The organism is Streptomyces bambusae, from assembly GCF_019400985.1.
GTDB lineage: Bacteria > Actinomycetota > Actinomycetes > Streptomycetales > Streptomycetaceae > Streptomyces > Streptomyces bambusae_A.
In genome coordinates this window covers 1-56,934 of record NZ_WTFF01000011.1, presented here as the reverse complement: position 1 = coordinate 56,934, position 56,934 = coordinate 1, and the positions used below count along the sequence as shown (strand labels likewise).

Genomic DNA, 56,934 nt, shown 5'->3' with positions numbered 1-56,934 from the left:
CTTCACGCAGTCGCCCGCCTCGGCGCGCACCGGAGCGTTGAAGAAGTACGAGATGCCGAGCTTCACGACGACGGCGACCACGATGAGCACGACGACGTTCAGGAACTTGCGGCCCTTGCCGCTCTTCGGCTTCGCGGCAGCCTCAGGAGCGGGCGCGGCGGGGTGCTGCTCAGGGGCGCCGGACGCGTCCTGCGGGGGCGGCGGGGTCGTCATGGAGGGGTCCTTCCGGGGGAACGTCTGTCGAACGCTCGCACGCTACAGATGGCGCAAGAGGCCAAACCGGACAGGCGGGCACAAGCGGAAGGGTGATGCCTACTTGTGACGCGTTCATGCCCGGACGGAAACCCTTCCGTGTCCGCACGGTGATCAGCGGACCCGGCGGCGCGGGGCGGCGCCCCCGGCGGGCCCTCGGCCAAGGTCTCGTGCGCCAGGGTTTCGTGCGCTCAGTGTTTCGAGCGCACGGGGTTTCGAGCGCTCAGGGTTTCGTGCCGTCAGGGTTTCGCGGCCGTGCAGATGACGTACCGCCATGCCTCCTGGTGCCGGTACATCTCCACCCCGCTCATCGCGTTCACCAGCAGCTCACCCCGCCCCACGCCCCGCGCGAGCCCGTACGGCACCCGGCCGAGGACCGAGAAGGCCCGCAGCATGGGCAGGATGTTGCGGGTCGCGTCGTACGCCGTCCGCGCCGTGAAGCCGGCCTCCCCGAGCAGCCGCTCCAGCCGGCCGCGGGTCAGCGCCAGCATGCCGGGCATACCGGACAGTTCGCAGACCTGCGCCAGCGCGGTCCGCGCCCGCGCCGACAACTCCTCGCGCGGGGCGCTCTCGTACTCGAACATCACCAGCCGCCCGCCCGGGCGCAGCACCCGGAAGAACTCGGCGAGGCCCGCGGGCGGGTCGGGGGAGTGGACGAAGGACTCCATGGTGTAGACGCCGTCGAACGAGGCGTCGGCGAAGGGCAGGGCGTGGTAGTCGGCCCGCAGGAAGCGCGTCCGCCTGCCCGCCTCCCCGGCGTGCGACGACCGCTGCCGTGCGATGGCCAGGTCCGGCTCGATCCCGTCGATCCCGGTGACGTACGCCCCGCCCGCCCGCGCCACCGTACGCGCCGTGTCCCCGACCCCGCACCCGGCGTCGAGCACCGACGCGCCCGGGCGCAGCTCCAGCTTGCGGGCCGCGACCAGCTCCATGCGCCGCATGGCCGCCGCGAAGGCCCAGGGGGAGTGGCCCGGTTCGTACCACCCGAAGTGCCGGGTGCGCCCGAGCAGCGCCGCGTACCCGAGGCGCGAACCGAGCGCCCGGTAGTACGGCATGACGTGCCGGCGGTAGTGCGCCTCGGTCAGCCTGCTCATCGCTCCGCCCCCGGTCGGGTCCGTCCCCTCGGCACCCGCCGCCCGGGGGCTCCACCGGGCAACGACGGCAGCCCGTTCCGGGTCACGCGTCCGCTTCACGCAGGCCCCGGATGCACCGACAGGGTCCGGCCGGTGAATCCCGGGCACTCCCGCGCTCCCGCGGCTACCGCGTCATGCCCGCGTCGAGAATTGCTCGGCCGCGCCCATGTCCGTGCGCCCATGAGCGAGTTCGGGCAGGAAGACAGGTGAGATGCGCACGGCGACCCTAAGCGCAAATTCGCGGATCAGCCACCCACCCACAGACATTAGGCCAACCCGCCGAGAATCAGCCAGATCGCGAATGCGGGACTCCATGGAAGGAACGGGAGTCTCAACTTCCGGAAACGGCAGTGCAGCTTGTAACCGCACTTTTCGAAGGCGATGCATTTCTTGACCAGCTATGACGCACGTCACGCACCCTCCCGTGAACTTGCCCGACAATCGCCCGATTTTATGGTTGGACGGTGGCCGTCACCTGGTGCTTCCATACGGGAGCCGCGGGGATGACTCTCTCTCCCTGCTGTGTTCACCACCGTCCGTTTCCGGCAGGAGTCGTGCCGCTGGACGTGTGGTTATGATCATGCTGGGAGTTGGGGGCTTCCAGGGGGCGGTGAACCCGTGGACGGGTTAATTTTCCGTTGGTCGTACGAGGCCTCCACTTCCGCGTTGACACATGTTTCTGGAATTCCCGGAACCGACGACTAGGACGGCGATGAAGGCACGTAACGCAATTCTGCGGACTGTTGGCGCGGCCATGGGCGCGGGCGCCCTGGCGTGGTTCGCGATCGCGGGCGGCGTGACGGGTGGGACAGCCGCGGACGGTGCCGCGATGAAGACGGTCGCCGAAGAGGGCCCGGGCTACGCCATCGAGGACTTCGGCTACCCGAACGCCGACAAGATCCTCGCCGAGAAGGGCATCACCCTGAAGCGCGGCGACGGCCACATCACGTTGGCGGACTGCGACAGCACGACCGGCCTGCTCGAGGTCTGGTCCCGCGCCAACGACAGGATCTGCTTCAAGGTCACCGGCACCAGCGGCTGGCTGACGCTGGAAATCCCCTCCGTCTTCGCCGTCAAGGGCAACGACTACAGCACCAAGGTCGACATGAAGACGGGCACCGAGGCGAAGACGTTCGACGTGAACAAGAACACCTGGACCCCGGTCGGCGAGAGCGCGGACGAGCAGGGCCGCGAGTTCATGCTCATGGAGATCAGGACCGCCAAGTAGCACTCGGCGGGCATGTCCCGTGCGGCATGCCGCCGTCAGCCGTCCGGCTGCGCCCCTCGATCGTTTTCTGTGCTCCTGTGCACCTGTGCAACAGAAGGAAGAAGCATGTCTTCACCCCGTCCGCGTTCGGCGCGGATCACCGGCCTGCTCGTCACCGCCACCGCCACCGCGGTTTCGGCGGGCCTGGTGTCGGCCGGTACCGCGAACGCGCTCGCCGGTCCTGAGGCAACGGCCGGCCAGCTCGCCTCCGTCGCCAAGCTGAACATCGGCGACGAGGCCCACTCCCGTGCCTGCACGGCCACCCTGGTCGACCAGTGGTGGATCGCCACCGCCGCCAGCTGCTTCGCCGCGGTCCCCGGTCAGCAGGTCCTCGCCGGACAGCCCGCGATGAAGAGCACCGCCACCCTGTCGAACGGACAGGCCGTCGAGGTCGTCGACCTCCAGCCGCGCACCGACCGCGACCTGGTCCTCGCCCGCCTCGCCACCCCTGCCACCGGCATCGCGGGCATCAAGCGGGCCACCGCCGCCTCCGCCGCGGGCGCCGAGCTCACCGCAGCCGGCTTCGGCCGGACGAAGACCGAGTGGGTGCCCGAGAAGCTCCACACCGGCACCTTCACTCTCGGCTCCGTCGACGCCACCGCGCTGGCCATCACCGGCAAGGGGACCGACGTCCTGTGCAAGGGCGACACCGGCGGTCCGCTCCTCAACGCGGCAGGCGAACTGGTCGGCGTCAACAGCCGCTCCTGGCAGGGAGGCTGCCTCGGCGCACCCGCCACCGAGACCCGTACCGGCGCCGTCTCCGCGCGCATCGACGACCTGGGGGAGTGGGTGCAGCAGGTCCGGGCGCTGACCCCGGGCTGGAAGGCCGAGGCCGTCGTGCAGGGCGGTACGGGTCTGTTCCAGGGGATCCGGCTGGCGGACGGCTCGTGGACGGGGTTCACGGACGCGCAGTCCAAGGCCGGAGACATCGGCGGGGTGCGTACGGCCGCGGTGGCCGGGATCAACGGCGACACCCACGTCGTGGCCCTGGGTGGTGACGGGCGCCTGCACCACACCATCCGCAAGGCGGACGGCACCTGGGGCAGCTTCGGTGACGTCAACAGCCAGGCCGGCGCGCTCGCCGACATCACCCAGGTCTCCACCGTCTCCATCGGCACCGACCTGCACGTCCTGGCCGTCGCCGGCGGGAAGGTCTTCCACACCCTGCGCACCGGCGCCGGGAACTGGACCCCCTTCGGCGACGTCGCCGCCGTCAGCAGCCCGATCGGCGGCGTCACCAGCATCGCCACCGCCGGCGCCGGCGGCGAACTCCACGTCGCCGCCGTCACCGGCGGCAAGGCCTACCACGCCGTCCGCCGCACCACCGGCCACTGGACCGTCTGGGGTGACGTCTCCGCGGCCGCCGGCACCACCGGCCCCGTCAGCTCGATCGTCATGGCCGGCGCCGGCGCAGACAGTCACATCGTCATCGCCACCGACAACGGCACCCGCCAGTACCACTCCATCCGCTACGGCAACGGCACCTGGGCCCCCTTCGGTGACCTGCGGGACTACCTCGGCACCGTGACGGTCAAGTCCGTCGGCGCAGGCACGGTCGACGGGGAGCTCCAGCTCGCCGCGACCACCTCCGACAACAAGCTCCTGCACATCGTCCGGCACACCGACCGCACCTGGACCCCGGCCACGCAGGTCACCACCCAGGGCGTCACCGGAACCCTCGGCTCCATCTCCCTGGCCGGCACCCTCTGACACCGCGCACGGCCCCCGCGGCGCTTGCACGGCGCCGCGGGGAACAACACGCAGTCGTACAGAGCGCCCTGAAGCCCGAAGGAAGATTCATGTTCTCGAACCGTCCCCGCCAGGCGCGGATCGCCGGCCTGCTCGCCACCGCCACCGCGGTCGCCGCAGGCCTGGTCTCCGCCGGCCCCGCCCAGGCCCTCACCGGCCCCGAAGCCACGCCCGGCCAGCTGGCGTCCGTCGCCAAGCTGAACATCGGCGACGAGGCCAACTCCCGCGCCTGCACTGCGATCCTCATCGACGCATCCTGGCTCGCCACCGCAGCCAGCTGCTTCGCCGCCACCCCCGGCCAGCAGGTTCCCGCCGGCAAGCCCGCCCTCAAGGCCACCGCAACCCTCTCCAACGGGCAGGCCGTCGAGATCACCGACCTCCAGCCGCGCACCGACCGCGACCTGGTCCTCGCCCGCCTCGCCACCCCGGTCTCCGCCATCGCCACGGTGAAGGCCGCCACCACCGCGCCCGCGGCCGGTGCGGACCTCACCGCCGCCGGGTTCGGGCGGACGAAGAGCGAGTGGGTGCCGGACAAACTCCACACGGGCGTGTTCACCACGGGCACCGCCGACGCCACCACGCTCACGATCACCGGCAAGGGCACCGACGTCCTCTGCAAGGGCGACACCGGCGGCCCGCTGCTGAACGCCGCGGGCGAACTGGTCGGCATCAACAGCCGGTCCTGGCAGGGCGGCTGCCTCGGCGCACCCGCCACCGAGACCCGTACCGGCGCCATCTCCGCGCGCGTCGACGACCTCGACGAGTGGGTTCGGTCGACGGTTCGCATGTCCGCTGCCCGTGACCTCAACGGCGACGGCCGTTCGGATGCCGCGATGGTCTACCACCACAGCAACGGCACGATCGGTTTCTACAGCTCCTTCGCCGACACTGCGGGTGGCTTCGGGGAGTTCACGGCCGGGTACACCGTCCCCGCGAGTGGTGGCTGGGACCGCAATTCGATGAAGCTGATCTCCGGTGACTTCAACGGTGACCGCCGTAGCGACCTGGGCATGATGTACCGCCACACCAATGGCACGATCACGATGCACACCGGCCTTGCCGACGGCGCCGGCCGCATTCAGGCGTTCACCCAGAGCTACTCCGTTCCCGCCAATGCAGGTTGGGACTGGAACGCGATCGAGCTGCACTCCGGTGATCTCAACGGCGACGGTCGTTCGGACGCTGCGATGGTCTACTACCACAGCAACGGCACGATCGGTTTCTACAGCTCCTTCGCCGACACTGCGGGTGGCTTCGGGGAGTTCACGGCCGGGTACACCGTCCCCGCGAGTGGTGGCTGGGACCGCAACTCGATGAAGCTGATCTCCGGTGACTTCAACGGTGACCGCCGTAGCGACCTGGGCATGATGTACCACCACAGCAACGGCACGATCACGATGCACACCGGTCTTGCCGACAACGCCGGCCGCATCCAGGCGTTCACCCAGAGCTACTCCGTCCCCGCCAATGCAGGCTGGGACTGGAACGCGATCGAGCTGCACTCCGGTGATCTCAACGGCGACGGTCGTTCGGACGCTGCGATGGTCTACTACCACAGCAATGGCACGATCGGTTTCCACAGCTCCTTCGCCGACACTGCGGGTGGCTTCGGGGAGTTCACGGCCGGATACACCGTCCCCGCCAGCGGCGGCTGGATCCGCAACTCCATGAAGCTCATCTCCGGTGACTTCAACGGTGACCGCCGTAGCGACCTGGGCATGATGTACCGCCACACCAACGGCACCGTCACCATGCACACCGGCCTCGCCGACGACGCCGGCCACATCCAGGCCTTCACCCAGAGCTACTCCACCCCCGCCAACGCAGGCTGGGACTGGAACGCCATCGAGCTGCCGTAGCTCCGCGTCCAATGGTTCAGCGTCCAGCGCGGGATACCCGCGCTGGACGCTCCATATGTGAGCCTAGGTCGCCGCTGCGGGGCGGTCCGTGCACAGGGCCCAGATGATGAACACGGCGATGGCGATGGCCACCAGTGACCACAGTGGCTGGTACGGCAGCCACAGGAAGTGCGCCACCACGGACAGGCACGCGAACGCGATGCCCGCGATGCGGCCCCACTCGGCGCCCTTGAGGACGGCGAGGCCTGTGACGAACAGCAGGATGCCCAGGATCAGGTGGATCCAGCCCCATGCGGTGAGGTCGAACCGGAAGATGTAGTCGCCGAAGCGCCGGTACACCTCGTTGTTCGCCAGCGCGATGATGCCTTCGAGGAGCGTGAAGACACCGCTGACGCTCAGCATGACACCGGCGAAGACCGTGCCACCGGCCGCCCATTCACCGCCCTTGGTGCCCGATCCCGGGCGGGGTCCGGGCGTCGCGGGCCCGCCTGCCGGGGGAGTGCTGCCAGGAGTGGTCGTCATAGCGCCACCTTCCTCGAGGTACCGACGCCCGGGCGCCGGGTGCGCCGTGGCCGGGTGCGCCGTCGGTAGGCGCGCCGCCGCGGCCCAGGCTGTTCGAGCATCGGCCGTACGGCCGATGCCGGCGAGCCGTGCGGGCCGAACGGGTGAATCCTCCCCTCGCATCCCGTCCCGCCCCGCCGTGCCCCGCCCCGCCCCGGTCACATCGGTCTGTTCTCGAGCACCGAGAGGACGTTGCCCGCCGGGTCCTTGAACCACGCGATCGCCGGTCCGGGCGGGTTCTCCCGGGCGATGCCCTTCTCGTCCTGGTCGAAGTCCTCGTACCGCTCGAACGTCACGCCGCGCGCGGCGAGGTCGTCGACGGCCCGGTCGATGTCGTCCACGGGGAAGTTCAGGACGGTGTACGTCGCCGGCTCGTGGGTGTCCTTCGGGTACAGCAGGACGTCGGTGTCCCCGGCGAGGTGCAGGAAGAGCATCCCGTGCTCCTCGGAGACCCGCAGGCCGAGCGTCCCGCCGTAGAACTGCTTCGCGTTCTCGATGCTGTCGACCGAGAACCCGCTGAATGCCTTGCTGTTTCCCAGCATGACGGCAGCCTCCGTTCACCCCCGTCCCCCATTCTCCCCCCGTCCCTCCCGTCCCGCCCGCGCCCGAAAATCGGTGGGGCCGGGCCCGGCGGGCCGATAGGTTGCCCCTTCGCCCCGTCCGCCCCACCCCGAACACCGGAGACGCCTTGTCCTTCCGCATCACACCGCTGACCGACCCCGAGACCACCTCGTCCGCCCGCCGCCTCGCCTGGCTCGCGGCCGCGGCGGACGGCACCCCGGTCGGATCGGCGTTCCTGCGCCTGTTCACCCGCCCGGGACAGGACCACCTCGCCGAGCTGGACCTCCAGGTCCACCCCGCCGAGCGGCGCAGCGGGGCCGGCTCGCGGCTCCTGGTCGCGGCGGTCGCGGCGGCCCGGGCGGACGGACGGCGCAGCATCGTCACGCAGGCGCCGGCCGGGTCACCGGGTGCGGCCTTCCTGTCCGCCCGCGGGTTCCGCACCGTGCTGACATTCACCTACACGCGGCTCGACCTCGCCGGGACCGACCCGGACGGCCTCACCGCGCTCGTCGACGAGCCGCACCCGGGCTACCGGCTGGCCGCCTGGGACGGCATGGTGCCCGACGAGTTCGCCGCCTCCTACGTCGCCTCCCGCCGGGCCATGGACGACATGCCGATGGGCGCCACCGACTTCGGGACCGTGGTGTGGGACCTCGACCGGATCCGCTCGGCCGTGGCGGCCGTGGAGTCCCGCGGCGACCTGCTGCACACCGTCGTCGCCGTCGACGCGTCCGACGGCACCGTCACCGGCTTCACCGAACTCGTCGTCCCCGGCGACGGGAAGGGCGACGGCCTGCACTACGGCACCGCGGTGCTGCCCGAGCACCGGGGCCACGCGCTGGCCCGCTGGATGAAGGCCGCCTCCATCCGGCACGCCCGCGAGCGGCACCCGGAACTCGGCGGCCTGCTGACCGACACCGCCGACATCAACCCGTACATGTCACGCATCAACGAGGCCCTGGGCTACGAGCCGACCCACCAGGCGTACGAGTTCCAGCTCGACCTCTGACAGCCGTGAGTCCGGGCCCGCTTCCGTGCGGGCCCGGGCCCCGGACCGCTCGCCCCGCCCGGATCAGACGCCGAGCAGGGAGCGCAGGTGGGCGCAGGCCCCGGCCTCCGTGTCGTGCGCGGCGACCGGCTCGTACGCGCCCTGCTCGAACACCCCGGTCTCCCAGCCTCCGCCACCCGGCCGGGCGCGCAGGTAGGCGAAGTCGGGCGGGGTGGGGGCGGGTTCGTGGACGCCCTCGATCCAGTAGTGCTCGGCGGGCACTCCGGCCTCCCGGAGCGCCCGTTCGAGGAGCAGGCGCGGGTTCACGCCGGCACGCGGACCAGATAGCCGTTGTCGATCAGCCACTTCACGTTCAGGCGCTGGCCCTCACCGGGGTTCAGAAAGGCCGGATCCAGCTTGATCTGCCGGCCGCCGCCCGGCTGCTCGAACCAGGGGGCGATGGACCCCTCCCATACGACGAACGGCTTGGTGACCTCGTACACGTGGTAGTCGCACGGGTAGGCGGGCTCCCGGGTGTTGAGGTTCTGCGGCGGCAGCGCCCGCTTCGCGTACGCGTCGCCGGCCGGGGCCAGGTAGCTGCCGTACTCGGAGCCGAAGCGGTCCAGCCGCTCGCCCTCGTCCAGCACCTCGGCCGCCTTGTCCACCTGGCCGTTGACCTCGGCGAAGCCGTCGTTCGGCGGGTACTTCCACGACCCGGTGTCGGCCGGTCCCTCCCAGTACTTCTTCAGGAAGTCCGCGGAGGAGAGCCTGCCCGTGCGGTGGTAGCCCTTCAGCAGCGGCCCGACCGGCTTCTGCCACTTGCGCGGCAGGTGCTCGGGCCCGAGCCGCTTGTCGCCCTCGAACTCGCCGGTGCACGCGGCGGGTGGGGCGGCGGGCTCGGCGGGGGCGGCCTGGGCGGCGGGTGCCACGGCGAGGGCCGCGGTGACACCCATCGCACAGAGGACGGCACGGATCCGCAGGTCGGTACGGTTGTGCTCCACGCGGGGGCTCCTTGGGGGACGGGGCTGTCGCTGTGGATCACACCTTAGTGACGGACCGCCAACGGACCGTGTTCGACGCCGACATGATTCGGCCATCCCGGGCCGCCCGTCCGCCGGCGGCCGGTGGCATGATCAGGACATGAAGACCCCACCTTCCCGGTCCCCCGGCGGCACGTACGTCCTGTTCGACGTCGACGGCACACTGGTCGACGCGATCGAGAACCAGCGCCGGGTATGGCGGGCATGGGCGGAGGGCCACGGTCTCGACCCCGACGAGGTGTACCGGGTGGCGCTGCGGACCCGCCCGGTGGAGACCTTCGCCGAGGTCGCCCCGCAGGCGGACCCGCAGGAGTGCCTGGCCGCCCTGCACGAGCTGGAGGACGAGGACGTCCGCACCGGTGTCTACGCGGCCTTCGACGGCGCGCGGGAGTTGCTGGAGGCCCTCCCGCCCGGCCGCTGGGGCCTGGTGACCTCGAACTACGCGCACCGGGTCCGCGGGCGCTTCGCCCGGACCGGCCTGCCGGTGCCCGGTGTCCTCGTGGACGCCGCCGCCGTGCCGGAGGGCAAGCCGTCACCGGTGCCGTACCTCCTGGCGGCCGAGCGGCTCGGCGCGGAGCCGGGGCAGTGCCTGGTCGTCGAGGACGCGCCGTCAGGGGTGCGCTCGGGGCTGAGCGCCGGCATGACGGTCTGGGGCGTCAACACCCCCGCCCCCGTCGACGGCGTCCACCGCCACTTCCCGACCCTGGCCGCCGCCGCACCCGAGATCCTGGCCTTCGCGGCCGGCGTCCCGGCCGGGTCGGCCTGACGGACCGGGCCGGGCCGCCGCCGCCTCGTACGCCTCGCCCACCGCCACGGCGCCGCCGACCGTCACCTCGTACCGCCCCGGGAACCGGACGACGTGGTCGGACCGGCGGTGCACGAGGAGCCGGCCCCCGCCGTCCCGGCACACGGTCGCGGCTATCCGGTGCAGCCAGCCGCGCCGGACGGCCTCGGCCCGGCTCACCACGCCCAGCACCCGGTCCTGCTCGTCCACCCGTTCGACCATCTCGTCCATGGCCCCACCATCGCAGGCCCCTCTGACAGCCGCCGGCGCCCTCCACTCGCATGGGCCGCGGTGGGGGCGCGCGGCCATACTGAAAGCAGGACGAAACAACCGCAGGGGGGCCGTACGGAGGGACGGCGGCGATGCAGCAGGCGCCCTTCGACGACGAGGTGACCGGCGGAGCGGCCCGCGACGCGGGCGGCTGGCTGGGCAGCCTGCCGGTGGCGGTGGTGGCCACGAGCGCCGACGGGCGGATCGTCCGGTGGGAGCAGGCGGCACACGACCTGCTCGGCTACAGCCCGCCCGAGGTGCTCGGCCGGCACATCGCCGACCTGCTGCACCCCGGCGTGGACCGCAGCCTCGGCCGGTCCCTGTGGGAGGCCGCGGTCGCCGGCCGCGGGGTGATGGGCACGGTGACCGCGTGGCACAGCGCGGGGCGCCCGATGGAGCTGGAGATCTGGGCCTGCCCCGTCCCCGCACGCCAGCGCGGCGGCACGACGGTACTGGTGTTCGCCGCCGAGGCCGGGGCCGCCCAGCGGATCCGCGGCTCGTCGGCGGTCTGGGACGGCCTGTTCTCCCGCTCCCCGGTCGGCATCGCCGTGCTCGACACCCAGCTGCGGTTCCTGCGGGTCAACCCGGCCCTGGAAGCGATGAACGGCCTGCCGCAGGCCGCGCACGTCGGGCGGCGCCTGGTCGAGATCCTGCCCGACGTGAACGCCGCCGAGATGGAAAGCGCCATGCGCCGGGTACTGGCCAGCGGGGAACCGGTCCGCGACGCCCACCGCCACGGCCGCACCCCGGCCGACCCGGACCACGACCACGTGTGGTCCGGCTCCTACGTCCGGCTGGAGGACGGCGACGGGCGCCCGCTCGGCATCGCCGCGACGCTGATCGACATCACCGCCCAGGAGGAGGCCCGGCTGGAGGCGGAGGCCGGCCGCCGCCACCTCGCCCTGGTCAACGAGGCGAACTCCAAGATCGGCACCACGCTGGACCTGGAGCGCACCGCCCAGGAACTAGCCGACGTCGCCGTGCCCGACCTCGCGGACGCGGTCACCGTCGACGTCCTGGAAGCCCTGTCCACCGACGGCGAGCCGGGCCCGGGCCTGATGGGCGGTGCCGCGCTGCGCCGGCTGGGCAAGGCACCCCTGACCGGGTCGCCCGTCACGGCCGTCCTCGCCCCGCTCGGCCGCACCATGACCTTCCCCACCCACGCCCCCTACACCCAGGTCCTCACCGACCGCCAGCCGTTCGTGATCGCCGAGCTCGACGAGGCGGCCGTCGCGCCCGCGGCCCGCCATTCCTCCGCCCCCGCGGAGGTCCTGAGGCTGGGCGTGCACTCGTTCCTGATGACCCCGCTGCTGGCCCGCGGCGTGGTGCTGGGCGTGGCCACCTTCTACCGCACCCGGCCCGTCGGCCCCTTCACCGGCGACGAGGTCGCCCTGGCCGGCGAACTGGCCGCCCGGGCCGCCGTGTGCGTGGACAACGCCCGCCTCTACCACCGCGAGCACGACACCGCCGCCGTCCTGCAGCGCAGCATGCTGCCCCAGCACATCTCCCCGCCGCCCGGCATCGAGGTGGCCCACCGGTATCTGCCGGCGAGCGACGTCAACGAGGTCGGCGGCGACTGGTACGACGTCACGCCGCTGGACGACGGCCGGGCCGCGCTCGTCATCGGCGACGTCATGGGCCACGGCACGGCGGCCGCGGCGGTGATGGGACGCCTGTCCGCCAGCGTCCGGGCCCTCGCCCGCCTCGACCTCGCCCCGGAGGACCTGCTGCTCCAGCTGGAGGCGGCCCTGGCCGACCTCGCCGAGCCGATGCTCGCGACCTTCCTCTACGTCGTCGTCGATCCGGCGACCGGCCGGTGCCGGATCACCCGCGCCGGCCACCCGCCACCGGTCGCGGTCACGCCCGACGGCACCGTCCGCCTCCTCGACGTACCGCCGGGCCTGCCGCTCGGTGTCGGCGGCAGCCGGTTCACCACCACCGACGTCACCCTGCCCCCGGGCAGCCTCCTCGTCCTGTACACCGACGGGCTGGTCGAGGCGCGCGGCAGCGACATCGACGAGCGGCTCGCCGAGCTGACCCACCTGCTCGCCCAGCCGGTCCCGTCCCTGCCCGCCCTGTGCGACACCCTCATCAGCCACCTCGTCCCGACCTCCGCCGACGACGACATCGCCCTGCTGATCGCCCGCATCACCGGTACGGGTCCCTGACGCCGGGCCACTTGTGTCGGTGGGGCTGTGCATACTGCTGGGCATGGACCTCCCGCTCGCCCGGCGCGTACACCTGCTGCTCACCGTGGTGTTGGTGACGTGGGCGGCCCTGCTGGGAGGGGGCCTGGGGCTGCTGCTGGCCGGGCGCGTGATGGCCGTGGTCGTCGCGGGCGCGGCGGGGCTGGGCGCGGGGGCCGGGGCGTTCATCGCCCGCCGCCACGTCATGGCCCCCTTCCGGGCGGAGAGCCGGGCCGACAGCTCCGACAGGGCCGCCGTGGCGGACCGGGCCGAGGGGTACGCCGTGGCCGACGGGTACGCGGAAGGGCTGGCCCATGCCGTCCTGGTGGGCATCGCGACGTACCAGGCCGCGGTCTTCCCGGTGACCCCGTACGGCGTCACCGACGAGGAACGCGAGGCCCGCCGCACCGTCGCGTACCGCGTCGCCGCCCACGACGGCCTGCCGCACGCGATACGCGCCACGGCGGCCGCCGCCCTGGAGGCCGTCGACGAGGGCCTGGACGCCGAGTACGCCCGGGCCGCGCTGACCGCCCTGTCGGCAGCGGTCCACGCCCACCGCACCACGGGCTGACCGGGGCGCCGTCCCGGGTGCCGCGAGGACGCGTCAGCCGGACGCGTCAGCCGGACGCGGCACCCCGGCGGGGGCCCTCTTGCGGGGAAGGCGGTCCAACCGGTTCGGTGATCCGGATCAGCCCACGCAGCGGACGGAAGGCGGCCACGGATGGCGGAGACGACCGGGATCGGCACGGGAGAGCGCGCGCAGCCCCGTCCGCGGAAAGCGAGTTGGCGGCTCATCGGGCCCGGCATCGTCGTCGCGGCGACCGGTGTCGGCGCCGGGGATCTGGTCGCCACCCTCATCGCCGGCAGCAAGTACGGCTACACCCTGCTGTGGGCGGCGGTGATCGGCTGCCTGGTGAAGATCTCGCTCGCCGAGGCCGCCGGCCGCTGGCACCTGGCCACCGGCCGGACCCTGTTCGACGGCTGGCGCAGCCTCGGCGCGTGGACCACCGTCTATTTCACCGGATACGTCGTCGTCTGGGGCTTCGTCTACGGCGCCGCCGCGATGTCCTCCAGCGCCCTCCCGCTCGCCGCGCTCTTCCCGGACGCGATGGACCTCAAGATCTGGGCCGTGCTGTGCGGCCTGGTCGGCCTCGTGTTCGTGTGGTTCAACCGCTACGCCGTCTTCGAGAAGGTGATGACGGTCCTGGTCGGCGTGATGTTCGTGGTCACCGTCTACCTCGCGGTCCGCGTCACGCCCCGTCTCGGCGAGGCCCTCGCCGGCCTCGTACCCGTCCTGCCGGACGGCTCGCTCGTCTACACCCTCGGCCTGGTCGGCGGTGTCGGCGGCACCATCACGCTGGCGGCGTACGGCTACTGGGTCAACGCCAAGGGCTGGACCGACGCCGGCTGGATGAAGGTGATGCGGCTCGACAACCGCGTCGCCTACATCACCACCGGAATCTTCGTCGTCGCCATGCTCTTCGTCGGCGCCGAACTGCTGCACTCGTCCGGGGTGGCGCTCGCGAAGGGCGACAAGGGCCTGCTCGACCTCGGCGACATCCTCGCGGACCGCTACGGGGGCGCCACCGCCAAGCTGTTCCTGGTGGGCTTCTTCGCCACGTCCTTCACCTCGCTGATCGGGGTCTGGCACGGGGTGAGCCTGATGTTCGCCGACTTCGTGGCGAAGTACCGGCCGTCCCTCGTCCCGGCCGGCACGAGCCGGGAGCGGTCGCTGCCGTTCCGGGCGTACCTGCTCTGGCTCACCTTCCCGCCCATCAGCCTGCTGTACCTGGACCAGCCGTTCGGGCTGGTCGTCGTGTACGGGGTCATCGGCGCGTTCTTCATGCCGTTCCTGGCCCTGACCCTGCTGTGGCTGCTCAACTCCGCCCGGACTCCGGCCGAGTGGCGCAACGGCCGGCTGAGCAACGCGATGCTGGCCGCCGCCGGACTGCTGTTCGTGGTGCTGTGCGTGCAGCAGGTGCGGGAGCTTCCCTGGTAGCGCGCCCGGTCCCGGCCCGTTGCGGACGGCCCCGGTTCGGTCCCGGCCGGTCCCGGACGATCCCGGTTCGGTCCCGGCCGGTCCCGGACGATCCCGGCCGGGACCGAACCGGGACCGGACGCACCGGCGTGTGGCGGGTTCAGTCGTCCACGGCGTCCAGCACGGCACCGAGGTCCACGAACTTGAAGCCGGTGGCGGTGCGCGGGCCGTCCTCGGGGCTGTCGTGGCCGTCCTGGACCACGAGCAGGCCGCGGGGGAAGGCGCGGCCCAGGGGCTGGTTCAGGGCCGCGGCACCGTCGCACTCCTCCGCGCCGTCGAGGTCCCGGGAGCGCGCGGTGATCCGCACCCCGCCCTCGTACTCGTTGTCGTCCTCGCGCTCCCGGTCGTAGAAGGCGAAGGTGTTGTCGCCCTGGCTGGAGACCATGAGGTAGCCGTCGCCGTCCTTCTCCTCGACGATCGTCAGCCCCTCCACGTCCGCGGACAGCCGCCGGCCGCCGAAGCCCGGGTCGGCCCCCGGCGTGCACTCCTCGCTCTCCTCGTCGTACACGGCCGGGACACCGTACTCGCGGACCCGGTCCACCAGCACCGGCGCCGAGGTCAGATCGGCCCGCATCCGCCAGATGCCGACGTCCTCCTGGCCGGCGTAGAGCGTGCCGTCGGCGGCGTCGACGACCATGCCCTCGACCTGGGGCCGCTCGCCCGGATCGCCGCACGGGGTCCAGGAGGAGCCGTCGGGCAGGCGGAAGGAGGAGGGCAGGTCCAGGGTGCGCACCAGGCGGTAGCCGACCGTTCCGCCGGGGGCGGCGGTCAGTTCGAGCAGCGCGATCCTCGTCTCGTGGCGGCGGCTGACCAGGGCGTAGGAGCGGCCGGTGGACCGGTCCGTCCAGGTCGCCAGGCCGTACGCGGTGCGCTGGTCGTTGATCTCCTCCTGCGTGGCGGAGAAGACCGGGGGAGCGGTCGGGGCCGTGACGTCGGTCAGGGGGCCGCCGGGGCGCTCGCGGTCGATGCGGTAGAAGCGCAGCCGGTCGTTCCCGCGGTCGGTGACCACCGCGAGGTCGGCCCGGCCGGTGGACAGCCGCATCCGGTGGACCAGATCGACGTTGTTGAACCGCCCGGGGGCGTCCTCGGGCCCCGGCCCGCTCGGCGCGGGCAGCGCCTGCACCTGTCGCGCGGCGAGGTCGTAGACCCGCAGCCCGCCCTCCTTGGCCGTGGCGACGACCAGGCTCCGGTCGGGGTCGGCGGCGTTGCGCCAGATGGCGGGGTCGTCGGCGTTGGCGTCGCCCCCCTCCTCGTCGTCGAACAGCGTGTCGGTCTCCGCCACCGGGGTGACGGCGGGCAGCGGGTCGCCCGCACGGTCAGCGGCAGCGGCGGCAGATGCGGCGGCAGATGCGGGGGCGGCCGAGGTGAGGCCGGCGAGGACGGCGAGGGCCGCGGTCAGGGCGAGCGCGGCCGCGGCGGGGCGGGTGGAGCGGGCGGAGCGGTGGGGACGACGAGGGTCCACGAGGGGTCTCCAACGGGTTGGTCGGACGCGTACGAGGAGATGGCGGCTGAAGACTGGAGCCCAAGTGTGAAGGACGCGCCCTCGGCGGGCGACGGACAGCCGTGCATGACATGAACGCGACGTGTCATGGGTGAAGAGGGCGGAGAGGGCGGAGAGTGGGACGTCGCGGCGCGGGTGACCGGCGTCCCGGTGATCGGCGAGGCCCGCCCCGGGGCCGGCGGACTGCGCGTGCCGATGGAGCGGAGCTGAGCTGAGCGGGGACGGCTCGGCCGCCGCGCAACGCCGCGCCTGCGGCCGGCCGGTCCGATAATCGGTGGGGCGTTGGTCGCGTCATCCGGCACAATGCCCGCGATGATCTCCACTGCCGAAGAGCTGCTCGCCGCCCTCGAACCCCTGCCGCACGCCGCCCGGCTCCGGTTCACCGCCGTCACCGCGCACCGGCTCGCCGCCCGGGGCGCACTACGGCCCCTGCTCACCGCTCTGGACGCACTCGGCCCGTACGAGCGCCGCCTCGCCGCCCTGGCCGCCCTGACCGCCGGGGAGCTCGGGCACCTGGCGGCCCGGCTCGCCGACCCCGACCCGGTGGTCCGCCGGTACGCGCTGCGCGGCGCCCGGCGTCTGCCCGTCCCGGACGCTGCCGTCGAGGCCGCGTACGACGACGCGCCCGCCGTGGTCCGGGCAGACCTGGCACGGCTGTTGCGCGACGGGCGGCGGCCCGGACTCACCGAGCGGCTGGTGCTCCGGGTGCGCACCGAGTACGGCGACCGGGACGCGGCCCGCCTGCTGCCGGGCTGCTCGCCGGAGTTCACCGCGCGGCTGCTGCCCGAACTCGCCGGGGCGCTCGCGTTCGAGGACTGGAGCACGCTGGCCGTCCGCCGTCCCGTCGCCGTCCTCGACCACGCGGAACGCGAACTCGCCGACCTGCCCGACCGGTTGCGCGCCCGCTGGTGGAGTCGGCACGCCACGGCGATCGCCGCCGCCCTGCCCGCCGCGCCGGGGCGGGTACTGGACCTGCTGGAGCGCCACGGCCCGGACGACCTGCCCGGACCGGTGCACGACCGGCTGGGCGACCTCGTCGCGGCGGACGCCGAGCGCGTCGCGCGCTGGCTCGCCGAGCCCCGCCGGCGGGCCTCGCGGTGGGAACGGACACCCGGCCGGGCGGTCATGCGGCAGCTGGCGGCGGCAGATCCGCCGTCCCTGCCCGGGCTCGGGGCACGGTGGTTCCACCGGAACGCCTTCAAGGTCCTGCTGCGGACGGTGCCACCGGCGAGGCGCCCCGGCTTCTTGGACGCCGTCGTCGCCGCGGCCGGTCCGCACAGCAACGTCGGCGCGCACGCAGGGGTGCTCGCCCTGCTGCCGGCCGCCGAGCGGCAGGCCCGGGCCCGGGCCGAGGTCGAGGCCCTGCGCGCCGAACGCGGCACGGGCTGGGAACTCTGGGGCCTGCTCGCCCTGCTGCCGCCCGCCGAGGCCCGCCCCGAACTCCTGGCCGCCCTCGGTACCGGTGACGCCGACGACCGCGGGAGGCTCTGGGAGCTGCTGGCCGACAACGCCGGCCACACGCGTGACCCGCAGGAGGTGGCGGAGGTCCTCGCGCTGGCCGCCCGCCGGCTGACCAACGAGCGCGACCCCGTACGCGGGCAGGCACTGTCCGCCTTCACCGACCTGCCGGCACCGCTGCTGGCGGCGGCCCTCGGGACACGCGCATCTGCCGCCCCCGCCGCCCCCTCCGCCTCCGCGTCCAGCGCGCGGACCGCGCCCACTGAGCCCGCGGCGCCGACCGCGTCCGCCGTGCCGACTGCGCCGACTGCCTCCGCCGTGCCGACGGCGTCCACTGAGCCCGCGGCGCCGACTGCGCCTGCCGCGCCGACCGCGCCGACTGCGCCGACGGCGTCCGCCGTGCCGACTGCGTCCACTGCGTCCGCCGTGCCTTCCGCGCCGACTGCGTCCACCGCGCCGACGGCGTCCACCGCGTCCGGCGCGTCCACTGCATCCATCGTGCCTGCAGCGCCGATTGCGCCTGCCGCGCCGACGGCGTCCACCGCGTCCGGCGCGTCCACTGCATCCATCGTGCCTGCCGCGCCGATTGCGCCTGCCGCGCCGACTGCGTCCACTGCGTCCACTGCGTCCGCCGTGCCTTCCGCGCCGACTGCGTCCACCGCGCCGACTGCGTCCGCCGCGTCCGGCGCGTTCACTGCATCCATCGTGCCTGCTGCGCCGATTGCGCCTGCCGCGCCGACTGCGTCCACCGCGCCCACTGCATCCACCGTGTCTGCCGCGCCGATTGCGCCGACCGCGTCCGCCGCGTCCGCCGCGTTCACTGCATCCATCGTGCCTGCCGCGCCGACTGCGTCCACCGCGCCGACTGCGTCCGCCGCGTCCGCCGCGTTCACTGCATCCATCGTGCCTGCCGCGCCGACTGCGTCCACCGCGCCCACTGCATCCACCGTGTCTGCCGCGCCGATTGCGCCGACCGCGTCCGCCGCGTCCGCCGCGTCCACTGCATCCATCGTGCCTGCCGCGCCGATTGCGCCCGCCGCGCCCATTCCGTCCACTGCGCCCGCCGCGTCCTCCGCGCCCACGATGCCTTCCGCGCCCACGGTGTCCTCCGCGTCCACTGTGCCCACCGCGCCCACCGCGTCTGCCCCGCCCACCGCGTCCTCCGCCTTCGCGTCCGCCGCGCCGACCGCGTCCACGGCGCGGACCGCATCCACTGAGCCCGCGGCGCCGACTGCGTCCGCCGCGTCCGCCGGCGCCCGGACCGGGGCCGCATCCCTGGAGCGGCTGTGCCTGGATGCCCTGCGGGCCCGGGACTGCTCGTCCGGGACCCGGGACACGGTCCGGAGCCTGGCCGCGACCCTGCTCGCCGCCGCGGGCACCGCGGACGCACCTGTCGGCCCGGCCCCGGATGCCGGCGCCGGCCGTGCCGCCGCCCTGCGGACCGCCGTACGCATTGTCGACGCGCTGACCGCGCACACCGGCACGGTGGACCTCGGCCGTCCGGGCAGCATGCCGCGCGGCAGCGGCGTACGCGCCGTGCTCGACGCACTCGGCCCGTGGCTGGACCGGGCCGCCGCCCGCGGGGACGTCACGCCCCTGCTTGCACTTCTCACGTCCTACGGACACCGCGCGTACCGGATCCCCGAACTCCAGGACCGCTTCGAACAGGCCCTGCGCACCTGCCCGGACGGGGTTTTCGGCCAGCTCGCCGCGGCCTGGCTGGCCGACCCCGCGACCCGCGGCGACCGCGTGGCCGAGCTGCTGGTGCGGGAGCCCTCGGCGGTCTTCCTGCCCGAGGTGCTCGCCGTACTCGCCGCGGAGCGCACCGACCTGCTGGACCGCGCGCTGCCCGAAACCCCGCCCCCAGGCGGTCGGTTCCCGGTGGCCGGCACGCCCCGGCCGCTGTCCCCCTTCCGGTACGCCGACCGGTGGCTGCCCCGGCAGCAGGAGGCGGCGGTCCGGCTGGCCGCGGCTGTCGTCGCCGATCCCGGCCGGGGCCTCGGCGAACGTGCCGCCCTGCTCCGTGCGGTGGCCCCGGTGCCGGAGCACGGGCGGGCCCTGCTCCAGCGGTACACCGCCACCGCGTCGGCCGAAGCCGGGCCCGAGGACCCGGCGGGGTCCGCGGCCGGCGCAGCCGAGCCCGGTCCGACGGCAGCTCCGACGGGAGCGATGACCGCAGCTCCGACGGGAGCGATGACGCCGGCCCTGACGGAAGCGGCTCTGGACGCGGCCGCGCACACGGACGACCCGGCCTCGGTCCTCGCCACCCTGCTCGACCACGCCGGAGACGACCGGGCCGCGGCCGCCTGGTCCGCCGCCGGCCGCGCCGCCGCACACGCCCGGCCCAGCCGGGTCGCGGCCCTGCTCCGTGACGTCCTGACCCGCGAGAGGGGGGTGAAGGTCACCGTCCGGAAGGAGGCCGCCCGGCTCGCCGCCCGCCACCTGCCCCCGGGCGCCGCCACCGCGCTCCTGTCCACGGTGGGCCGCACCCCGGCCGTCCATCCGGACGTGCGCGCCACCGTCGTCGGTCTGGCCGCGACGCTGCTGCCGGCCGAGGAGATGTGGGCCCTGCTGGAGTCCGCGGTCACCGACGGGCCGGATGTCGCCCGGCGCGCGCTCCTGGACCTGTACCCGGCGGATCTGGCCCCGGCCCACCGGTCCCGGTACGGGGAGCTCGTCGCCCGCCTTCCCTTCGTGGCCGAGGAACATGTGGCGGACTTTGCCCTGTCCAACCTCCCCCACTGGGCGCGGTACACGCCCGCGGCCGGCAGGGCGCTGGCGGACGTCTACACCGACCTCGCCTCGCCCCTGACCACCTGGCGGTCGAGATCCGCTCTGACGGAGCTGGCCCAGTCCAAACTGCCCCACCCGATCGGCGGGGTGGAGCCCGGCAGCCTCATGCACGGCGTCGTGGACCGGCTCCTGGCGCTCGTCGCGGCCGGTGAACCGGAGGGCGGCGGGCAGGGCGGGGACCTGCCGGCACGCCGTCGTCTGCACTCCCTCTGCGACTCGCAGTTCCAGGACCCCCGGATGTGCGCGGTCCTGGCCCGGCGGCTGGCGGCCGAACCGGCCGTGAACGCCATCCGTACCGCCCTCCTCGTCCGGGCGGTCGACCTGGAGGCGGCCGAGCCCGAACTGCTGCTCGCGCTCCGCGAGCTGGCCGCTGCGGTCGAGGGCCGCCCCGTCCGCGCGGCCCGGGTGGCCGAGGAGCTGGAGGCGGCACACCGCTACGGCGGCCCGCTCGCCGACCCCGCCCCGGTCCTCGCCGCGGTCCGCGTCCTGGGCGGGGACGGCGGTCTCGTGGAAGGCCTTCTCGCCAACGGCCTCGTCACGGCCCTCGGTTCCCGCCAGAACTGGCCGGAACCCTGCCGCGCCGCCGTCGTCGAACTACGCCGCCACCTGGAACCGGAGGTCCGGGAAGCGGCGTACGCCACAGTGCTGGGCGGACACTGAACATCCCGCTCCGCACGGGGGAATTCTCAGGTCCGGATGTTGTGGAGATTGCGTCGGTGCTCCCTGCGGCCGTTGCCCACTGCGGCCGGCCGCGGTGTGGTTCTGCTTCCGCTCACAACCGCCGGACAGCCGTTGGATTGCCTACGAGGTGGACTTGGGCTTCCACAGGGTCAACTGGGCCTTGTAGCCAGGGACCAGTTTGTCGCCTGTGTTCTTGTCCACGTAGAACGCGACTTCGGTGATCTTCAACATCGCGAGATTGTCGGCGCTCGTCATCATGCACAGCATGTCGCCTTCGGAGATGAGGGCGCCCTCGCCGTGGAGTTGCCAGGCATCGAGGCTGCGCGACAGCTCATGTCCCTTGATGCCGGCATGGCACTGCTCTGCGGTGGGGCCCTCGCTCTTGCCGACTCCGGAGTAGGGGAAGACGAGCCGGTCGCCCTTGACCGAGGTGCTGATGTCGTCGATGGAGCTCTTGCGATCCTTCACGGCGACGTTCTTGTCGAGGTCGAAGTAGTTGTGCCTGTGACCGTCCGGCGGGAGCCCGATGGAGAACTCGCCACCCGCCTCCTTCAGGAGCTCGAACTTCGGCGCCGTGGACTCCGCAGAGCTGGGGCCGCCGCCCCGGGTGTTCTTCCCGTCTCCACCTTGGGTGGCTGCCCAGATGCCGCCCGCGATCAGGGTCACGGCCGCTGCGGCCGCGCCGACGAGCAGCGGCACCCGGCGGCGCGCCGGGGGATTGGGGGCCGAGGGTGTTGCGTCCGCGTGCGGCTGGACGGGCCGCGGCGGCGCGGCCTGGGTGGGGGCGTACGCCGGGGCGCCCTGCTGCTGGGGCGCCGCCTGGGTGGGTACGTACGTGGCGGGGTGCGGCGGCTGGGTGTGCGGGGGTGCCGGTTTGCTCAGCGTCAGGGCGGGGGACTCCGCCGGGGGCTGCTGGGGCTGCTGGGGCTGCTGGGGCTGCTGAGCGAGTTGCTCGCGGCGGGCGATCTCGCCGGCGAGAGGCGCCGGCAGCCAGCCGGTGAAGTCGCGAAGCGAGCGTGCAGAGGCGCGCTGGCACCATTCGGAGAGGGCGGCGGGGGTGGGGCGGGCGGCCGGGTCTGCCGCGAGGCAGACCTCGAGGAGCGGCCGGAGGTGGTCGGGGTAGCCGCTCAGGTCCGGAGGCTGCTGGCTGGTGTTGGCGATCTGCGCGGCGATGGAGAGGCCGGCTCCGTCGCCATAGGGGTGGCGGCCGGTGGCGACCATGGCTGCGATGAGGCCGAGGGCGAAGATGTCGGTGGCCGGGGTGACCTTCTGTCCCAATGCGTGCTCGGGGGACATGTACTGCGGGGTGCCGATGAAGCCACCGGTCCGGGTCAGCTGGGTGGTGTCGGTGGCGCGGGCGATGCCGAAGTCGATCACCCAGGGGCCCTGGGAGCTGAGCAGGATGTTGCTGGGCTTGAGGTCGCGGTGGATGACGGAGGCGGCGTGCACGATGCCCAGAGCGTGGGCGGTGCAGCCGATGAGCTGCAGAGCCGCGGGCAACGGCAGCGGCCCGAAGAGGGCGAGAACGTCATCCAGGGCGAGCCCGGGGACGTACGCGGAGGCGATCCAGGGCTGGTCCCCGTTCATGTCGTGATCGACGACCGGCACGATGTGGTACCCGGAGACACGGCGGGCGGCTTGCACCTCGGCCTCGAAACGGGCGCGGAAGTCCGGGTTCTGGGCGAACTCGCGGCGGATCAGCTTCAGCGCGACAGGCTGGTTGCCGCGGGTGTGGGTGAGGTAGACCGCGCCCATGCCACCCTCACCGATCTTGGCGACCAGCCGGTACCCGGAGACCTCCCGCGGGTCCTCAGGCCCCAGTGGTTTCAGAACAGGCTGATCGACGCGGTTCATCATGGTCCCCCTTGGTCGGCCGGCGATGGGCTGCATGTTAGCGACGGAATGCCCAGGCCATGCCGCGCGCCGGCGGCGACAACCGCGTCCTCTTCGAGGGGCCATGGCCCGTACCAGGACGTGACCTTGAGCACTTCAAGCCGTTCTGGCTCCGCCTCGGTGGTGCGGCCATGCCGAGTGCTGAAGGGGCCCCGAGCAGGCCAGCAGGTCGGAAAGCGCTCACGGTCAAGACCTGGGTCCACGGGGAGGAGAAGCTGGTCGTCGAGGCGCCGGCGGGCGAAGCGATCAGGTGGGTCATCCGGCCCGGTGACCGATGTGGCCCGGCCGCATCCGACGACTCCCGTCCGTCCGACGACTCCCGTCCGTCCGACGACTCTCGTCCGTCCGCGGCCGGGTGCCGAAGCTACCGGCCGGTGCCGAACGGCCGGTCGCGGCGGGCGTCGTGCAGCGCCGTGCCGGGCACCTCAAGGGCCGCGACCCGTCTGTGACCGCCGACAAGCTCGACAAGGCCTGGGTGGAAGGGGCAACGGTTGTGTACATCGGCAAGGCCGCGGGCCAGGACGGGCTGAATCAGCGGCTTGCCGATTACAGCCGCCACGGCGCCGGTCACCTGGCCGGCCACTGGGGCAGACGCTACATCTGGCAGCTGGCCGACTCGGACGCGCTGCTCGTTGCCTGGCGGCCGATGACCGAGGACGACGCGGGTGAGGCCGAGCGGGACCTGCTGCACGTGCACCAGGCGTTACGTAGCGGAAGGCGTGCGCAGCGGTGTGCGGCCAACCTCGATGGCTTCTGCCGCCTCCTTCTCGTCGTAGGTGAAGGTTCCTTCGCCGTGGCAGTCGTCGCACTTGTCCCAGACGAGCTCGGGTTCATCGTCGTCGGTGCCCCGAATGACTTGTACAGACCCGTCGCCGTCGCATTCGTAGCAGGTGAACTCGTACTCGCCGGGTACCAGTTCCATCGCGTTGTCCCTTCCCAGGAGCGTGTGTGGACTGCGATCCTAGCCATCCGCTGAGGTAGATCGTCACAGGGCGTACAGACGCACGATCTGGCGCCGATGTTCCTCAAGTCCCGATCCCTACGGGCCGATGGGTTGCCGTCCCCGAGATCGCCCGCAAGCTCGTCATCACCTCAGACAAGAGCCAGGGCAAGCGACCCTCGGCCGCCACCGTCCACCGCATCCTCGCCGAGGACGCCGACAGCAGCGAGGCCGACGCCGCGACGCGGCCGCGCTCGACCGCCTCACCGGCCGCCGCCCGGGCGCACTCCGCGCGGTCTGACGGCGGCCGGGTGCCTGTGCGGCCGGGCCCGTCTGTGGGGTCGGTCAGCCGACCCAGGCTCCGGTCATGGCGAGGACGGCGGAGCCGTCGAGGTCGGCCAGCTTGGCGCCGGTGAAGGTACGGGCCCAGTCGGTGGTCTGGATGCGGAAGGCGGGGCTGTCGGCGGTGAGGGCTTCCATGACCGCCTCGGCCGCGCCGGCCGGGGTCTGGGCGCCGTCCATGAACTGGCCCACGACGACGTCGATGTAGCTGCGCATCGCGTCGGCGTACGGTCCGGCGGCGGCGATCTCGGCCTCGATGTCCAGCCCGATGTTGGTGACGAACTCGGTGGCCACCGCGCCGGGCTCGATGACGGACACGCTCACGCCCACGGTCCGGGCGACCGGCGCCAGGCTCTCCATGTAGCCCTCGACGGCGAACTTCGCCGCGCAGTACGCCTCGTTGAAGGGCTGGCCGACGACGCCGCCGACGCTGGTGACGGTGATCAGTCGGCCGCCGGTGGCCCGCAGATGGGGGAGTGCGGCCTTGGAGACGTTCAGCACGCCGAAGAAGTTGACCTCCATGACCTCGCGGACGTCGGCGACGGAGTCGTTCTCCAGGGTGCCGACGTGGCCGGCGCCCGCGTTGTTGACCACCGCGTCCAGGCGGCCGTAGTCGGCGATCACGCCGTCGACGGCGGCGGCGACGGAGGCCTCGTCGACGACGTCGAGCTGCCGGATGTCGAGCTCGACGCCGGCCTCGGCGGCTGCCTTGCGCAGCGCGTCGGCGCGGCTGGGGTCACGGAGGGTGGCGACGGTGTTCCAGCCGGCCCGGGCGGCGGCGACGGCGGCGGCCAGGCCGATGCCGGAGGAGGTGCCGGTGATGAGGACGGTGCGGGGGGTGCTGGTGGAGGACATGAGGGTGCCTTTCGGGGAGCGCATTTATGTGCGTGCACACACATCATAGGTTTGTGTGTGTGCGCACGCAATCCCTAGACTTCCTTCCATGACACCCAAGGCGAAGAAGCTCACGCAGGCCGACATGCCGGAGGCGGACTTCGCCTTCTACGGTCTGGTCTGGGCCGGCACCACCCTCACCGAGCGCGTCGACCGGGCCCTGACCAAGGCGCACGACCTCCCCGTGTCGTGGTTCGAGGTCATGCTGTGGCTGGCCACCAGCCCCGAACCGGTGCCCGCCTCCGTCCTCGGCAACAGCACGATGCTCAGCCGGAGCCAGGTCTCCCGGGTCGTGGACGCCCTCCAGGGCCGCGGCCTGGTGGCCCGTACCCCCTCGGCGCGCGACGCCCGGTCGGTCGAGGTCTCCCTCACCGAGGAGGGGCGCCGGGTCTTCGCCGAGGCCGACGCCACCCGCCGCGAGGCACTGGCCCCGGTCTTCACCGACCTCCTCGACGCGCAGGACCTGGCGGCGCTCGGCGCGGTGTGGCGCAAGCTGAAGGCCGTGAAGGGGAAGGTGGCCGCGCCGTGACGGGCGGGTAGGAGTCCCGGCGCCGGGTCCCCGTCGCAGCTCCCTCGCGGCCCACTCGCAGTCCATCCGCAGTCCACCCGCAGTCCATTCGTACGTCGGCCGGAAAGGCGGAACGCGCATGACCCCTTCGGAGGAGGGCCGCGTCGGAGGCCCGGACGCGGAACACCCGCCCGGCGAGGGCTCGGGCTGGCGGCACCTGGACACGCGGCTGCTGCACCAGGGGGACTTCCTGACCCTGTGCCAGGACCGGGTGGTCCGGCCGGACGGTGCGGCCGGGACGTACGACCACGTGGTCACGGCGGACGCGGCCCGCGTCGTCGCGCTCGACGGGGACGGGCGCATCGCGCTCGTCGAGGACGGCTTCTACCTGCTGGGGCGGCGGGTGCTCCACCTGCCCGGCGGTGGCATCGAGGCGGGCGAGCCGCCGGAGGAAGCCGCCCGCCGCGAGTGCGCGGAGGAGATCGGCAGGCGGCCCGGGCATGTGCAGCTGCTGACGGTCCTCCACCCGCTGCCGGGCAGTACGGCCGCCGCGACCCACGTCTTCCTCGCCACCGGCCTGACCCCGGACCGCCGCGCGGCCCGGGACGCGACCGAGGCCGCCATGACGGTCCACTGGACACCGGTGGAGGAGGCGGTGCAGGCCGCGGTCTCCGGGCGGATCACGGAGGCCGGCAGCGTCGTCGGCCTACTGCTGGCCGCCCGACTCCTCCCAGGCGCCCCGTGACCCCGCTCGCGGCCCCGCCTGTGGCCCCGTCTGCGGCCCGACCTGCGGCCCCGCCCGCTGCCGGTGTTGCGGCGTACGGGCGCAGCCGGGGCGGGGTCGGGGCGGGGCCGGGCCGGGGATGGTGACCAGTCCGGGCGGTCGCCCGTACGGTCACCCGATGGTCACCCGACGCGCGCGGCGATGACCCGCGCGCACGCCAGTGACTCGGTCCGCGTGGTGTCCACCTCCAGGTCGTAGACCACGCCCCGGTGTACCGCCTCCGCCTGCGCCGCGGCCATCCCCGCGACCCGGTCGCCGCGGGCGGTCTCCCGGCCGGCCGCGACCGTGCCGTCGCAGCGGACCCCCACCCACAGCACGTCCAGGCCGTCCAGGGCCTCGCGCCAGCGCTGCTGGGACGCCGCGCCGCCGAGGAAGACCTCGTCGACGATGACCCGGGCGCCCGCCCGGACCATCGCGGCGACGCCCTTGCTCCACGCCGCGTCCAGCTTCCGGAACTCCGGCCCGACGCTCACGCCGCCGTCCGCGGCGAACTCGATGCCGGCGTCCGACGCCTGCAGGGACGCGGGCATCGCATCGACCAGGGTGTCGGCCCCGAGGGCCAGCCAGGGGTCCGGCAGGACGGCCTGCAGACACCGGGCGATGCCGGACTTGCCCGAACTGGATCCGCCGTTCAATACGATCACTTGAGTGGTCACCGCGTCACCGTAGAGGCGCTTCCCGCCGGAGCCCAACCCTTTTCGGGCTCGTCGGGCTCACCGGGCTCAGTCGTGCGGGGCCTCGCCGCTGACCCGGTGGTCGGCATGGCTGAGTGCCTCCAGGACCAGGCGCCGCAGGTGCCCGTCGGCCAGCCGGTAGTGCACGTGCCGGCCTTCGCGGCGGGTCTCGACCAGTCCGGACAGCCGAAGCTTCGCCAGATGCTGGCTGACGCCCGTCCGTGAGGCCGCGCACTGCTCGGCGAGCGTGCCGACGTCCGCCTCGCCCTGCGCCAGCAGCCACAGCAGGTGCAGCCGCGTCGGGTCGGCGAGCAGGCCGAAGACCGAGGCGGCCTCCGTCAGCCGGGTCCCGTCGACCGCGTGCTGATGCGCAGACGTGGCAAGTGATGAGGATTCGCTGACCGGCATGACCCCAGCGTAGGGCGGCTCCACGTCCGACAGGCGCTACACACCATCATGTGCATGCATGCGCACACGTGGGTATCGTTGAGGCGTGGCCCCGGACGCCCCTCCCGAAGGGACACCCCCGCATGCTCTCGGTCCTGCGCAACCGCACCTACCGGCACCTCTTCGCCGCCCAGGTCGTCGCCCTGACCGGCACGGGCCTGGCCACCGTCGCCCTCGGACTGCTCGCCTACGACATCGCGGGCGCCAGGGCCGGATCGGTCCTCGGCACCGCGCTGGCGATCAAGATGGTGGCGTACGTGGTCGTCGCCCCGGCCGTCGGCGCATTCGCGGGCCGCGTCCCGCGCCGCACCCTGATGACCGCCGCCGACCTGATCCGGGCGGCGGTGGCCCTGGCCCTGCCGTTCGTGGACCAGGTCTGGCAGGTCTACGCCCTCATCCTCGCCCTCCAGGCGGCCTCGGCAGCCTTCACCCCGGCCTTCCAGGCCGCCATCCCCGACGTGCTGCCCGAGGAGCGCGACTACACCCGGGCCCTGTCCATGTCCCGGCTCGCCTATGACCTGGAGAGCCTGTTCAGCCCGGCCCTGGCCGCAGCCCTGCTCACCGTCATGAGCTACAACTGGCTGTTCCTCGGCACGGTCGCGGGATTCGCCGGCTCCGCGGCGCTGGTCCTGTCCGCCGCCCTGCCGCGACCGGTGCCGGCGGCACGTCGCGCGGGCGCGGTGTACGCCAAGGCCGCCGCGGGCACCCGGCTGTTCTTCGCCGCCCCGCAGCTACGGGCCCTGATGCTGCTCAACCTCGCCGTGGCCGCGGCCGGCGCCCTGGTCACCGTCAACACCGTCGTCTACGTCCGCGACCACCTCGGCCGCGCCACCTCGGACGTCGCCCTCGCCCTCGGCGCGTACGGGGCCGGCTCCATGGCCGTCGCCCTGCTCCTGCCCCGGGTCCTGGACAGGGCCTCCGACCGTACGGTGATGCTGCGCGGCGCGCTCGCCCTGGCGGTGGTGTTCGCCGCGGCGGGCGGCATGACCGCGGCCGCCTCGGGCGGGTGGCGCTGGCCCGCACTGCTGGCGGCATGGGCGGGGTTCGGGGCGGCCGGCTCCATGGTGCTCACCCCCACCGGCCGCCTCATCCGCCGCGCGGCCCCGCCCGAGGAACGCACCGAGGCCTTCGCCGCCCAGTTCTCGCTGTCCCACGCCTGCTGGCTGCTGACCTATCCGCTGGCCGGCTGGGTGGGCGCCACCGCCGGCCTGACGGCCGCGGTCGTCGCCCTCGGCGCGATCGCCGCCGGCTCGGCGGTCGCGGCCGTCCGCCTGTGGCGCCCACCGGCTACTCGTACCGGTACAGCAGCGACTCCCGCTCGTGCTCCTCGATCTGCTCCAGTGTCAGGCCGGGCAGTCCCAGGTGCGAGAGGGTGATCTCGGCCGAGCTGGGCACGGCGTCCTCGCCGAGCCGCTGCTCCGGCTGCCAGGCGCCACTGCGCAGGAATGCCTTCGGGCAGTGCTGGTAGGCCTCCGCCACCTGGACCACGATCGCGCTGCCCGGCGGCTTGCCGACCGGGGTCAGCTGCTCCAGCAGCCTCTGCGCCCCTTCACTCATCGAGGCACCCACCGGGGGATCTTCCTTGCCCACGGCCTTGACCCGTCGCGCCCTGACGTCCGCGACCGCCGTCGCCCTGGCCACCGCGGGGCCGGTGGGCCTGACTGCGACGCCCTCCCACGGCGCGGGTCCGGCGTACCCGAACGACATGGCCTTCCTCCTCGGTGGTGTCACGGTCACGGATGTGTCCGTGGCCTCGGTCAACGACGAACTCCAGGCGACCTTCGTCACGACGGACAACCGGATCCTGCACACCATCCGCAGCGCGAACGGCTCCTGGACGAACGCCGCCCCCATCGACCTGACGGGCGTGACCGGCGGCCGCACCGGTATCGCCATCACGGCCACCTACAGCTGAAGGCCGTGACCTGACCCGGGTCCGGGGCGTCTGCGCGTCCCGGACCCGCGGGGGAGCAAACGACATGCGCGGAGAGGACAGGGAGGCGGCCGCCGACGAGCAGGCGGTGGACGGCACTCCCGACGAACGGGCCACGCTGCTCGGCCTTCGGGTCGAGTACCTCTTCACCTGCATCCAGCCCCTCGGACGGCGCTACACCCTGCAGGAAGTCGTCGACGGCATCCGGCAGATCACGTCCGGGCCGAACGCCCTGCGGCTGTCGGCCGGCCAGTTGTGGTCCCTGGTGAACGGCAGGGTGGCCAACCCGGCCGTCGGGTCACTGCGCGCCCTCGGCGCCTTCTTCGGTGTCCCCCTCGCCTACTTCGTCGACGACGAGGTCGCCGCGCGGGTTTCGGCACGGCTCGCGCTGGCCGCCGCCCTGCGGGCCAACGACGTCCGCTCGGTCGCCCTGAGGGCCGCCACCGTGGCGGCTGTGTCCGCCCAGGGGGTGGAAGCGGTGCGCTCCGTCCTCGACCTCCGCGGCGGCGCCGGCACGGAGGACGCGCCGTGAGGCGTGAGGAACGCGCCTGCTGCCGCCCCCTATGATCACGGTCATGATCGTGAACGAGGACATACGGGAAGAGGACACGCCCGACCAGGAGGACGCCGACGACCACTACTTCTACAGTCCGGCATGGCGCGCCCCTGCCCTGGGCGTGCCGGCGTGATCGGCGCCGCCCACCGCGCCGGGCCCGCCTGACGGCCGGTGCTGCCGGGTCAGGCGCCCGCGGGTATGTCCTCGGCTGCCGCACCCACCTCGGGGGCCCCACCCGACGTGAGGTCCGCACCTGATACGAGGGTCGCCCACCGCCGCAGGTCCGCTGATGCCGCGGCCGAGGGAGCGGCCCAGGCGATGTAGCCGTCCGGGCGGATGAGGAACAGGCCCCGGCCGTAGGCCTCGTAGGCGCCGGTCCGGGCCGTGCGCAGGTGGGGGAGGGGCGGCAGCTCCTCCGGCAGCTCGGTGTCCACGGCGAGCAGGGTGAAGTGCGGACCCCGGAAGACGTCGAAGAGCCGCAGGCCGTCGCGCCTGCCGTCGGGGGCACGGTCACCCGCGGTCAGGGCCTCCTCGGGCAGGCCGGGCCGGCCCTCGTGGGTGAGCGGGGAATCGCGGTGGTGGAGGCCGAGCTGCCGGGTGGCGGCGCCGCGCCGGGCCTGACCGCGGTGAATGCGCGTGGACAGGCCGAGCATGGCGGCCGCGTTGGGTCGGCGCTCCGCCTCGTACGTGTCGAGCAGGGACTCGGGCGCGCCGTCGCGCAGTACAGCGCCCAGCTTCCAGCCGAGGTTGTAGGCGTCCTGGACACTCGTGTTGAGCCCCTGGCCGCCGGCGGGCGAGTGGATGTGGGCGGCATCGCCCGCCAGGAAGACGCGGCCCTCGCGGAACCGGTCGGCGAGCGCCGCGTTGACGGTGAAGTCGGAGGCCCAGCGGACCTCGGTGACCTCCTCCGCGCGGACGTGCGTGAGCTCCGCCACCAGGGCGCGGATGTCGTCCGCGGTGAGCTCGGCGCGCGCCTGAGGGTACTGCGCGACGAACTGGAACTCCCCGGTGTGGGGGAGGGGGCACAGGGCGGCGAAGCCGCGGCTGCCGTCCTCGGCCGGCGGAAACATGTGCCAGTTGTCGCGGTCGAGGGAGTCGACGACGACGTCGGCGACGACCAGCGGGGTGGTGTCGACCTGCTCCCCCGTCATCTTGATGCCGAGGAGCCGGCGGACCGTGGAGCGGCCGCCGTCGGCCGCTGTCGCGTACTGCGCGCGCACCCTGACGGTGCCGCCGTCCCCGCCGGCCCGCGTGAGGACGGCGTGCACGCCCTCGGCGTCCTGGACGAGCCCGGTCAGCTCGTGTCCGAAGAGCACCTCGCCGCCCAGCTCGTGCAGGCGGGCGAGCAGTATCTCCTGCGTACGCCACTGGGGCAGCATCCACGGGCCCACGTACGGCGCCTGCTCCGTGGCCTCGACCGGCTCGAACATCTGCTGCTCGCCGAGCCGCACTCCGTCCTTCCAGGCCATGCCGACGGGCGTGGGGCCGCCCCAGCGCAGGACCTCGTCGAGGACGCCGAGGTCGTCGAAGACCTCCAACGTCCGCGGCTGGACGCCCTTGCCGCGGGAGCCGGGGAACAGCCCCGGGGAGCGTTCCACGATCATCGCGCGCACGCCGCGGCGCGCGAGGTCGCAGGCCAGGACCAGGCCGGTGGGACCCGCGCCCACGATCAGCACCTCGGTCGCGTTCTCCTTCTCGGACTCGCGCGTGTCCTCGGGCCCGCTTTCGCTTCCCGTCCCGTTCGCCGTCCCGTTCCCCGTCCCCATCCCCATCTCCGTCCCCATCCCCATCTCCGTCCCCGCCCCCATCTCCGTCCCCGCCCCCGTCCCGTTCCCTGCCCCGTCCACGCTCCCGTGCCCGTTCCTGCGCCCGTTCCTATGCCCGTCCTCGTTCCCGTTCCCGTTCCCGTTCCCGTTCATCGTCGTCTCCCGTCCGCTCCGTGGCCGCGCCGTACGCCCCCGACTCCGCTCCTTAACGACGTTAAGGAAGGTTGTGACACGAGAATGCCCTTAACGCTGTTAAGCTGTCAACCCCCGAATGTGGCGGAGTCGGACATCCGTGGATCCCGAGAGAAGGCAGGCGATGACCCCCGAGCACGACCACCCAGCGCCCCGCGTGTCGCCGCTGAGCCGTGAGTCTGTCGCCGAGGCCGCGCTGCGCCTGCTGAACGAGACGGGGCTGGAGAAGCTCACCCTGCGGGCCATCGCGACCGAGCTGAACGTGAAGGCGCCCGCGCTCTACTGGCACTTCAAGAACAAGCAGGAGCTCATCGACGAGATGGCCACCGAGATGTTCCGGCGCATGACGGCCGCCCCGCCGTCCCCCGCGCCCGACGCGGGCGGACCGGCGTGGCGAGAGATGCTGCTGGCCAACAACCGCGGCCTGCGGCGCGCCCTGCTCGCCTACCGCGACGGCGCGCGCGTCTTCAGCGGATCCAGGTTCACCGGCACCGAGCACGCCGAACACTCGGAGTCCCAGCTGAGGACCCTGGTCGAGGCGGGCTTCGACCTCCCCCAGGCCGTCCGTGCCCTGGTGACGACGTTCTCCTACACCCTGGGCTTCGTCACGGAGGAGCAGGGCGTCCACCCCGTGCAGGGCGAGCGGCGGGAGGGCTATGACGTGGCCGAGCGCAGTGAACGGCTCGCCGACTACCCACTCGCTGCGTCCGCGGGTACGCACATCTTCGAGGACTACGACGCCCACTTCGACGAGGGACTCCAGCTCATCCTCGACGGGGTCGCCGCCCGCTACGGTGCGCGTTGACGGCCGCCCGCTCCGTCGGAGTCGTCGGAGTCGTCGGAGTCAGTAGACGAGGTTGTAGGTGACGTCGTGGGGGAGCGGCGCAGGCGCCTCTTCCGGGAAGACCAGGCGTATCGAGGTGTACCGCTGCGTGCCGGGGCGTTCGGGCCAGGCCTGCGGGGCGATCAGGGTGACCTCCACCGGGTACGCGCGGAAGCGGCCCGCCGCGCAGTACGGCCGGCAGTCGTTGACCATGTCGGTGCCGGACGCCGTCGCGGTCTGCCCGCCCCAGCTGTCCCAGCGCAGTCCGACGAGCCGGTTGTTCCCGTCACCGCAGGCCAGCAGGTAATCCGCGGGGCGCACCTGTGGCGCGCCGAAGCAGTCGACGACCACGACCGGGACCGGGTCCCGAACGGGGGCGGACGCGGGGGCGGACGCGGACGCCGATGCGGATGTGGATGCGGATGCGGATGCGGATGTGGCCTGGGTCGCGGAGGCCGGAACGGTGGCGGCGACCAGTGCCACCACCCCGCAGAGCAGTGCTGTCGTCCGCGCGACCCCGGCCCCGCCCGTGCACGGGTGCCGACGGGTTCCCACCGTGCTCACGAACCCCTCCTCACCCTTCCGTTCCCGGCCGACGGCCACGCCGCGGCCACCGCCAGCTTCCCCCATCCGGGTGGGTCCCGCATCCGCTGGCGGCCTCGGCGCCGGCAGGTGTGATCAAGGGCGTGGCGGGGTAGAGCGGCTGCCCGGCTCGGTGCCCGAGCTGCCCGACCGAGCCGTGGGAAGGGCGCCGGTCCGGCCCTCCTGCCGGCCGGCCAGGAGGGCCGCGATGTCACCTCCGCACGGCTGCGTGCCCGAGGATCTCGCGTACCTCGGCGGCGATCGCGCTCTCGTTGCGCTCGAACTCGGGCCCGGTCAGCAGCTGCGGATCCGCCGGGAGCCCGGTCAGGACGGGGGTGTGCAGGTGGCCGCCGGGCAGCTGCGGGGCCAGCTCACCACGCAGCCGGTTGGAGCGGTAGGCGACCTCGTTGGACAGGTAGCCGCCCCCGCCGCCGGCCACGGCCCGCGACCCCGGAGTCGGGCCGTCCGCCCGGTCGACCGGGCCGGTCCCGCCGGCCGGTATCTCGGTGACGGAAGTGTTCAGCAACACCGGGTACGGGTTCTGTACGGAGCCGGTCACGGCGTCCGCCGGAAGAGTGCTGGGGATGAACTCCGGGCCCGGGCCGAGGCGGGGAGCGGTCACCGGATGCGTACGCGTACCCCCGGACAGGGCGCGGGCGTTGTCGGGGTAGGGGTCCGCCGAGCGCGAGCGGCCCGCCCATGCCTCCAGGGTGAACTTCCCCGGGTATCCCTGGCTGACGGTGGTGATGACGTCCGCCGAGCCGCGGCTGCCGGCGGCCAGCCGCGGGGCGAACGCCCGCTCCACGATGCCCGCGTCGAAGTCGGAGTACCGCACGGGGAGGACGACCGCGCGGATCTCGGCCGTACTGCCGTCGGCGAGCGTGACGCGCCGGCCGTTGAGCTGGAGGGCCGCCGAGCCGGACGGGTTGGCACGGCGTATCTCGGTGTCGAGTCCGAAGGGGTCGAAGCCGCTGATGAACACGCGCCGTACGCCGGGCGCGCCGCTGAAGCCGTTGTCCTTGAGGCCGCGTGAGGCGTCCTCGAAACGCGAGCGGAGGGCCGGGCGGTCCACCGGGAAGCGGGGCTCCCAGCGGGCGAGGGCGGCCGTCATCGCCAGCCGCGCCCAGTACAGCGGGCGGTCGTCGCCGGCCGCGAGATCGCCGCCGGCCCACCGGCCCTGGGCCCGTCGTACGGCGGCCTGCCAGAGGGCCTCGCCCCACCCGTCGAGCACCCGGCCCGCTTCGGCCGGGCCGCGGGCGCCGCACAGGGCGGCCGGGAAGCGCTGCACGAAGCCCGCCAGCCCGGCCCGCTCCACGAGGGCACTGGTACGGCCATCGGCCAGACGGGCCTGCTCGGGGTCGAGGGGCGCGGAGGGGGAGCCGGCACAGGAGGCGCCGTCAGCCGCGTGCGCGGGAGCGGAGACTGCTGCCGGAAGGACGCCGGCCAGGAGGACGGCGACCGTCGCGGCGCGACGTAAGAGCATCATGCGATGTGACACTACGTAGCTCCGGCCGACCCCACCAGCAGCCTCCGCGCCAACCATCCGCGCCGGCCCGGCAGTTGACTCGGCAGATTGTCGGGCCGGGAATCGGGCGGCTACGCGCCGCAGACTGCGGCGGGTGCGGAAGGCTCACACGCCCCTGTCGGCGGACGCGAGGGCGGCTTCCTCGTGGGCGTCGATGAGTTCGTCCCAGTGGTCGCGGGTCCAGGCGCACGCGGCGTCCAGCGGGCCGAGCAGGCCGCGGCCGAGCGCGGTGAGCGCGTAGTACACGCCGTGCTCCGGCAGCGGCTCCTCGGTGCGGGCGACGAACCCGCCGCGCTCCAAGGCGCGCAGGGAGTGCGTCAAGGACTTGGACGTGATGCCGCGCAGCGGGACCTTCAGCTCCGAGAACCGCCGCGGTCCGCCTTCGAGACAACGCAGGACCAACGGCGCCCACTTGTCGCCCACGCGGAAGGGCACCAGGGGCGACGGGCAGACAGGGTCGAACATCTCCGGGTCCAGGGAGGGCAGTTCTTCGCGGGGCCGCTCGTTCATGATCTACACCGTAGGCCGGTATCCGATCGGATACCAGGCCCTCTTCTACGGTCGGCGCCATGACGACGACGAACGAGAACGACAACAACGACAACGACGGGAACAACGACGGGAACAACAGCGCGAGCAAGAGCGGCGGCCGACCCGACGGGGTCGTCGTCTTCGGAGCGCGGGGCCGGATCGGCCGGGCCGTGGCCGCCGAGGCACGGTCGCGCGGGCTGCGGGTCACCGAGGCCGGCCGTGCCGAGGGCGACGTGACCTCGGCGGTGGACGTGGCGCGGCTGGCGGCGGGCCACCGGGCCGCGGTGGTCTCGGTGTACGACGGCCGGGCGGTCCCCGGGGAGTTCTTCCCCGCCGTGGCGCGGGCGCTGGCCGAGGGGCTGTCGCGGGCGGGGGTCGACCGGCTGGTCGTGGTGGGGCTGGCCTCCGTACTGGCGACGGACTCGGGGGCGTTGCTGATGGACACCCCGGGATACCCGCAGGAGTGGCGGGAGTTCTCCGCCGGGCACGGCGCCGGCACCGAGGCGCTCGCCGCGGCGGCGCCCGCCGGCCTGGACTGGGCGGTGGTGAGCCCCTCAGGAGACTTCGACCACGACGCCGCCGGTACGGGCGGGTACCGCTTCGCGGCGGCCGACGCCGGCCACCGGATCGCTCCCGCGGACTTCGCGCGGGCGGTGCTGGACGAGGTCCAGCAACCGACGGTGCACGCGGCGCACGCGGGAGTGGTCCAGCCGTGAGCGCTACGAAAGCCGAGCGCGAGGTCGCGACCGCCGCCGGGCCCCCGCAGAGGCCGCAGCCAGGATCCCCCGCCGAGGCCACGGACAGGACCCCCGCCGAAGCCACGGACAGGACCCCCGCCGAAGCCACGGACAGGACCCCCGCCGAAGCCACGGACGGGACCCCCGCCGCGACCGCGGCCGGGCTCCCCGCCTGGGGCGAGCCCGTGACGGACAGCCCCGACCCGTTGGTCGCCGACCACATCCGACGCTTCCTGGAAACGGGCGGGCAGCCTCGCCCCGGCATCAGCGACCTGCTGCTGACCACGCGCGGCCGCCGCTCGGGACGGCTGCGCCGCACGGCACTCGCCTACGTGCGGGACGCGGAGGCGTACGTGCTGACGGCGTCCGCCGCGGGCGCCGACCGGCACCCGGCCTGGTACCTGAACCTGCTCGCGGACCCGGCCGTCACCCTCCAGGTCGGCACCGGGACCTTCGCGGCGGTCGCGCGCGTGGCCACCCCGGCGGAGGCCGAGCGGCTGTGGCCGAGGGTGGTGGCGGCGATGCCCTCGTACGCGGCGTACCGCGAGGCGACGGAGCGGCGGATCCCCCTGGTGCTCGTCACGCCCGCGCCCCTGGAGCCGGCCGGCGCTACCGCTTCAGCAGGGTGATCACCCCCGACGTGTCCTCCCCGCCGTGCGCGGCCTCGTCGGCCTCCAGCCGGCGCCGCATCAGGTCGAGGTAGGGGCGGATCAGTTCCGCGCTGACGCCCTGCTCCTCGGCGGTGCGCAGCAGTGTCCCGCTGGCCGCGACCTGCATGGCGAGGTTGGACACGACGCCGGTGGTGAGGTCCCCGGAGGTCAGCCGCTCCGCGGCGTTCGCCACGAAGAACCCCATGGCCACCAGCCACTCCGACAGCAGCGGCGCCAGGTCCTTCGGGGCGATGTCCTCGCCGTCGATCAGGGCGAAGGCGTGCGAGATGCCGGCGAACAGGCCGTACATACCACTCAGCAGCGCCACGTCGTGCAGTGCGGCGTGCCCGGGGTCCGTTCCGACGAAGCGGGCCCCGGCCGGGACCTCCAGGACGGTCCGGTGGGCCTCGAAGAGAGCCTGGGAGCCGCTGTAGAAGATGTAGCCGCCGGTCTCGGGCGCGCCGATCATGTCCGGCGTGGCCATGATGCCGCCGTCCACGAACCGCGCGCCGCGCTGCGCCGCCCAGGCGGCGCGCTCCCGGCCCTCGGCGGGCGTACCGGTGGTGAGGTTGACCAGGTCCTTGCCGGTCAGGTCGATGCCGTCCAGGGCCGTGCCGACGCTGGTGTCGTCCAGCAAGCACACGACCACGAGGTCGTTCGCGGCGACGGCCTCGGCGGCGTCGGCGGCGACGCTCGCGCCCGCGCCGGCGAGGGCCTGTGCCTTGGCGGCGGTACGGTTCCAGACGGTGACGGGGTGGCCGGCGGCCAGCCAGGTACGGGCCAGGGCGGTGCCCATGTCACCGAGGCCGAGCAGGGTCAGGGGACGCTGCGCTGCGTCGGTGTCGGTGTCGGACATGGCGTCGGTCGTCGTGTCAGTCATGGCGTCAGTCATGGCATTAACCCTGTTGGCAGGCATGATGGTGATCAAGTACGCACTTCGAGGTGGGTGGTTACCCCGAAGTGAGCGAGCAGGTGGGGAGCGTGTGCGATGACGGTGACGCGAAGGCCCGGCGCGGACCACTGCGGGATCGCGGCGGCGATGTCCGTGATCGACGGCAAGTGGAAGGTGTCGATCCTGTGGGAGCTGTCGCAGCGGCCGCGCCGCTTCGGTGAGCTCCGCCGGCTCGTCCCGGGCGTGTCGGAGAAGGTGCTCGCGGCGCAGCTGCGCGAGCTGGAGACGGACGGCCTGATCCACCGCGAGGCCTACGACGAGGTCCCGCCCCGCGTCGAGTACTCCCTGACCCCCGTCGGCGAGGACCTCAACACCGCCATGGAACCCCTGGGGGCGTGGGGCAGCCGCCACCGGCTCCCGGAGACCGCGGAGCCGGCCTAGCCAGGTGCGTGGTGGTCCCGGGTTGCTGCGGGTACCGCGGGTAGCGGGGGCTGGCCCCACCCTCGAACGGCCGGGCAGCCGGATGGCCCGGGGGTCCGGTGTCGGCGACGGTGGGGCGGTACCGAGCAAGTCGCCTACAGAGAAGGCAAGAACGTGCGCATCGTCACAGCCACAGCCACAGCCACCGCCCTGGCCACTGCCGTCGCCCTGGCCCTCGTCGGCGCAGCCGCGCCGGCCGCCACCGCCCACCAGCCGGCCACCGACGGAATCTGGCGCACCGACGGCTACGGCACTGTGCTGTCCATCCGGGACGGAACCCTCCAGGAGTACCAGACCACCGCCGTCAGCTGCATCGCGGGCGACACCGCGCGGCGGACCGGCCCCGGCGCCTACACCACGCCCGGACGCACCGTCCTCACCGTGCGCACCCGCGGGGACCGCGACCGCGCCTCCGTACGGCTCGACGGCGACGTCGGCGAACGGAACCTGCGCCGGATGTCGGAACTGCCCGACGCCTGCACGCGTTCCTCCCCCGGGGGACCGCTCGCCTCCTTCGACGTCTTCTGGCAGTCCTTCGAGGAGAACTACCCCTTCTTCGCCGCCAAGGGCATCGACTGGCACGCCGTACGCGACCGGTACCGGCCCACGGTCCACGAAGGGACGACCCCGGACGAACTCTTCGCCGTCTTCAGCAAGATGGTCGAGCCGCTCCACGATGCCCACGTCGCCGTCCTGGACGTCGACGCCGACGGCAACGGCATTCCCGACCGGGTCTTCGCGCAGGTCCGCCCCGGCACCGTCCGGCCCGACAAGCTTGACGCCGAGGTCAAGAAGTTCGTGGTGGAGCGCGACCTCAAGAACGCCCGGAACCTCCAGGACTTCGCCGCCGGGCGGATCACCTACGCCGACCTCCCCGGCGGGCAGGGATACCTGCGGATCTCCGGCTTCGGCGGCTACGCGGGCGACGAGGCCTCCTACGCCGCCGAGCTGGCCGAGCTCGACAAGGCGCTGGACACGATCCTCGGCCAGGAGCGCACCCGGCACCTGAAAGGCCTGGTCATCGACCTGCGGATCAACGGCGGCGGTTCCGACGCCATGGGGCTCCACCTCGCCGGGCGGCTGACCGACACCCCCTACCTCGCCTACTCCAAGCGGGCCCGCAACGATCCCGCGGACCCCACCCGGCACACGCGCCCCCAGCCCCTGTACGTCACGCCCGCCCAGGGCCCCCGCTACACCGGACCGGTCGCCGTACTGACCGGCGGCTCCACCGTCAGCGCGGGAGAGACCTTCACCCAGGCCCTCATGGACCGGCCCGGCCGGACCGTGCGGATCGGGCAGCCCACGCAGGGCGTCTTCTCGGACGTCATGGTGCGCAAGCTCCCCAACGGCATGTCGGTCTGGCTGCCGAACGAGGAGCTGCTGACCCGGTCGGGCAGGACCTTCGACGGCGCGGGCATCCCGCCGCACCTCACCGAGCCGGTCTTCACCACGGAGGAGTTCGACCGGAACAAGGACTCGGCCTTCGACCGGGCCGTGAAGGTCCTGCGGGACTGAAGGGTGTTGCAGAAGGATCGGCCCTGCCCGGACCGAGTGGCTGCTGAGCATCGGCCGTGGTACCCCGCGCCGGTCGGGCCGAGGCGATCACCAGGCGACTGTCGGCGTGTCGTCGAAGTGGCGTCCGGCCGGCCCCGCCTCCGGGCGGCCGACGCCACTTCGACGACACCCCCTGCCTCCTCCGGGTCCCCGAAGGCCTGCGGGCTCGGAGTCGCTCAGTTCGTCCTGGTGTTGGTCAGATGCTTGCCGATGTAGCCGACGATGACCTTCCCCGTACTGCCCTTGGTGTCGTCGAGGAAGTGGATCCTCGGCGACTCCCCCTTGCTGTCGATCTTGAGGTGGGGCTGCATCTCGGCCCGGCCCGAAGGGGCGTACTGGGTGGGCACGGGCAGATGGCGCTCGGTGCCGTACTGCGACATGGTCGTGTCGGACTCGACCATGGTGACCTTCTTGACGGGCCAGCACGACTGCTCGGACTGGCAGTGCTCGTAGAAGCCGCCCTTGAAGCCCTCCCGGGCGTCCCGGCCGTACCGGTCCAGGGCGCGCAGGGCGGTCCACGTCTTGCCCGCCCAGACCCGGGCCCGGTCGGTCTCGTCCAGGGCCAGCGCCGGCGCCGGCAGGGCGCTGACGATGATGTTCTCGAATTCGCCGCAGCGGTCCCAGAGTTCCTCGAAGCCCGCCGGCAGGCCGGGCGGGGCGTCGACGATGACGGTCTCCTCCAGGCGGCCCTGCCGGGCGAGCCTGCTGCGCAGCATGTCGGCCTCGGCCCGGGCCCGTTCCACCTCCTCCAGTGCCTGGAGGTGGTCCTCCAGGTCGCTGTCCGCGCGGGCCCGCAGCGCGCGCAGATCACTGTCGAGGGAGGCACTCGTGCGCTGCAGCAGTTTCTCGCCGTTCTGGAGCTCGGTGATCTCCTCGTCGGCTATCTCCAGCAGCGCGCTCAGCTCGGCGACCTTGCGGCGCAGGCCGTCCACCTCGTTGCTGACCGCACGGGTGTCCAGGGCGGCCCGGCGGTCGTCGCGACGCTGGTCCTCCTCCGGGAAGACGAGCGTGCTCAGCGGCGCCGGCAGGGCGGCCTCGGTGGACATCCGCTGGACGATGCGGACGATGTTGTTCCATGAGCCGCTCCGGGGATCCGTCAGGCGGGCGACCGTGGAGTACCGGTGGCGCGGTCCGTCCGCGGGCCAGGCCGGGTCCACCTCCGGAAGGAACGTCCGGACGGCTCCCGGAGCGACGCGGTGGTGCTCGGCGGCCTGCCGGAACGCGTCGACGGCGGCCGTGTCGTCCAGCAGGTACGACGAGGCCGCGCCGGCGGCCTTCCGCATGGCCTTGTCCAGCCCCCGCCACCACACCGGTTCGGGGTGCCGCGGCGCCGCGGCCACGATGACCGGGCGCTGCCGGTCCGGATCGCAGAGCACCTCGATGAGTGCGCCGATGTCCTGTGCCGCGGTCGGTATCGGGGCCAGCGTGAGCCGGACCGGGCCGTCCTGGCAGCGCAGCCCCGCCACGAGCAGCTCCACCACGCGTGGCCGGGCCGGCTCGACCGCGTACCCGGGGTTGACGAAGCACTCGAGCCCGACCGACACGGCGGCAGGCCCAGGCCCAGGCCCGGTCCCGGTCCCGGGCCCGCCGTCGGCGACGGCCGTGACGGTCGTACGCCAGGTGGCCTCGTCGAGGTCCTCCCGTAACTGCAGGCGCATCGCACGCTCGGTGCCGTCGGCCCGGTAGGCGACCTGGGAGAGCAACAGCCGTTTGCCGTCCAGGTGGTGCAGTCCGGAGGCTATGGGGATCTCGCGGTGGAATTTCTCGTTCAGCCAGGTCCCGGTGATGCGGCGTACGTCGGGGAGGGTGGCGGAGCCGTCCGGGACGGTCAGCGCGGTGCGGTGGGCCAACGGGTTGCTCGGTTCGGACACGGCAGCTCACAAGCAGATCGGCAGTTCTGACGACGTTCCGAGCGTAGGGGCGCGGACCCCCTCCGGGTGGGCCAACGACCAAGGTGGGGTGCCCGCCCGGCAGCCGCCACCGCGACGCGCCGGCGGCCGCGGCGGTCGTCACGGCCCGAGTCGGGCGCGTCGGCCGGCGGTGCCCGTCGACCAGATCCCCTCGTACGCCTCCCGGTAGCCCCGGGGGTCCCAGGACGTGGCTCCGCCGCTGTTGTCGGCCGTGACGACGTGGACCGGGGCGACGTAGCCGCTGGCGGGCCGGCCGGCGAAGGCGCGGTTGAACTCGTCGACGATCTGCCAGCCCTGCTGGGTGAGGGGCTCGGGGACCGTGGCGGACTGGAACTGCCGGCTGTTGATGCGCTGGAAGGCGGAAGGGTCGCCGTCGCCCGCGCCGATGTTGAAGGGCGGCCCGCTCCCCGGCTTTCCGGCGGCGCGCAGGGCCGGGGCGGCATCGGCGAAGTACAGGTCGTTGATGGCGACGGAGTACGTCCAGTCGTCCCCGAAGCGGGAGAGGAGGGAGGAGACCTGCTGGGGGGTGCGCCGGCTCGCGTCCGGGATGGGGATGTTCTCGGACGACAGGAGCTCCACCCCGGAGCACGTCGCCAGCTCCTCCTTGATCAGCTCGGACTTGGTCCTGGCGAAGGGGATGGAGTCGTCGGTGAAGACGACGACCCCGGCGGCGCCGCCGGACCGGGCGATGACCCAGTCCGCGCTGATCCTCGCCACGTCCTCCACCTTCGTCGTGATGTTGGTGAAGAGTTCCGGACTCGTGCTCGGGCCGGGGGAGCTGACCGCGTGCCAGCCGATCAGCGGGATGCCCGCGGCCTCGGCCCGCGCCGCCTGCCGCGAGGTCGGCCGGGGGTCGAATCCGCCGATGACGATGCCCGACGGCTTGAGGGTGACCGCCTGGCTGAACGCGGCCTGGATGCCCGTCGGCGTGCCTTCCCCGTCGATCACGCGCACCTGCCAGCCGATGGCCTCCGCGGCCTCCCGCACGCCCTTGGCGACTCCGGCCACCCCCGGATTCGTCATGGTCTGCGCGACGTAGACGAGGGACTTGTCCGGCACCGCCCGAGGCCCGCTCGTGGGGCCGTTCCAGGAGGCGTCGGTACGCTCGGCCGCCCGCACCGCCTCCTTCGCCTGCTGCAGGACGGCCGGGCAGCCGGCGGGCGCCGGCCCGGTGGCACTCGACGGGCCGTTCCCGCACCCCGTGACGACGGCGGCGGTCGCCGTCACCAGGGCCGCGGCCACGAGGGCGGTCTTGTGGTACGGGTACACGGTGCTCCTGCTCCTGACACGGGTAGCGATGCGAGGTGGTCTAGGTGGCGGCGCCGTCGCCGTCGCCGTCGTTTCGCGGCGCCGCGACCGGCCGCCCCGTGTTCGGCGGCCCGGTGTCCGGCTGCCCGGCGTCCGGCCGGCCCGCGGCCGTGAGTCCGCTGCGCAGCCGGCGGCGGGACGCGTAGCCGGCCAGGCCGACCGCCACCAGCAGCGTGCAGCCGTTGAACAGCGGGGTGGCCCAGAAGTCGGCGCCCAGCTGGCCGATCCCGGCGAGCCCGACGGCGAGCAGCGTGACCGCCACCAGGGTCCCCACCGCGTTCACCCGGCCCGGCCTGATCGTGGTGGAGCCGAGCAGCGCGCCGACGAACGCGGGCAGCAGGTAGTCCAGCCCCACGCTCGGGTTGCCGATCTGCTGCTGGGCGGCGAGGAGGATTCCGGCGCAGCCCACGACCAGGCCCGATCCGGCGAAGGCGTAGACGGAGTACCGGCGGGTGGGGATGCCGAGCATCCCGGCGGCACGGGGGTTGGAGCCGATGACGTAGAAGTACCGGCCGAGCGGCAGCCGCTCCAGCACCACCCAGAGGGCGACGGTCAGGGCCAGGACGTAGTACGCGGGCACGGGCAGGCCCAGGAACCGGGAGTCGTAGAGGCCGGTGAAGCCGGCCGGCAGCCCGTCCGGGCCGGGAACGATCCGGCTGCCGTCGGTGAGCCAGCCCGTGAAGGCGTACATGATGCTGCCCGTGCCGAGCGTGGCGATGAGGGAGTCGATCCGGGCGAACTCGACGACGACACCGTTCAGGGCGCCGACCAGCGCCCCGCCGACGACGACCGTGAGGCAGGCGAGCGGCCAGGGCCGGCCGGCCTCGACGACGAGGTACATGACCACGACGTGCGCCAGGCCCAGCCCGTAGCCGATGGACAGGTCGAACTTGCCGATGGCGATGGGGATCGTCGCACCGAGCGCGAGGACGGCGGGGATCGACTGGTTGGAGAGGATCGAGGAGACGTTGTCCCGGGTGGGGAACGTGTCCGGCAGCGTGAGCGAGAAGTACAGGAAGAGCAGGGCGGTGAGCGCCAGCAGGCCGTACGTGCCGATGACGTGCCCGCGCAGGTGGTCCAGCAGGGACCGGTGCGGGGACGGGGGCGTCACCGGCTCGTCGCGCTTCCGGTGATCGCGGGCATGGCGGAAGCGGTCCGGGTCAGCTCGGCGACGCTGAGCGTCTCACCCGTCAGCTCCGCCGCCACCGACCCGCGGACGAACACCAGGGCCCGGTGGCACAGGTCCGCGACCTCCTCGAAGTCGGTGGAGACGAGGAGCACCGCCAGGCCCGCGTCCAGTGCCTCGTCGAGGAGGCGGTGGATCGCGGCCTTGGCGCCGACGTCCACGCTGGCGGTCGGCTCCTCCAGGATCAGCAGGCGCAGGTTCCCCCGCAGCCACCGGCCGACGACGACCTTCTGCTGGTTGCCTCCCGACAGGGTGGCGATCACCGCCTCGCTGTCGCGGGGGTGCACCGAGAACCGGTCGATCAGGGCTGCCGCCTCGGCGCGCTCACGCCGGGGACGGATCCAGTGCCAGGCCGGCGTACCGGCTGCCCGGGGGTTGGCCAGGAAGTTCTCCCGTACGGTCAGTCCGCCGGCGCAGCCCTCCTCCTGGCGGTTGCCGGCCACGAATCCGACGCCCCGGCCGACGGCGGCGGCGACCGTACGGGGCCGGTACGGGCGGCCGTCGAGCAGGGCCCGCCCGCCCCGCAGCGGCAGCGCGCCGGCCAGGGCGCGGCCCAGGTGCATGTGTCCGGCGCCGGTCAGCCCCACCATGGCGACGATGTCGCCGGCGCGCAGGTCCAGGCTGACGGGCCCGGTGCGGTCGGTCGTCACACCGTCCAGCCGCAGGACGGGCTGCCGTTCGGGCTGCCGTTCGGGCGGCTGTGCCGTAGCACCCGGCCCCGGGGCGGGGGTCGTGGGCCGGGGCCCGATCGCCCCGTCGCCCGCGATGTCGTGCACCAGCCGGGCCGGGCTGTACGGCGCGAGCGGGCCCCGGCTCACGACGCGGCCGTCGCGCAGTACGACGAAGGTGTCCGCGACCCGGTACACCTCGTCGAGCCGGTGGCTGACGTAGAGGATGCCGTGCCCCTGGTCGCGCAGGGCGTGCAGGACGTCGAAGAGCCGGGCGCAGTCCGCGGCGGGCAGGGTCGCGGTCGGCTCGTCGAGGACGAAGAGCCTCGCCCGCCGCGCCAGCCCGCGGGCGATCGCGACGAGGGAGCGTTCGGCCGGGGCGAGGTCGGCGATCCGCGCGTCGGCGTCCAGGTGGCCGGCGACCAACTCCAGCGCCTCGGCGCAGTGCTCCCTGCCCCGGCGCCAGGAGATCAGGCCGTGGCGGCGCGGGTAGCCGGTGACCAGGGCGATGTTCTCGGCGACGGTCATCCAGTCGACCAGCCCGAGGTCCTGGTGGATGAACGACATCGCGCCGGAGGCGGCGTCGGAGCCGAGCGGGTGCCCGCCCACCGTCACCTCGCCGCCGTCGGCGTGGTGCAGCCCGGCCAGCACCTTGATGAGGGTGGACTTCCCCGCACCGTTGGGGCCGAGCAGGGCCAGGACGCTGCCGCTGCGGACGTCGAGGCTGACCGAGTCCAGCGCGAGGGTGCCGCCGAACCGTTTGCGCAGACCGCGGATCCGCACGAGCGGCTCGCCGCCGGAGCCCGCGGGCGGACCCGCCGCGGGGTCGGAAGTGTCATGCACGGACGTCTCCGGGGGCCGGCCTGGGGAGATTCTTCGTGACGGGACGTGTGGCTGTACGGCTGACAGCACGGCTGACGGGACGGGTGAGAGCGCGGGTGGCGCGAGGTGTGTCAGGACAGGGGACGCGAGGTGTGGCAGGACGGGTGACGCGAGGTGTGGCAGAACGGGGGACGCTGAGGATGCTACTGGGCGCTACGCCGCATACCTGACATATCGCCATGCTCTGTGGCCCCAATGGTCGAGTACGCGGGGCGGCGGTCACGCCGCGTCCAAGGCACATTCGGCCCAGATGACCTTCCCGTGGGCGGTGTGGCGCGTGCCCCACGCCTGGGAGAGCTGCGCGACGAGGAACAGGCCGCGTCCGCCCTCGTCCGTGGTGGCCGCCCGCCGCAGGTGCGGGGCGGTGTTGCTGCCGTCGGAGACCTCGCAGATCAGGGCGCGGTCGAGGATCAGCCGCACCTGGATGGGCTCGCTGCCGTAGCGGACCGCGTTGGTGACCAGCTCACTGAGCATCAGCTCGGCGGCGAACGTGAGCTCGTCCAGTCCCCAGTCCGCCAGTTGGCGGGTGGCCGCCGCGCGGACCTCGGACACGCGGGCCGGGTCGGCGGTCAGGTCCCACGTCGCGATCCGGTCGGCGGGCAGGGTGTGCGTGCGGGCGACGAGCAGGGCGATGTCGTCGCCGGGGTGCTCGGGCGCCACCGCGTCGATGACGGCCCGGCAGGTGTCCTCGGGTGCCCGGTCCGGATGGGCCAGGGCCCGGCGCAACTGGTCGAGGGCGACGTCGACGTCGCGGTGGCGGCCCTCGACGAGCCCGTTGGTGTACAGGACCAGCGTGCTGTCCTCGGGGAGTGGGATCTCGGCCGTCTCGAACGGCAGGCCGCCGAGCCCCAGCGGGGGGCCGGCGGGCAGGTCGAGGAAGGCCACGGTGCCGTCGGGATCGACCAGGGCCGGCGGAGGGTGCCCGGCCCGGGCCATGGTGCACAGCCGCGTGATGGGGTCGTAGACGGCGTACAGGCAGGTGGCACCCGCGATGCCGGTGCCGATGCCGGCGTCGATCCCGGTGCCGTCCGCGGCGGTCCCGTCGCCCTCCTCCCGGTCCAGCCGGACCAGCAGGTTGTCCAGGTGGGTGAGGAGCTCGTCGGGGGCGAGCTCCAGCTCGGCGAAGTTGCGCGCGGCGGTACGCAGCCGGCCCATGGTGGCGGCGGCGTGCAGGCCGTGGCCGACGACGTCCCCGACGAGGAGGGCGACGCGGGTGCCGGGCAGGGGGATGACGTCGAACCAGTCGCCGCCCACTCCGGACTCGGCGGGCAGGTAGCGGTGGGCGACCTCTACGGCGCCCTGCTCGGGCAGGCCGCGCGGGAGCAGGCTGCGCTGGAGGGCCAGGGCCAGGGTGTGCTCACGGGTGTACTGGCGGGCGTTGTCGATGGACAGGGCGGCCCGGGCCGCGAGTTCCTGCGCCAGCCAGCTGTCGTCCTCCCCGAAGGGGGCGGGGTCCTCCGAGCGGTAGAAGGTGGCGATGCCCAGCAGGACGCCCCGGGCCAGCAGGGGGACGGAGATGAGGGAGTGCACGCCGCGCGCGAGGATCCCCCGGGAGTGCTCCGCGTACTGGGTGACCCACGGAGCGGCGGCGTCCACCTCGGGTTCGAGCACGGCCTGCCCGCTGGTCAGGCACCGCATGTGGGGGGTGCCGGGCAGGAGCTCGACCCGCATGCCGACCGGGTAGAAGGGGTGGTCCTCGCCGATGCCGTGCACCGCCGTCCGGTGCATGTCGGTCCCGGGAGCGGCGGCGGACTCGTCGCCGCGCAGCACCGCCTCGGGCACGTCGACGGTGACGTAGTCCGCCAGCCGCGGCACTGCCACCTCGGCGAGTTCCCGGGCCGTGCGGCGCACGTCCAGGGTGGTGCCGATACGGGTACTGGCCTCGGCCAGCAGCTCCAGGCGGCGTCGTGCCGCGACGGCGTACTTCCCCACCTCCGGCTCGCCCACCAGCACCAGCCCACGCACCGGGCGGGCGTGGCCGGAGCCGTAGGCCTCCGGCGGCCGGGCGGCGGCGACGGGCTGCTGCGCGGTGCCGACGGGCCGCTGAGCGGCGGCGACGGGCTGTTGCGCGGCGACGGGCCGTTGTGCGGTGGCGAGGTGGTGGACGGGCGGTGAGTCGCTGCTGAGGAGGGCCTCGACGGCGATGCCCTCCACCCCGGAGCCGCTCGTGAGGGGGTGGCTCAGCAGGGTGACCCGGCGGCCGTGGGGGAGTGCCACCTCCAGGGCGGCCCGCCGGGTCGAGGAGATCAGCTCGGTGGCCCTGTCCTTGAGGATCATCTGGTCGTGCGGGTCCAGCCCGGCGGCCGCCAGTCCGAGGACCGGTCCGCCGCCCGGGCCGGAGTCCGGCCCGGTGCCGGTCAGCTCGCCCAGTCCGACCGGCTGCCCGTCGCCGGCGGCCTCGCCGGTCCGGGCGCGCTCCAGGGTGTCGAGGTACGCCTGCAGGAGCCCGCGCTCGCGCGCCGAACGCTGCTCCATCAGCCGGCGCTCGATCCTCTCGGCCGCCTGCTGGACCATCACCGTCAGTGCCGGATCCTCGTAGCTGTGCGGGTAGCCGAAGCAGAGGACCCCCACGACGTCCCCGCTGAGCTGGTCGCGGATCGGGGTGGCGCAGCAGGCGTTCGTCTGAGAGCGCTCGGCGAAGTGCTCGGCGCCGTAGACCTGGCAGAGCCGCCGGTCCGCGAGCGCGAGCCCGATTCCGTTGGTGCCCGCGAACCGCTCGGCGAAGACGAAGCCGGGCCGGGTCTGGATGGGGGGCAGGCTCCGGGCCAGGGACGGCTCGCCGAAGCGGCGTTGGAGCACGATGCCGTTCGCATCGGCGAGGGAGACGTTCATCCGGCTGCCGGCGAACCTCGACCCCAGCTGGTCGAGCACGGGACCGGCCGCCCGGACGAGCCGGCTGTCCGGGTCGAAGTCGTCCCGGAAGGGGAGCTCGGTCTCGTCCGGTGAGATGCCGAGCAGCCGGCAGCGCTCCCAGGAGTCCAGGATCGGACCCCTTACGCCGCCCTCGACCGGCTCGCCCACCAGGAACCGCTCACGGGAGCGTGCGGGGCCGATCTGCCCTCCCGTGACCCCCATCTGCATCACTTCCCTTGCCGGGCTCGTGGCCGTATCGGGATGGTTGCGCTGGTTAACTGCATTTTGAGTATATTCCGGGTGTTTTCCGGTGCGGAGCGGGGCGGAACCCGGGCGCCGAGGCGAAACCCCGGCCCGGCACCCTGCTCCGGCACCCTCACAGCACCGCCACCGGATTGACCGGCGATCCCGTACCGCCCGGCACGTCGAGCGGGGTCACCACGACCATGAACTCGTAGCGCCGCACCCCGGCGCAGGCGGCCGAGAGCGCTTCGAGCTCCAGGTTGTCCAGCAGCGGCACGCCCATGGCGGCGACGGCGAGGGCGTGGACGGGGGAGTGGACGCCCTCGACCGGCGAGGGGCGTACGTCGTTGTCCCCGTCGCTCCCGAGCAGGCTCACGCCGCGCTCGGCCAGCAGCGGCACGGCCTCCACGTGGAACCCGGCACCGGCCTCACCGACGTCCCAGGGGCCGAGCTCGCGCCGGCGGCGGAACCGGCCGGTGCGCAGCAGCACCGCACTGGCCTCGTCGATCCTGACGCCGAGCGCCCGCTCCGCGGCGACGACGTCCTCGGCCAGGACCGCGCGGCCGGGCTCCAGCCAGTCGACCCCGAGGACGGCCGGCAGGTCGAGCAGCACGCCCTTGGTGACCAGCGGGCCGAGCTCCGCCACCGAGCCGAACCGGGCGCCCGCGGCGTCGACGGCCTCCCGCGCCGGACGGCCGTCGTACAGCTGCCCCCGGTAGCCGACGTGCGCCAGCGCGTCGAGGTGGGTCACGCCCTTGCCGTGGTAGTCGACCGCGATGAAGTCCTTGTACGTGGCCGGCTCGGGCGGCTCCACGTCGCCCAGGTCGGACATGTAGTGCAGGGCGGGGCGGGCGTTGTCGGGGCCGGGCCGGGTGTTCCAGGGAAGCCCGAGGGGCACCGTCGTCCCGTCCCGGACCAGCGACGCGGCCCGTCGTACGCGGTCCGGGGTGACCCGGTTCCAGGCGCCGCGGTCGGGCACCGCCCAGCGGCCCCACGTACGGACCGCGGCGAAGAGCGCGTCGAACTCCTGGCGGGACGTGGGTCTGCGCTCCATGGGCCGGCGCTCCTGAGGTCTGCGCTCCAAAGGTCTGCGCTCCCGGGGTCGCAAGGGGTGCCACGCGGGGGTGACCGGTGGCGGCGCGGAGCCCGGGCGAGGCAGGCTGTATCCATGAGGGCGCTCCTGCGATCGCCCCCTCGATCGGGAGCCGGCGGTCACCACCAGCTGCTTTTCGCACTCGCGGAGTGCGTCCCCTTCTTGATCGCCCTGCTGGTGCTCATCATAGAACTCACCCCTGCGCACGTCGTGTACACCGGCCCCCTGCTGGTCGCGACACCCGCCCTGGCGGCGGTCACGATGGGCCCCAAGGGCACCTTCGCCGCCGTGGCGACGGCCCTGGTGGTCAGCGTCATCACCGCCACGTACAACCAGTCATGGGGCGGCCAACAGGTCTACACCAATCTCCTGGCCCTGTTCCTCGTGTCGCTGGCGAGCCTGATGACCAGCAGCGCCGTGCGCACGCGCCGGGAGAACGAGATCAGGCAGGTCCGCCGGATCGCCGAGGCGGCGCAGGCGGTGCTGATGCGCCCCGTGAAGGCCAGGATCGGCCCGGTGGGAGCGGCCAGCCTCTACCTGGCGGCCGAGACGGGCGCACAGATCGGAGGGGACCTCTACGAGGCGGTCCAGACCCGGTACGGAGTCCGGCTCATCGTGGGCGACGTCCGGGGCAAGGGGCTGCCCGCCGTACGGGCGGCCGCGGTCGTGCTGGGCGCGTTCCGCGAGGCCGTGCACTACGAGGACGAGCTGGTGGAGGTCGTCCACCACTGCGCGGCCGCCCTGCGCCGGGACGCCGTCGCGGCGGGCGACAGCGACGGGGAGCCGCTCCTGGAGGGCTTCGTCACCGTCCTCGTGGCGCAGGTGACGGACGGGCCCGCGGTCGAGGTGGTCAACCGCGGACATCCGCCCCCGCTGCTGCTGCGCGACGGCAAGGTCCACGCCCTGATGCCCACCTCCCCCATGCCGCCGCTCGGCCTGGAGGAGTTCGTCACCGGCCCTCCCGGCAGGACGGACAGCTACCCGTTCCTCCCGGGAGACCGGCTGCTGCTGCACACCGACGGGGTGATCGAGGCGCGCAACAGCGCCAACGACTTCTTCGCCCTGCCCGAAGCCATGGAAGCGATGCCCGGCGACTGCTCCCGGCCCGAGTTCCTGGAACGGCTGCGCCAGGAACTCGTGCGCCATACCCGGAGCAGTCTGGCGGACGACGTAGCGATGATCGTCGTCGACCGGCTCGACCACGGCTCGGGCGCGGCGGCTCACGACACGACTTAGCCGCGCGTGTCCACCACGGTGCGCAGCTTGCCGCTCGTCGGGCTGCGGTCCAGGGACGCCCCGTCGACGGCCTCGACCACGAGGTCCAGCAGCCGCTCCGACACCGCCGAGCGGAGCTCGGGGTAGCCAGCCAGGAACACCTCGCGCAGGCGCTCCGGATCCGTCGTGCCCGACCGCTCCACCCGTACGGTCAGCCGCTCGCGGGCGTCCGTACGCCCGAGCAGGATCTGCAGCTCGCCGCGGTGCCCGCCGTCCTCCTCGGCCAGGGCCACGAAGCGCCGGTGGCCCAGGAAGTACGTCGCCACCCGCATCACGTCACCGGTGCGGCCCTGCAGCTCGAAGCGCGGGGCCCGGCTGCCACACGGGCACGGTCCCGGGACCGCCCGGCCCAGGTCGCCGATGACGTACCGGCCCAGCTGCTGCCCGCGCCGGGCGTGCGTGGTGAAGACCAGCCGGCCCGTCCCGCCCGGGGCCACCGGCCGGTCCTCCTCCGGGTCGAGGATCTCCATCGTGTGCAGGTCGGCGTGGAGGTGGTGGACGCCGCCCGTGCTCTCGGTGCACTGGTAGCCCAGCGGGCCGAGGTCGGTGCTGCCGTAGGTGATCGAGCGGACCACCTCGATGCCGAAGGTCTGCTCCAGCGTCCGCCGCTGCTCCCGCGTGAAGTGCTCGCCGCCGTAGAACACCTTGCGCAGGCCCCCGTAGGCCCGCAGTGCGTCCGCCTCCGCGTGCAGCAGCTGCCACAGGTAGGAGGGCATGCCGAAGAGCGTGTCCGCCCCGTGCTCGATCAGGGCCCGCGCCGTCGCCCGGTGGTCCGCTCCCGCGGCCAGGGGCAGTTGGACGCCGCCCAGCCGCTCCAGGACGGAGAAGAAGCTGATGAAGCTGCCGTACATGCCGCCGCAGTAGAAGAGGTTGGCGGTGCGGTCCACGGCCGGGTCGTAGCCGGCGGCGAGCAGGCCGCGCGCGGCGGCGTGCATCTGCGTGTCGTAGTCGTCGTAGCTGAACAGGGACAGCGCCGGGGCTCCGGTGCTGCCGCCGCTGTGGAAGTACAGCTCCGCATCGGCTCGTTCGACCTGCACGTTGGCCGCCTGCGCCGATTCCTTGCCCGTCAGCGGGCCGGCGGGTGCCGGCAGCACGGCCGGCCGGACCAGGTCGTCCAGGCAGGCGGTGGTGGCGAACCGGGCCGGATCGGCCTGGACCGCCACGCGGCGGCTGTAGCGCTGGAGCGCGTACACACCGTCGTGCGGCTCGCCCGCGTAGCTCGCGAGCATCGCGCCGACGGGTGTGACGCGGGTGACGCCCGCGGCCAGTGCGGTGCGGGAGAGCTCCGCGATGTCGGTGCGGCTGCCGGCGATCCCCGCCGTCTGCAGGTAGCGGCGCATCGGGCGCAGCGTGGCGATCAGCTGCTCGCGGGGCAGCGGCTTGACCCACACGCTGCGGTGCAGCGGGGAGGCGGTGAGCGGCGACCGGGTGTCGGCCATGACCCGCCAGGAGCCGTCGGGCGCGGCGAACACCCGGGTCAGGCCCAGGTGTTCCTCCAGCCGGGCCACCAGCTCGGTGGTCGTCAGCTCCGCCTGCTCGGCCGGGTCGGCGTCCTGCCCGCCGGGCAGCGGCGCGGCGGGCGGCCGGGTCGCGAGGACGTCGGCGAACCGCTGCGCGAAGGCGAAGACCTCGGCCTCGTCCCCGGTGTCGAGGTAGACGACCTGCGGGCTGGAGCAGGCCTGCTGCTCGTACAGGCACACGTCGTCGGCGAGGGCGTCGAGCGTGCCGGGGTCCGACCAGGCGTCGGCGGTCAGGTAGGCGAAGGAGATGCGGTGGCCCCACTCCACCAGGCGGCAGCCGGGCGGCACATGGGCGGCGACCCCCTCGACGGCCGACTCCCCGCCCCAGACGGCGACGGCGTCCGCGGGCGCGCACATCAGCCGCAGCCACTCCTGCCGGGCGGAGGGGAAGCGCAGGACGACGATCCGCGCGGCCAGCGCCCCGCTGGGGTCGAGCGCGGCCAGCTCGGCCATCAGGGCCTGGGTGAACAGGGTGTCGGCACTGCTCGTCCTGAGGACGTTGACGTTGCCGGCGAGCAGGCCCTCCACGATGCTCAGCGGGGCGACGGTGGCCGCGTTGCCCGGGGCGATGTGCGCGACCATGCCGACCGGCGCCCACGCCTCGTACACCGCCTCGCGCGCGTCGGGCCGGTTCAGCCGGCCGGGCGCGGCGCTGCCCAGCTCCCGGCGCAGCTTGCGGGTCAGCTCCCGGCGGCCGAGGTGGTGGCCGAGCTCGGCCAGCAGCGCCGCCGGGTCCTCGTCCTCGGGCAGGTGCGTCGCCAGCCGGGCGTGCACGGGGTGTTCCGGGTCGAGGAGGGCCGAGGCCAGGGCGTCGCAGGCGGCCAGGACGGTCCCGGTCTCCAGTACGGTGCCCAGCGCGGCCTCGACGGCGGCCGGGAGCCCGGCGAGGCGGCGCCCGGCCTGCTCGTCGCCGATGAAGGCGCCCTGCCAGAAGTGCGGTGCGGCGGGGGTCGGCCCGCCGCCGCCGTTCCCGTACGCGGTCACGGCCTCGGTCTCGGTCTCGGTCTCGTTCACGCTCGTGTTCTCGCGGGTGGTCGTCGTCACGGTCACGCCATGCCCTTCATCAGTTCCGCGGCGGCCACCGCGCAGCTCCGGTTGCGGCTCACCCCGGCCCGGCCGTGGACGGTGAACCAGGGGGTCCGCAGCCCGCACCCGCAGGCGTCCCCCGGCCGTAGGGAGGCCAGATCGCCCATGACCACGCTCTGCGCGGGCACGGACGTGATGTACGGGGAGACCAGGTGCAGGTAGCCCCGCTCCCCGTACGGCAGCGGCTCCAGGGTGCGGGTCGAGCGGATCGTCACCCGCGACCAGACGGGCGCGTGCAGCCGGTGCCGCTCGCACTCGATGTACGGGATGCAGTGCTCGACCGAGCCGAAGGTGTCCCGGATCCGCTCGCCCGGTATGCCGAGCTGCTCGGTGACCCGGGCGTAGAGCTCCTCCTTGCCGATCTGCCGGTCGGCGTGGCCCTTCCAGCCGCCGCCGAGGACGACGAGGGAGCCCTCGGGCAGCCGCAGCGGCGGCATGCCCATGGCCCGCATCCGCTCCAGGGTGAACCACAGGAAGGCGGGGAAGCCGAGGATGCGGACCGGTGCGTCGTCCCGCTCGAAGCGGCGCAGCGCGGCGATGCAGCCGAAGGGGTCGAACTCGTGGTCGCCGCCCGCGCCGCCGCCCGTGTTGCGCAGGGCGTACTCGACGCTGCGCGCCGGGGCGAAGTCGCAGAGGTAGTTGTCGGTGAAGGCGGTGCCGAGGTTCAGCGACGGGGCCGGCTCGTAGCTGTAGAGCAGGTAGTTGACCTCCTGCTCCGGGGCGATCCAGCCGTTGCGCTCGAAGATGCGGGCGACCATGCGCTGGGCGGAGCGGATCGTCCAGTGGTCGAAGAACATCTGCGACTTCTGGCCGGTGGTGCCGGAGGAGGTCAGGTGCAGTTCGACGTCCTCGCGCGGGACGGACAGCACCTCGTGCCGCTTGAAGAAGTTCGCGTGGACCAGCGGCGTCCGGTACGGCTCGTCGCCCTCCGCCGCGGGCGTGGCCTCGTACAACGAGCGGTAGAACGAGGACCGTTCGGTGTGCCAGGCGTTGATCTCCGCCATGGCGGCGGCGAACAGCTCGTCCTCGGCGGGCCCGTACGCGTACGGGTCGGTCAGGTCGCACAGTTGCTGCACGTGCGGCAGGAGGGCCGGGTCGGGCACGCCGACCGGGGCGAGATGGGGGTTCATGGGGCAACCTCGGGTGATGTGGGCAGGTGTGTCGACGCCCAGGCCGACACGTAGCAGTCCAGATAGGGCTGGAGGGGCGGTTCGACGGCGACGCCGCGGAAGTCGATGCGCTCGGTGGACCGGGACAGCACGACGTAGTCGTGGAAGCCGTCGCCGTCCGCGCGCATCGCCGGGTAGAGGGCGCCGGCGACGAACCCCTGGGCCAGGAAGGCGGCGAGGGCCTCGTGGTGGGCGAGCGGCACCAGGGCCTCCACGTAGCCGGCGCCCGCCCGGGCCAGGGCCCGGGTGACGGGTTCGAGGTACGCGGCCGCCGCGGCCGGGTCGGGATGGGCCGTCAGCAGCGAGCAGTACCCGCCGGCCCGGTTGAGGTAGGCGTAGACCTCGAAGCGGCCGTCCTCGGGGGTGAGCAGCACGTTCGGCGTGTGCAGCGGGTAGAACCAGCCGCCGGCGCCGGGGAAGTGGTCGCGGAAGCGGCGCCGCACGAAGGCCGGCGCCTCGATCACCTCCAGCCGCCCGCCGTCCTCCGGTACGGGGACGGCCGGCGCCGGGAGCGGACGGGCCGCGGCGGCCCGGACGTCCGGGTACCTGATGCCCAGGGCGGCCTCAGCGGTCCGCAGCAGCGGCAGCAGCGGCGCGGGCACCTCGGCCACCGGGAACCTCCGGTCCAGCACCCCGGCTGCGTGACGCGCGTAGAGTGCGAGGCTTTCGCGGCTGCTGAGATCCACCGCGTTGGGCAGGACGCCCAGCGGGCGGAAGCCGTTGCGCGCGACGACGCGCTGGGGTCCGGCACTCACCGTGCGGACCGTCGCGTACACCGAGTCCAGCCGGCCGGTGTCCAGCATCCCGGCGCACAGCTCCTCGGTCAGCGCGGCCGCCATGCCGGCCGAACGGTGCTCGGGGTGCACGGCGATGCCCTCCAGACGGCCGATCCGGCTGCCGGCCTCGCCGTGGATGGCGGCCGAGGCGGTCAGCGCCCCGGTGCCGGGGCAGCGGCCGACGAGCCACAGGGAGTGCGGGTCGGCGATGAGCCGGGCCATCTCGGCGGGATCGGTGCCGAGGGCGACGGGGTAGTGCGGTCCGTAGACGGCGTAGTAGAGCTGGCGCAGTTCGGCGATGCCCGCGCAGGTGGCCGGGGTGATGACGGGCTTCACCGCGCACCTCCCGCCGGCCGGGCGGTCGCGTCGGCGACGGCATCCGCCTCCGGGTCCACTTCCGCGTCCGCTTCCGCGTCCGCTTCCGCGGGTTCGGGGTGGCGCCGGCCGAGCAGGGCCAGGGCGCAGGCGGCGGGCAGCAGGCCGATGCCCTGCACCAGGCACAGCGTCTGCGGCGAGAGGTGGTCGCCGGCCGAGCCGAACACCAGCGAGGCCACCGGCAGGGACGCGCCGAGCACGGCCTGCATCACGGCGAAGAAGCCGGGCTTGTCGGCGGCGGGCACCAGCCGCTGGAACAGGGCGACGAAGCGGACGCTGACGGCCCCGGCGCACCAGCCGGCGACGACCAGGCAGCCCGCGAAGACCGGACGCAGCGGGGCCAGGCCGGGCAGGGCCAGCGCGACCGCCATCAGACCGAGGCAGTACGCGCCGGCCACGGCGGGCCGGCCCGGGACCCGGGTGCCGGTGAAGGCGCCGATCAGCGCGCCGGTGCCGAGGGAGGCCTCCAGCAGCGCGACGGTGCCCCCGCCGCCCTGGAACACGGAGCGGGTGTAGAGGGGGATGATGACGAACACGGCGGCGGTGAAGAGGTTCGCCGCGGTGAAGCAGATCAGGATGCTCCGTACGAAGGGCAGTTCGCCGAGGATGCCGCGCAGCGTACGGCGCTGCCCGGGCCCAGGCAACGCGGCCGGCCCGTCGACGGCGTTGCTAACGGCAGGCATCGAGAGCACCACCATGGTCACGGGACTTTCGCGCTCAACGCGTACGGCCGGCGCGGCGCCGCCGCCCGTACTCTTACTCC

At 73.5% G+C, this 56,934-nt stretch carries 47 protein-coding genes and 3 pseudogenes (1 of these 50 only partly in view); 22 read left to right on the top strand and 28 right to left on the bottom strand.

Features of this window, described 5'->3' with window-relative positions; genetic code table 11:
- A protein-coding gene (locus tag GPJ59_RS03635) for an LppU/SCO3897 family protein (protein ID WP_219664882.1) crosses the window boundary here: on the bottom strand, positions 1-213 show its 5' portion. It extends 189 nt beyond the left edge of the window; only the first 213 of its 402 coding nucleotides appear in the window; its start codon is at positions 211-213; its stop codon lies beyond the left edge, outside the window.
- A gap of 278 nt (positions 214-491) precedes the next feature.
- Positions 492-1,346, bottom strand: a complete 855-nt coding sequence (locus GPJ59_RS03630) for a class I SAM-dependent methyltransferase (protein WP_219664881.1) — start codon at positions 1,344-1,346, stop codon at positions 492-494.
- Between the two features lie 751 nt (positions 1,347-2,097).
- Here GPJ59_RS03630 and GPJ59_RS03625 point away from each other — a divergent pair.
- The 3 genes from GPJ59_RS03625 to GPJ59_RS03615 all read left to right on the top strand — a co-directional run bounded on the left by GPJ59_RS03625 (position 2,098) and on the right by GPJ59_RS03615 (position 6,260).
- A complete protein-coding gene (locus GPJ59_RS03625; RefSeq protein ID WP_219664880.1) occupies positions 2,098-2,613 on the top strand; it encodes a hypothetical protein in 516 nt (171 codons plus the stop codon).
- Between the two features lie 105 nt (positions 2,614-2,718).
- Positions 2,719-4,362: a S1 family peptidase gene (locus GPJ59_RS03620; protein ID WP_219664879.1), complete on the top strand. Its 1,644-nt coding sequence runs from the start codon at positions 2,719-2,721 to the stop codon at positions 4,360-4,362.
- 89 nt (positions 4,363-4,451) lie between these two features.
- Entirely contained in the window at positions 4,452-6,260 is a 1,809-nt protein-coding gene (locus tag GPJ59_RS03615; protein WP_219664878.1) for a S1 family peptidase, read from the top strand.
- A 63-nt stretch (positions 6,261-6,323) separates the two neighbouring features.
- Here the strand turns inward: GPJ59_RS03615 and GPJ59_RS03610 are convergent, their stop codons facing one another.
- Positions 6,324-6,782, bottom strand: coding sequence for a DUF7144 family membrane protein (locus GPJ59_RS03610; RefSeq protein ID WP_219664877.1), 459 nt, complete (start codon positions 6,780-6,782; stop codon positions 6,324-6,326).
- Between the two features lie 197 nt (positions 6,783-6,979).
- Positions 6,980-7,363 (bottom strand): VOC family protein, encoded by a 384-nt coding sequence (locus GPJ59_RS03605; RefSeq protein ID WP_219664876.1) that lies wholly within the window; start codon positions 7,361-7,363, stop codon positions 6,980-6,982.
- A gap of 146 nt (positions 7,364-7,509) precedes the next feature.
- Here GPJ59_RS03605 and GPJ59_RS03600 point away from each other — a divergent pair, with 146 nt between their 5' ends.
- On the top strand, positions 7,510-8,391 hold the full coding sequence (locus GPJ59_RS03600) for a GNAT family N-acetyltransferase (protein ID WP_219664875.1): 882 nt from the start codon (positions 7,510-7,512) through the stop codon (positions 8,389-8,391).
- Positions 8,392-8,454: 63 nt separating this feature from the next.
- Here the strand turns inward: GPJ59_RS03600 and GPJ59_RS03595 are convergent, their stop codons facing one another.
- Entirely contained in the window at positions 8,455-8,697 is a 243-nt protein-coding gene (locus GPJ59_RS03595) for a hypothetical protein (protein WP_308120108.1), read from the bottom strand.
- Positions 8,694-9,323 (bottom strand): TNT domain-containing protein, encoded by a 630-nt coding sequence (locus tag GPJ59_RS03590; RefSeq protein ID WP_258023809.1) that lies wholly within the window; start codon positions 9,321-9,323, stop codon positions 8,694-8,696. Before GPJ59_RS03590 ends, GPJ59_RS03595 begins: the two co-directional genes overlap by 4 nt.
- A 187-nt stretch (positions 9,324-9,510) precedes the next feature.
- On the opposite strand from GPJ59_RS03590, the gene GPJ59_RS03585 reads away from it, so the two are divergent.
- Positions 9,511-10,176: an HAD family hydrolase gene (locus tag GPJ59_RS03585; protein ID WP_219664873.1), complete on the top strand. Its 666-nt coding sequence runs from the start codon at positions 9,511-9,513 to the stop codon at positions 10,174-10,176.
- A 9-nt stretch (positions 10,177-10,185) separates the two neighbouring features.
- Here GPJ59_RS03585 and GPJ59_RS37070 read toward each other — a convergent pair.
- Positions 10,186-10,425 (bottom strand): annotated as a pseudogene (locus tag GPJ59_RS37070) (NUDIX domain-containing protein); the annotation flags it as partial.
- 131 nt (positions 10,426-10,556) lie between these two features.
- Here GPJ59_RS37070 and GPJ59_RS03580 point away from each other — a divergent pair.
- The 3 genes from GPJ59_RS03580 (at position 10,557) to GPJ59_RS03570 (ending at position 14,649) form a co-directional block, all read left to right on the top strand.
- On the top strand, positions 10,557-12,632 hold the full coding sequence (locus GPJ59_RS03580; RefSeq protein WP_219664872.1) for a SpoIIE family protein phosphatase: 2,076 nt from the start codon (positions 10,557-10,559) through the stop codon (positions 12,630-12,632).
- Positions 12,633-12,675: 43 nt separating this feature from the next.
- Positions 12,676-13,221: a hypothetical protein gene (locus GPJ59_RS03575; RefSeq protein ID WP_219664871.1), complete on the top strand. Its 546-nt coding sequence runs from the start codon at positions 12,676-12,678 to the stop codon at positions 13,219-13,221.
- 150 nt (positions 13,222-13,371) lie between these two features.
- Positions 13,372-14,649, top strand: a complete 1,278-nt coding sequence (locus tag GPJ59_RS03570) for an Nramp family divalent metal transporter (RefSeq protein ID WP_219664870.1) — start codon at positions 13,372-13,374, stop codon at positions 14,647-14,649.
- A gap of 139 nt (positions 14,650-14,788) precedes the next feature.
- Here the strand turns inward: GPJ59_RS03570 and GPJ59_RS03565 are convergent, their stop codons facing one another.
- Entirely contained in the window at positions 14,789-16,150 is a 1,362-nt protein-coding gene (locus GPJ59_RS03565; protein WP_219664869.1) for a phytase, read from the bottom strand.
- A gap of 126 nt (positions 16,151-16,276) precedes the next feature.
- Between GPJ59_RS03565 and GPJ59_RS37065 the strand changes: the two genes are divergently transcribed.
- A complete protein-coding gene (locus tag GPJ59_RS37065; protein ID WP_258023801.1) occupies positions 16,277-16,399 on the top strand; it encodes a hypothetical protein in 123 nt (40 codons plus the stop codon).
- Between the two features lie 102 nt (positions 16,400-16,501).
- Positions 16,502-21,100 (top strand): hypothetical protein, encoded by a 4,599-nt coding sequence (locus GPJ59_RS03560; protein WP_219664868.1) that lies wholly within the window; start codon positions 16,502-16,504, stop codon positions 21,098-21,100.
- 141 nt (positions 21,101-21,241) lie between these two features.
- Here the strand turns inward: GPJ59_RS03560 and GPJ59_RS03555 are convergent, their stop codons facing one another.
- On the bottom strand, positions 21,242-22,975 hold the full coding sequence (locus GPJ59_RS03555; RefSeq protein WP_219664867.1) for a serine/threonine-protein kinase: 1,734 nt from the start codon (positions 22,973-22,975) through the stop codon (positions 21,242-21,244).
- 484 nt (positions 22,976-23,459) lie between these two features.
- Between GPJ59_RS03555 and GPJ59_RS37060 the strand changes: the two genes are divergently transcribed.
- Positions 23,460-23,990 carry a hypothetical protein gene (locus tag GPJ59_RS37060; RefSeq protein WP_258023800.1) on the top strand — a complete coding sequence of 177 codons (531 nt, stop codon included), beginning with the start codon at positions 23,460-23,462 and terminating at the stop codon, positions 23,988-23,990.
- A 309-nt stretch (positions 23,991-24,299) separates the two neighbouring features.
- On the opposite strand, the gene GPJ59_RS03545 is transcribed toward GPJ59_RS37060, so the two are convergent.
- On the bottom strand, positions 24,300-25,151 hold the full coding sequence (locus GPJ59_RS03545; RefSeq protein ID WP_219664866.1) for an SDR family oxidoreductase: 852 nt from the start codon (positions 25,149-25,151) through the stop codon (positions 24,300-24,302).
- Positions 25,152-25,239: 88 nt separating this feature from the next.
- Here GPJ59_RS03545 and GPJ59_RS03540 point away from each other — a divergent pair, with 88 nt between their 5' ends.
- Together GPJ59_RS03540 and GPJ59_RS03535 are read left to right on the top strand one after the other, a co-directional pair.
- Complete coding sequence (locus GPJ59_RS03540) at positions 25,240-25,719, top strand: MarR family winged helix-turn-helix transcriptional regulator (protein ID WP_258023799.1); 480 nt, start codon at positions 25,240-25,242, stop codon at positions 25,717-25,719.
- 118 nt (positions 25,720-25,837) lie between these two features.
- A complete protein-coding gene (locus GPJ59_RS03535; protein ID WP_219664865.1) occupies positions 25,838-26,443 on the top strand; it encodes an NUDIX domain-containing protein in 606 nt (201 codons plus the stop codon).
- Positions 26,444-26,604: 161 nt separating this feature from the next.
- On the opposite strand, the gene cpt is transcribed toward GPJ59_RS03535, so the two are convergent.
- Together cpt and GPJ59_RS03525 are read right to left on the bottom strand one after the other, a co-directional pair.
- A complete protein-coding gene (cpt, locus tag GPJ59_RS03530) occupies positions 26,605-27,138 on the bottom strand; it encodes a chloramphenicol phosphotransferase CPT (RefSeq protein ID WP_308120107.1) in 534 nt (177 codons plus the stop codon).
- Positions 27,139-27,204: 66 nt separating this feature from the next.
- A complete protein-coding gene (locus tag GPJ59_RS03525; protein ID WP_219664864.1) occupies positions 27,205-27,564 on the bottom strand; it encodes an ArsR/SmtB family transcription factor in 360 nt (119 codons plus the stop codon).
- A gap of 122 nt (positions 27,565-27,686) precedes the next feature.
- Between GPJ59_RS03525 and GPJ59_RS03520 the strand changes: the two genes are divergently transcribed.
- Positions 27,687-28,979 (top strand): MFS transporter, encoded by a 1,293-nt coding sequence (locus GPJ59_RS03520; protein ID WP_219664863.1) that lies wholly within the window; start codon positions 27,687-27,689, stop codon positions 28,977-28,979.
- Here the strand turns inward: GPJ59_RS03520 and GPJ59_RS03515 are convergent.
- Positions 28,891-29,139: pseudogene (locus tag GPJ59_RS03515) on the bottom strand (MSMEG_1061 family FMN-dependent PPOX-type flavoprotein); the annotation flags it as partial. The gene GPJ59_RS03520 and the pseudogene GPJ59_RS03515 overlap by 89 nt on opposite strands.
- A 46-nt stretch (positions 29,140-29,185) precedes the next feature.
- Here GPJ59_RS03515 and GPJ59_RS03510 point away from each other — a divergent pair.
- Together GPJ59_RS03510 and GPJ59_RS03505 are read left to right on the top strand one after the other, a co-directional pair.
- Positions 29,186-29,518 (top strand): hypothetical protein, encoded by a 333-nt coding sequence (locus tag GPJ59_RS03510; protein WP_219664861.1) that lies wholly within the window; start codon positions 29,186-29,188, stop codon positions 29,516-29,518.
- Between the two features lie 64 nt (positions 29,519-29,582).
- The gene (locus GPJ59_RS03505) at positions 29,583-30,068 is read left to right on the top strand and encodes a hypothetical protein (RefSeq protein ID WP_219664860.1); all 486 of its coding nucleotides are present in this window, start codon (positions 29,583-29,585) and stop codon (positions 30,066-30,068) included.
- Positions 30,069-30,274: 206 nt separating this feature from the next.
- Here GPJ59_RS03505 and GPJ59_RS03500 read toward each other — a convergent pair whose 3' ends face one another.
- Positions 30,275-31,858, bottom strand: coding sequence for an FAD-dependent monooxygenase (locus tag GPJ59_RS03500; protein WP_219664859.1), 1,584 nt, complete (start codon positions 31,856-31,858; stop codon positions 30,275-30,277).
- Between the two features lie 316 nt (positions 31,859-32,174).
- Between GPJ59_RS03500 and GPJ59_RS03495 the strand changes: the two genes are divergently transcribed.
- The gene (locus GPJ59_RS03495; RefSeq protein ID WP_219664858.1) at positions 32,175-32,855 is read left to right on the top strand and encodes a TetR/AcrR family transcriptional regulator C-terminal domain-containing protein; all 681 of its coding nucleotides are present in this window, start codon (positions 32,175-32,177) and stop codon (positions 32,853-32,855) included.
- A 39-nt stretch (positions 32,856-32,894) separates the two neighbouring features.
- Here GPJ59_RS03495 and GPJ59_RS03490 read toward each other — a convergent pair whose 3' ends face one another.
- The 3 genes from GPJ59_RS03490 to GPJ59_RS03480 form a co-directional block, all read right to left on the bottom strand.
- Positions 32,895-33,437, bottom strand: coding sequence for a hypothetical protein (locus GPJ59_RS03490; protein ID WP_308120106.1), 543 nt, complete (start codon positions 33,435-33,437; stop codon positions 32,895-32,897).
- A 229-nt stretch (positions 33,438-33,666) separates the two neighbouring features.
- Positions 33,667-34,941 (bottom strand): pyroglutamyl peptidase, encoded by a 1,275-nt coding sequence (locus tag GPJ59_RS03485; protein WP_219664857.1) that lies wholly within the window; start codon positions 34,939-34,941, stop codon positions 33,667-33,669.
- 144 nt (positions 34,942-35,085) lie between these two features.
- Entirely contained in the window at positions 35,086-35,490 is a 405-nt protein-coding gene (locus tag GPJ59_RS03480; RefSeq protein WP_219664856.1) for a winged helix-turn-helix transcriptional regulator, read from the bottom strand.
- A 59-nt stretch (positions 35,491-35,549) separates the two neighbouring features.
- Between GPJ59_RS03480 and GPJ59_RS03475 the strand changes: the two genes are divergently transcribed.
- Positions 35,550-36,227, top strand: coding sequence for an NAD(P)-dependent oxidoreductase (locus tag GPJ59_RS03475; RefSeq protein WP_219664855.1), 678 nt, complete (start codon positions 35,550-35,552; stop codon positions 36,225-36,227).
- A complete protein-coding gene (locus tag GPJ59_RS38380; RefSeq protein WP_308120105.1) occupies positions 36,224-36,877 on the top strand; it encodes a nitroreductase/quinone reductase family protein in 654 nt (217 codons plus the stop codon). The genes GPJ59_RS03475 and GPJ59_RS38380 overlap by 4 nt, the downstream gene beginning before the upstream one ends.
- Here the strand turns inward: GPJ59_RS38380 and GPJ59_RS03465 are convergent.
- Entirely contained in the window at positions 36,858-37,778 is a 921-nt protein-coding gene (locus tag GPJ59_RS03465) for an NAD(P)-dependent oxidoreductase (RefSeq protein ID WP_374200776.1), read from the bottom strand. The two genes, GPJ59_RS38380 and GPJ59_RS03465, sit on opposite strands and share 20 nt — an antisense overlap.
- A 108-nt stretch (positions 37,779-37,886) precedes the next feature.
- Between GPJ59_RS03465 and GPJ59_RS03460 the strand changes: the two genes are divergently transcribed.
- Together GPJ59_RS03460 and GPJ59_RS03455 are read left to right on the top strand one after the other, a co-directional pair.
- Positions 37,887-38,231 carry a winged helix-turn-helix transcriptional regulator gene (locus GPJ59_RS03460; RefSeq protein WP_219664854.1) on the top strand — a complete coding sequence of 115 codons (345 nt, stop codon included), beginning with the start codon at positions 37,887-37,889 and terminating at the stop codon, positions 38,229-38,231.
- Positions 38,232-38,384: 153 nt separating this feature from the next.
- A complete protein-coding gene (locus tag GPJ59_RS03455; protein ID WP_219664853.1) occupies positions 38,385-39,788 on the top strand; it encodes a S41 family peptidase in 1,404 nt (467 codons plus the stop codon).
- A 215-nt stretch (positions 39,789-40,003) separates the two neighbouring features.
- Here GPJ59_RS03455 and GPJ59_RS03450 read toward each other — a convergent pair whose 3' ends face one another.
- The 6 genes from GPJ59_RS03450 to GPJ59_RS03425 form a co-directional block, all read right to left on the bottom strand.
- Positions 40,004-41,698 (bottom strand): hypothetical protein, encoded by a 1,695-nt coding sequence (locus GPJ59_RS03450; protein WP_219664852.1) that lies wholly within the window; start codon positions 41,696-41,698, stop codon positions 40,004-40,006.
- A gap of 138 nt (positions 41,699-41,836) precedes the next feature.
- Positions 41,837-43,006: a substrate-binding domain-containing protein gene (locus GPJ59_RS03445; protein WP_219664851.1), complete on the bottom strand. Its 1,170-nt coding sequence runs from the start codon at positions 43,004-43,006 to the stop codon at positions 41,837-41,839.
- A gap of 40 nt (positions 43,007-43,046) precedes the next feature.
- The gene (locus GPJ59_RS03440; protein WP_219664850.1) at positions 43,047-44,156 is read right to left on the bottom strand and encodes an ABC transporter permease; all 1,110 of its coding nucleotides are present in this window, start codon (positions 44,154-44,156) and stop codon (positions 43,047-43,049) included.
- Positions 44,153-45,742 (bottom strand): sugar ABC transporter ATP-binding protein, encoded by a 1,590-nt coding sequence (locus GPJ59_RS03435; RefSeq protein ID WP_219664849.1) that lies wholly within the window; start codon positions 45,740-45,742, stop codon positions 44,153-44,155. Before GPJ59_RS03435 ends, GPJ59_RS03440 begins: the two co-directional genes overlap by 4 nt.
- Positions 45,743-46,000: 258 nt before the next feature.
- Positions 46,001-48,856 (bottom strand): SpoIIE family protein phosphatase, encoded by a 2,856-nt coding sequence (locus GPJ59_RS03430; protein ID WP_219664848.1) that lies wholly within the window; start codon positions 48,854-48,856, stop codon positions 46,001-46,003.
- Positions 48,857-49,010: 154 nt separating this feature from the next.
- Positions 49,011-49,931 (bottom strand): cyclase family protein, encoded by a 921-nt coding sequence (locus GPJ59_RS03425; protein ID WP_219664847.1) that lies wholly within the window; start codon positions 49,929-49,931, stop codon positions 49,011-49,013.
- Positions 49,932-50,147: 216 nt separating this feature from the next.
- Between GPJ59_RS03425 and GPJ59_RS03420 the strand changes: the two genes are divergently transcribed.
- Positions 50,148-51,206: a PP2C family protein-serine/threonine phosphatase gene (locus GPJ59_RS03420; protein WP_308120104.1), complete on the top strand. Its 1,059-nt coding sequence runs from the start codon at positions 50,148-50,150 to the stop codon at positions 51,204-51,206.
- Here the strand turns inward: GPJ59_RS03420 and GPJ59_RS03415 are convergent.
- The 4 genes and pseudogenes from GPJ59_RS03415 to GPJ59_RS03400 form a co-directional block, all read right to left on the bottom strand.
- Positions 51,203-53,815, bottom strand: a complete 2,613-nt coding sequence (locus tag GPJ59_RS03415; RefSeq protein WP_308120103.1) for an acyl-CoA reductase — start codon at positions 53,813-53,815, stop codon at positions 51,203-51,205. The genes GPJ59_RS03420 and GPJ59_RS03415 overlap by 4 nt on opposite strands.
- Positions 53,812-54,981, bottom strand: coding sequence for a LuxE/PaaK family acyltransferase (locus GPJ59_RS03410; protein WP_219664845.1), 1,170 nt, complete (start codon positions 54,979-54,981; stop codon positions 53,812-53,814). Before GPJ59_RS03410 ends, GPJ59_RS03415 begins: the two co-directional genes overlap by 4 nt.
- Positions 54,978-56,132 (bottom strand): GNAT family N-acetyltransferase, encoded by a 1,155-nt coding sequence (locus GPJ59_RS03405; RefSeq protein ID WP_258023797.1) that lies wholly within the window; start codon positions 56,130-56,132, stop codon positions 54,978-54,980. Before GPJ59_RS03405 ends, GPJ59_RS03410 begins: the two co-directional genes overlap by 4 nt.
- Positions 56,129-56,934 (bottom strand): annotated as a pseudogene (locus GPJ59_RS03400) (MFS transporter); the annotation flags it as partial. The gene GPJ59_RS03405 and the pseudogene GPJ59_RS03400, both read right to left, overlap by 4 nt.

Excerpts from the sequence above, each read along its gene's own strand:
- GPJ59_RS03485 (WP_219664857.1), bottom strand. The coding sequence starts at position 34,941 with ATGATGCTCTTACGTCGCGCCGCGACGGTCGCCGTCCTCCTGGCCGGC.
- GPJ59_RS03520 (WP_219664863.1), top strand. The coding sequence starts at position 27,687 with ATGCTCTCGGTCCTGCGCAACCGCACCTACCGGCACCTCTTCGCCGCC.
- GPJ59_RS03575 (WP_219664871.1), top strand. The coding sequence starts at position 12,676 with ATGGACCTCCCGCTCGCCCGGCGCGTACACCTGCTGCTCACCGTGGTG.
- GPJ59_RS37065 (WP_258023801.1), top strand. The coding sequence starts at position 16,277 with ATGGGTGAAGAGGGCGGAGAGGGCGGAGAGTGGGACGTCGCGGCGCGG.
- GPJ59_RS03585 (WP_219664873.1), top strand. The coding sequence starts at position 9,511 with ATGAAGACCCCACCTTCCCGGTCCCCCGGCGGCACGTACGTCCTGTTC.
- GPJ59_RS03505 (WP_219664860.1), top strand. The coding sequence starts at position 29,583 with ATGCGCGGAGAGGACAGGGAGGCGGCCGCCGACGAGCAGGCGGTGGAC.
- GPJ59_RS03495 (WP_219664858.1), top strand. The coding sequence starts at position 32,175 with ATGACCCCCGAGCACGACCACCCAGCGCCCCGCGTGTCGCCGCTGAGC.
- GPJ59_RS03610 (WP_219664877.1), bottom strand. The coding sequence starts at position 6,782 with ATGACGACCACTCCTGGCAGCACTCCCCCGGCAGGCGGGCCCGCGACG.
- GPJ59_RS03480 (WP_219664856.1), bottom strand. The coding sequence starts at position 35,490 with ATGAACGAGCGGCCCCGCGAAGAACTGCCCTCCCTGGACCCGGAGATG.
- GPJ59_RS03460 (WP_219664854.1), top strand. The coding sequence starts at position 37,887 with ATGACGGTGACGCGAAGGCCCGGCGCGGACCACTGCGGGATCGCGGCG.
- GPJ59_RS03525 (WP_219664864.1), bottom strand. The coding sequence starts at position 27,564 with ATGCCGGTCAGCGAATCCTCATCACTTGCCACGTCTGCGCATCAGCAC.
- GPJ59_RS03605 (WP_219664876.1), bottom strand. The coding sequence starts at position 7,363 with ATGCTGGGAAACAGCAAGGCATTCAGCGGGTTCTCGGTCGACAGCATC.
- GPJ59_RS03590 (WP_258023809.1), bottom strand. The coding sequence starts at position 9,323 with ATGGGTGTCACCGCGGCCCTCGCCGTGGCACCCGCCGCCCAGGCCGCC.
- GPJ59_RS03500 (WP_219664859.1), bottom strand. The coding sequence starts at position 31,858 with ATGGGGACGGGGAACGGGACGGCGAACGGGACGGGAAGCGAAAGCGGG.
- GPJ59_RS03430 (WP_219664848.1), bottom strand. The coding sequence starts at position 48,856 with ATGGGGGTCACGGGAGGGCAGATCGGCCCCGCACGCTCCCGTGAGCGG.
- GPJ59_RS03615 (WP_219664878.1), top strand. The coding sequence starts at position 4,452 with ATGTTCTCGAACCGTCCCCGCCAGGCGCGGATCGCCGGCCTGCTCGCC.
- GPJ59_RS03535 (WP_219664865.1), top strand. The coding sequence starts at position 25,838 with ATGACCCCTTCGGAGGAGGGCCGCGTCGGAGGCCCGGACGCGGAACAC.
- GPJ59_RS03465 (WP_374200776.1), bottom strand. The coding sequence starts at position 37,778 with ATGACTGACACGACGACCGACGCCATGTCCGACACCGACACCGACGCA.
- GPJ59_RS03545 (WP_219664866.1), bottom strand. The coding sequence starts at position 25,151 with ATGTCCTCCACCAGCACCCCCCGCACCGTCCTCATCACCGGCACCTCC.
- GPJ59_RS03625 (WP_219664880.1), top strand. The coding sequence starts at position 2,098 with ATGAAGGCACGTAACGCAATTCTGCGGACTGTTGGCGCGGCCATGGGC.
- GPJ59_RS03555 (WP_219664867.1), bottom strand. The coding sequence starts at position 22,975 with ATGAACCGCGTCGATCAGCCTGTTCTGAAACCACTGGGGCCTGAGGAC.
- GPJ59_RS03475 (WP_219664855.1), top strand. The coding sequence starts at position 35,550 with ATGACGACGACGAACGAGAACGACAACAACGACAACGACGGGAACAAC.
- GPJ59_RS03410 (WP_219664845.1), bottom strand. The coding sequence starts at position 54,981 with ATGAACCCCCATCTCGCCCCGGTCGGCGTGCCCGACCCGGCCCTCCTG.
- GPJ59_RS03630 (WP_219664881.1), bottom strand. The coding sequence starts at position 1,346 with ATGAGCAGGCTGACCGAGGCGCACTACCGCCGGCACGTCATGCCGTAC.
- GPJ59_RS03540 (WP_258023799.1), top strand. The coding sequence starts at position 25,240 with ATGACACCCAAGGCGAAGAAGCTCACGCAGGCCGACATGCCGGAGGCG.
- GPJ59_RS03620 (WP_219664879.1), top strand. The coding sequence starts at position 2,719 with ATGTCTTCACCCCGTCCGCGTTCGGCGCGGATCACCGGCCTGCTCGTC.
- GPJ59_RS03560 (WP_219664868.1), top strand. The coding sequence starts at position 16,502 with ATGATCTCCACTGCCGAAGAGCTGCTCGCCGCCCTCGAACCCCTGCCG.
- GPJ59_RS03580 (WP_219664872.1), top strand. The coding sequence starts at position 10,557 with ATGCAGCAGGCGCCCTTCGACGACGAGGTGACCGGCGGAGCGGCCCGC.
- GPJ59_RS03425 (WP_219664847.1), bottom strand. The coding sequence starts at position 49,931 with ATGGAGCGCAGACCCACGTCCCGCCAGGAGTTCGACGCGCTCTTCGCC.
- GPJ59_RS03570 (WP_219664870.1), top strand. The coding sequence starts at position 13,372 with ATGGCGGAGACGACCGGGATCGGCACGGGAGAGCGCGCGCAGCCCCGT.